General features: G+C 66.7%; 52 protein-coding genes and 1 other RNA gene (1 of these 53 running past the window's edge). 17 read left to right on the top strand and 36 right to left on the bottom strand.

The window, feature by feature from the left end; translation table 11 throughout:
- The 4 genes from yddG to D6850_RS06955 form a co-directional block, all read right to left on the bottom strand.
- Positions 1 to 457: the 5' portion of an aromatic amino acid exporter YddG gene (gene yddG / locus D6850_RS06970; RefSeq protein WP_121165272.1), read on the bottom strand. The gene continues 410 nt to the left of window position 1, outside the view; 457 of the gene's 867 nt are visible here — the first part of the coding sequence; its start codon is at positions 455 to 457; the stop codon falls past the left edge of the window.
- Positions 458 to 532: 75 nt separating this feature from the next.
- A complete protein-coding gene (phbB, locus tag D6850_RS06965; protein ID WP_121165270.1) occupies positions 533 to 1,255 on the bottom strand; it encodes an acetoacetyl-CoA reductase in 723 nt (240 codons plus the stop codon).
- 153 nt (positions 1,256 to 1,408) lie between these two features.
- Entirely contained in the window at positions 1,409 to 2,581 is a 1,173-nt protein-coding gene (locus tag D6850_RS06960) for an acetyl-CoA C-acetyltransferase (RefSeq protein WP_121165268.1), read from the bottom strand.
- A gap of 151 nt (positions 2,582 to 2,732) precedes the next feature.
- The gene (locus D6850_RS06955; RefSeq protein ID WP_121165266.1) at positions 2,733 to 3,575 is read right to left on the bottom strand and encodes an EAL domain-containing protein; all 843 of its coding nucleotides are present in this window, start codon (positions 3,573 to 3,575) and stop codon (positions 2,733 to 2,735) included.
- 337 nt (positions 3,576 to 3,912) lie between these two features.
- Here D6850_RS06955 and D6850_RS06950 point away from each other — a divergent pair, with 337 nt between their 5' ends.
- Positions 3,913 to 5,379 carry a D-alanyl-D-alanine carboxypeptidase family protein gene (locus D6850_RS06950; protein ID WP_121165263.1) on the top strand — a complete coding sequence of 489 codons (1,467 nt, stop codon included), beginning with the start codon at positions 3,913 to 3,915 and terminating at the stop codon, positions 5,377 to 5,379.
- 23 nt (positions 5,380 to 5,402) lie between these two features.
- On the opposite strand, the gene ccoS is transcribed toward D6850_RS06950, so the two are convergent.
- The 5 genes from ccoS to D6850_RS06925 all read right to left on the bottom strand — a co-directional run bounded on the left by ccoS (position 5,403) and on the right by D6850_RS06925 (position 10,772).
- Entirely contained in the window at positions 5,403 to 5,561 is a 159-nt protein-coding gene (gene ccoS, locus D6850_RS06945) for a cbb3-type cytochrome oxidase assembly protein CcoS (protein WP_121165261.1), read from the bottom strand.
- Positions 5,558 to 7,756, bottom strand: a complete 2,199-nt coding sequence (locus D6850_RS06940) for a heavy metal translocating P-type ATPase (protein ID WP_121165259.1) — start codon at positions 7,754 to 7,756, stop codon at positions 5,558 to 5,560. Before D6850_RS06940 ends, ccoS begins: the two co-directional genes overlap by 4 nt.
- Complete coding sequence (locus D6850_RS06935) at positions 7,753 to 8,208, bottom strand: FixH family protein (RefSeq protein WP_206019228.1); 456 nt, start codon at positions 8,206 to 8,208, stop codon at positions 7,753 to 7,755. Before D6850_RS06935 ends, D6850_RS06940 begins: the two co-directional genes overlap by 4 nt.
- Positions 8,208 to 9,761: a cytochrome c oxidase accessory protein CcoG gene (gene ccoG / locus D6850_RS06930; protein ID WP_121165255.1), complete on the bottom strand. Its 1,554-nt coding sequence runs from the start codon at positions 9,759 to 9,761 to the stop codon at positions 8,208 to 8,210. The genes D6850_RS06935 and ccoG overlap by 1 nt, the downstream gene beginning before the upstream one ends.
- 129 nt (positions 9,762 to 9,890) lie before the next feature.
- The gene (locus D6850_RS06925) at positions 9,891 to 10,772 is read right to left on the bottom strand and encodes a LysR family transcriptional regulator (protein WP_245964124.1); all 882 of its coding nucleotides are present in this window, start codon (positions 10,770 to 10,772) and stop codon (positions 9,891 to 9,893) included.
- 98 nt (positions 10,773 to 10,870) lie between these two features.
- Here D6850_RS06925 and D6850_RS19425 point away from each other — a divergent pair, with 98 nt between their 5' ends.
- On the top strand, positions 10,871 to 11,017 hold the full coding sequence (locus D6850_RS19425) for a hypothetical protein (RefSeq protein ID WP_166434016.1): 147 nt from the start codon (positions 10,871 to 10,873) through the stop codon (positions 11,015 to 11,017).
- Between the two features lie 596 nt (positions 11,018 to 11,613).
- Here D6850_RS19425 and ccoP read toward each other — a convergent pair.
- From ccoP to ccoN, 4 genes are read right to left on the bottom strand one after another with little or no spacing between them, the layout of a single operon-like run.
- Positions 11,614 to 12,477: a cytochrome-c oxidase, cbb3-type subunit III gene (ccoP, locus tag D6850_RS06920; RefSeq protein WP_121165253.1), complete on the bottom strand. Its 864-nt coding sequence runs from the start codon at positions 12,475 to 12,477 to the stop codon at positions 11,614 to 11,616.
- 5 nt (positions 12,478 to 12,482) lie between these two features.
- Positions 12,483 to 12,698 carry a cbb3-type cytochrome c oxidase subunit 3 gene (locus D6850_RS06915; RefSeq protein WP_121166812.1) on the bottom strand — a complete coding sequence of 72 codons (216 nt, stop codon included), beginning with the start codon at positions 12,696 to 12,698 and terminating at the stop codon, positions 12,483 to 12,485.
- 14 nt (positions 12,699 to 12,712) lie between these two features.
- Positions 12,713 to 13,438, bottom strand: a complete 726-nt coding sequence (ccoO, locus tag D6850_RS06910) for a cytochrome-c oxidase, cbb3-type subunit II (RefSeq protein WP_121165251.1) — start codon at positions 13,436 to 13,438, stop codon at positions 12,713 to 12,715.
- A gap of 16 nt (positions 13,439 to 13,454) precedes the next feature.
- A complete protein-coding gene (ccoN, locus tag D6850_RS06905) occupies positions 13,455 to 15,059 on the bottom strand; it encodes a cytochrome-c oxidase, cbb3-type subunit I (protein ID WP_121165249.1) in 1,605 nt (534 codons plus the stop codon).
- Positions 15,060 to 15,291: 232 nt separating this feature from the next.
- Here ccoN and D6850_RS06900 point away from each other — a divergent pair, with 232 nt between their 5' ends.
- Entirely contained in the window at positions 15,292 to 16,131 is an 840-nt protein-coding gene (locus D6850_RS06900; protein WP_121166810.1) for a universal stress protein, read from the top strand.
- Positions 16,132 to 16,150: 19 nt separating this feature from the next.
- On the opposite strand, the gene fnrL is transcribed toward D6850_RS06900, so the two are convergent.
- Positions 16,151 to 16,897: a transcriptional regulator FnrL gene (fnrL, locus tag D6850_RS06895; protein WP_121165247.1), complete on the bottom strand. Its 747-nt coding sequence runs from the start codon at positions 16,895 to 16,897 to the stop codon at positions 16,151 to 16,153.
- A gap of 68 nt (positions 16,898 to 16,965) precedes the next feature.
- Here fnrL and hemN point away from each other — a divergent pair, with 68 nt between their 5' ends.
- On the top strand, positions 16,966 to 18,321 hold the full coding sequence (gene hemN, locus D6850_RS06890) for an oxygen-independent coproporphyrinogen III oxidase (RefSeq protein ID WP_121165245.1): 1,356 nt from the start codon (positions 16,966 to 16,968) through the stop codon (positions 18,319 to 18,321).
- A 179-nt stretch (positions 18,322 to 18,500) separates the two neighbouring features.
- On the opposite strand, the gene D6850_RS06885 is transcribed toward hemN, so the two are convergent.
- From D6850_RS06885 to D6850_RS06865, 5 genes are all read right to left on the bottom strand, one after another.
- Complete coding sequence (locus D6850_RS06885; protein WP_121165243.1) at positions 18,501 to 20,372, bottom strand: ABC transporter ATP-binding protein; 1,872 nt, start codon at positions 20,370 to 20,372, stop codon at positions 18,501 to 18,503.
- The gene (locus D6850_RS06880; protein ID WP_121165241.1) at positions 20,369 to 21,475 is read right to left on the bottom strand and encodes an ABC transporter permease; all 1,107 of its coding nucleotides are present in this window, start codon (positions 21,473 to 21,475) and stop codon (positions 20,369 to 20,371) included. Before D6850_RS06880 ends, D6850_RS06885 begins: the two co-directional genes overlap by 4 nt.
- 97 nt (positions 21,476 to 21,572) lie before the next feature.
- Positions 21,573 to 22,664, bottom strand: a complete 1,092-nt coding sequence (locus D6850_RS06875) for a microcin C ABC transporter permease YejB (protein WP_121165239.1) — start codon at positions 22,662 to 22,664, stop codon at positions 21,573 to 21,575.
- A gap of 42 nt (positions 22,665 to 22,706) precedes the next feature.
- Positions 22,707 to 24,650, bottom strand: a complete 1,944-nt coding sequence (locus D6850_RS06870) for an extracellular solute-binding protein (RefSeq protein WP_121166808.1) — start codon at positions 24,648 to 24,650, stop codon at positions 22,707 to 22,709.
- 214 nt (positions 24,651 to 24,864) lie between these two features.
- Positions 24,865 to 25,380 (bottom strand): c-type cytochrome, encoded by a 516-nt coding sequence (locus tag D6850_RS06865; protein ID WP_121165237.1) that lies wholly within the window; start codon positions 25,378 to 25,380, stop codon positions 24,865 to 24,867.
- Positions 25,381 to 25,506: 126 nt separating this feature from the next.
- Here D6850_RS06865 and D6850_RS06860 point away from each other — a divergent pair, with 126 nt between their 5' ends.
- Complete coding sequence (locus D6850_RS06860) at positions 25,507 to 26,340, top strand: prephenate dehydratase (RefSeq protein WP_121165235.1); 834 nt, start codon at positions 25,507 to 25,509, stop codon at positions 26,338 to 26,340.
- Positions 26,341 to 26,348: 8 nt separating this feature from the next.
- Here D6850_RS06860 and D6850_RS06855 read toward each other — a convergent pair whose 3' ends face one another.
- Both D6850_RS06855 and nudC read right to left on the bottom strand, forming a co-directional pair.
- Entirely contained in the window at positions 26,349 to 26,816 is a 468-nt protein-coding gene (locus tag D6850_RS06855; protein ID WP_121165233.1) for an SRPBCC family protein, read from the bottom strand.
- 39 nt (positions 26,817 to 26,855) lie between these two features.
- Complete coding sequence (gene nudC, locus D6850_RS06850; RefSeq protein WP_121165231.1) at positions 26,856 to 27,830, bottom strand: NAD(+) diphosphatase; 975 nt, start codon at positions 27,828 to 27,830, stop codon at positions 26,856 to 26,858.
- 195 nt (positions 27,831 to 28,025) lie between these two features.
- Between nudC and D6850_RS06845 the strand changes: the two genes are divergently transcribed.
- The 3 genes from D6850_RS06845 to D6850_RS06835 all read left to right on the top strand — a co-directional run bounded on the left by D6850_RS06845 (position 28,026) and on the right by D6850_RS06835 (position 32,149).
- Positions 28,026 to 29,888 carry a bifunctional 2',3'-cyclic-nucleotide 2'-phosphodiesterase/3'-nucleotidase gene (locus D6850_RS06845; protein ID WP_121165229.1) on the top strand — a complete coding sequence of 621 codons (1,863 nt, stop codon included), beginning with the start codon at positions 28,026 to 28,028 and terminating at the stop codon, positions 29,886 to 29,888.
- A gap of 45 nt (positions 29,889 to 29,933) precedes the next feature.
- An RNA gene (gene ffs, locus D6850_RS06840) (signal recognition particle sRNA small type) lies at positions 29,934 to 30,032 on the top strand.
- 593 nt (positions 30,033 to 30,625) lie between these two features.
- A complete protein-coding gene (locus tag D6850_RS06835; protein ID WP_206019227.1) occupies positions 30,626 to 32,149 on the top strand; it encodes a serine hydrolase in 1,524 nt (507 codons plus the stop codon).
- Between the two features lie 65 nt (positions 32,150 to 32,214).
- Here D6850_RS06835 and yczE read toward each other — a convergent pair whose 3' ends face one another.
- The 10 genes from yczE to D6850_RS06785 form a co-directional block, all read right to left on the bottom strand.
- Positions 32,215 to 32,835 (bottom strand): membrane protein YczE, encoded by a 621-nt coding sequence (yczE, locus tag D6850_RS06830; RefSeq protein ID WP_245964123.1) that lies wholly within the window; start codon positions 32,833 to 32,835, stop codon positions 32,215 to 32,217.
- 277 nt (positions 32,836 to 33,112) lie between these two features.
- On the bottom strand, positions 33,113 to 33,781 hold the full coding sequence (locus D6850_RS06825) for a c-type cytochrome (protein WP_206019226.1): 669 nt from the start codon (positions 33,779 to 33,781) through the stop codon (positions 33,113 to 33,115).
- Positions 33,768 to 35,144, bottom strand: coding sequence for a sulfite dehydrogenase (soxC, locus tag D6850_RS06820; protein WP_245964122.1), 1,377 nt, complete (start codon positions 35,142 to 35,144; stop codon positions 33,768 to 33,770). The genes D6850_RS06825 and soxC overlap by 14 nt, the downstream gene beginning before the upstream one ends.
- Positions 35,145 to 35,481: 337 nt before the next feature.
- Positions 35,482 to 35,841 (bottom strand): hypothetical protein, encoded by a 360-nt coding sequence (locus D6850_RS06815; RefSeq protein ID WP_121165224.1) that lies wholly within the window; start codon positions 35,839 to 35,841, stop codon positions 35,482 to 35,484.
- Positions 35,842 to 35,862: 21 nt separating this feature from the next.
- Positions 35,863 to 37,887 (bottom strand): TonB-dependent receptor, encoded by a 2,025-nt coding sequence (locus D6850_RS06810; RefSeq protein ID WP_121165222.1) that lies wholly within the window; start codon positions 37,885 to 37,887, stop codon positions 35,863 to 35,865.
- Between the two features lie 205 nt (positions 37,888 to 38,092).
- Positions 38,093 to 38,875 carry a heme ABC transporter ATP-binding protein gene (locus tag D6850_RS06805; protein WP_121165220.1) on the bottom strand — a complete coding sequence of 261 codons (783 nt, stop codon included), beginning with the start codon at positions 38,873 to 38,875 and terminating at the stop codon, positions 38,093 to 38,095.
- Positions 38,872 to 39,948 (bottom strand): FecCD family ABC transporter permease, encoded by a 1,077-nt coding sequence (locus tag D6850_RS06800; RefSeq protein WP_121165218.1) that lies wholly within the window; start codon positions 39,946 to 39,948, stop codon positions 38,872 to 38,874. The genes D6850_RS06805 and D6850_RS06800 overlap by 4 nt, the downstream gene beginning before the upstream one ends.
- Complete coding sequence (locus tag D6850_RS06795) at positions 39,929 to 40,795, bottom strand: heme/hemin ABC transporter substrate-binding protein (protein WP_121165216.1); 867 nt, start codon at positions 40,793 to 40,795, stop codon at positions 39,929 to 39,931. The genes D6850_RS06800 and D6850_RS06795 overlap by 20 nt, the downstream gene beginning before the upstream one ends.
- Complete coding sequence (locus D6850_RS06790) at positions 40,795 to 41,856, bottom strand: hemin-degrading factor (RefSeq protein ID WP_121165214.1); 1,062 nt, start codon at positions 41,854 to 41,856, stop codon at positions 40,795 to 40,797. Before D6850_RS06790 ends, D6850_RS06795 begins: the two co-directional genes overlap by 1 nt.
- 219 nt (positions 41,857 to 42,075) lie before the next feature.
- On the bottom strand, positions 42,076 to 42,504 hold the full coding sequence (locus D6850_RS06785; protein ID WP_121165212.1) for a MerR family transcriptional regulator: 429 nt from the start codon (positions 42,502 to 42,504) through the stop codon (positions 42,076 to 42,078).
- 135 nt (positions 42,505 to 42,639) lie between these two features.
- Here D6850_RS06785 and D6850_RS06780 point away from each other — a divergent pair, with 135 nt between their 5' ends.
- Positions 42,640 to 44,919: a heavy metal translocating P-type ATPase gene (locus tag D6850_RS06780; protein WP_245964121.1), complete on the top strand. Its 2,280-nt coding sequence runs from the start codon at positions 42,640 to 42,642 to the stop codon at positions 44,917 to 44,919.
- Between the two features lie 12 nt (positions 44,920 to 44,931).
- Positions 44,932 to 45,399, top strand: a complete 468-nt coding sequence (locus D6850_RS06775) for a DUF411 domain-containing protein (RefSeq protein WP_206019225.1) — start codon at positions 44,932 to 44,934, stop codon at positions 45,397 to 45,399.
- 69 nt (positions 45,400 to 45,468) lie between these two features.
- On the opposite strand, the gene D6850_RS06770 is transcribed toward D6850_RS06775, so the two are convergent.
- Positions 45,469 to 46,908 carry a UdgX family uracil-DNA binding protein gene (locus tag D6850_RS06770; RefSeq protein ID WP_121165210.1) on the bottom strand — a complete coding sequence of 480 codons (1,440 nt, stop codon included), beginning with the start codon at positions 46,906 to 46,908 and terminating at the stop codon, positions 45,469 to 45,471.
- On the bottom strand, positions 46,908 to 48,143 hold the full coding sequence (locus D6850_RS06765; protein WP_121165208.1) for a putative DNA modification/repair radical SAM protein: 1,236 nt from the start codon (positions 48,141 to 48,143) through the stop codon (positions 46,908 to 46,910). Before D6850_RS06765 ends, D6850_RS06770 begins: the two co-directional genes overlap by 1 nt.
- 224 nt (positions 48,144 to 48,367) lie before the next feature.
- On the opposite strand from D6850_RS06765, the gene D6850_RS06760 reads away from it, so the two are divergent.
- On the top strand, positions 48,368 to 49,765 hold the full coding sequence (locus D6850_RS06760; RefSeq protein ID WP_121165206.1) for a PAS domain S-box protein: 1,398 nt from the start codon (positions 48,368 to 48,370) through the stop codon (positions 49,763 to 49,765).
- A 219-nt stretch (positions 49,766 to 49,984) separates the two neighbouring features.
- Here D6850_RS06760 and D6850_RS06755 read toward each other — a convergent pair whose 3' ends face one another.
- Positions 49,985 to 50,284, bottom strand: coding sequence for an ArsR/SmtB family transcription factor (locus tag D6850_RS06755; RefSeq protein WP_121165204.1), 300 nt, complete (start codon positions 50,282 to 50,284; stop codon positions 49,985 to 49,987).
- 54 nt (positions 50,285 to 50,338) lie between these two features.
- On the opposite strand from D6850_RS06755, the gene D6850_RS06750 reads away from it, so the two are divergent.
- The 5 genes from D6850_RS06750 to D6850_RS06730 all read left to right on the top strand — a co-directional run bounded on the left by D6850_RS06750 (position 50,339) and on the right by D6850_RS06730 (position 54,659).
- A complete protein-coding gene (locus D6850_RS06750; RefSeq protein ID WP_342769537.1) occupies positions 50,339 to 50,809 on the top strand; it encodes a YeeE/YedE family protein in 471 nt (156 codons plus the stop codon).
- A 10-nt stretch (positions 50,810 to 50,819) separates the two neighbouring features.
- Positions 50,820 to 51,260 (top strand): YeeE/YedE family protein, encoded by a 441-nt coding sequence (locus tag D6850_RS06745; protein ID WP_121165200.1) that lies wholly within the window; start codon positions 50,820 to 50,822, stop codon positions 51,258 to 51,260.
- A complete protein-coding gene (locus D6850_RS06740) occupies positions 51,257 to 52,174 on the top strand; it encodes an MBL fold metallo-hydrolase (RefSeq protein WP_121165198.1) in 918 nt (305 codons plus the stop codon). The genes D6850_RS06745 and D6850_RS06740 overlap by 4 nt, the downstream gene beginning before the upstream one ends.
- Before the next feature lie 58 nt (positions 52,175 to 52,232).
- Entirely contained in the window at positions 52,233 to 53,966 is a 1,734-nt protein-coding gene (locus D6850_RS06735) for a SulP family inorganic anion transporter (RefSeq protein ID WP_121165196.1), read from the top strand.
- Between the two features lie 234 nt (positions 53,967 to 54,200).
- Positions 54,201 to 54,659, top strand: coding sequence for a protein tyrosine phosphatase family protein (locus D6850_RS06730; protein ID WP_121165194.1), 459 nt, complete (start codon positions 54,201 to 54,203; stop codon positions 54,657 to 54,659).
- An 87-nt stretch (positions 54,660 to 54,746) separates the two neighbouring features.
- On the opposite strand, the gene D6850_RS06725 is transcribed toward D6850_RS06730, so the two are convergent.
- On the bottom strand, positions 54,747 to 55,241 hold the full coding sequence (locus tag D6850_RS06725; RefSeq protein WP_121165192.1) for a DUF421 domain-containing protein: 495 nt from the start codon (positions 55,239 to 55,241) through the stop codon (positions 54,747 to 54,749).
- Between the two features lie 81 nt (positions 55,242 to 55,322).
- Here D6850_RS06725 and D6850_RS19650 point away from each other — a divergent pair, with 81 nt between their 5' ends.
- Positions 55,323 to 55,457, top strand: coding sequence for a transposase (locus D6850_RS19650; RefSeq protein WP_217510717.1), 135 nt, complete (start codon positions 55,323 to 55,325; stop codon positions 55,455 to 55,457).
- A 48-nt stretch (positions 55,458 to 55,505) separates the two neighbouring features.
- Here the strand turns inward: D6850_RS19650 and D6850_RS06720 are convergent.
- The coding region (locus D6850_RS06720) for an ATP-binding protein (protein ID WP_166434015.1) at positions 55,506 to 55,745 on the bottom strand (240 nt) is incomplete at its 5' end.

The raw sequence follows: 55,745 nt of genomic DNA, 5'->3' as shown, positions 1-55,745 counted from the left end.
CGACGTAGCCGGGGAGCGCCTCGGCCTCGAAGCTCGCCCCGCCGCGCCCGATGATGAGCGCCGCGCCCGCGAAACCCGCCAGCGCGCCCACGAGGTGGCCGGGCCACAGCCGCTCTCCCGGCAGCAACCCCGAGAAGAGCACGATCAGCAGCGGCCAGAGATAGGCGATCAGCCCCGCCTCCGCCGGAGGCGCGAGCCGCAGCGCGGTGAAATAGAACAGGTGGTATCCAAAAAGCCCTGCGATTCCAAAGATGTAAACCGGCCACCGCACCGCGCGCAGCTCCGCCATGCCGCCGCTTCGCGCGACCCACGCCACGCCGATCAGCGTCGCGATCCCAAAGCACATCGCGTTGAGCTGCAATGGCGGCGTCGGCGCCGTGCCCACGGTAAAGAGCGCAAGCAGCGACCACAACAGCACCGCCGCGAACCCGATCGCCGTCGCCCTGCCCTGCGTCATCCCCTGTCCCCCGAACGAAAAACGGCTGCCCCGCCGGGGGCAGCCGCCGCACGCTATGGCGCGTTGCGGTTTACGTCAAACGAAGAACTGCCCGCCATTGGCGGAAATCGTCGAACCGTTGATGAAACCCGCGTCGTCGGAGGCGAGGAAGGCCACGCAGCGCGCGATTTCCTCGGGTTCGCCCAGCCGGCCGGCGGGGATCTGGGCAATGATGCTTTCGCGCACCTTTTCCGGCACCGCCATGACCATCTCGGTCGCGATATAGCCCGGACAGACCGCGTTCGCCGTGATCCCCGCGCGCGCGCCTTCCTGCGCCAGCGACTTGACGATGCCGAGATCGCCCGCCTTGGTCGCGGCGTAATTGACCTGCGCGAACTGGCCCTTCTGCCCGTTGATCGAACTGATGACGATCACGCGGCCGAACTTGCGCTCGCGCATGCCGGGCCAGACCGGGTGCACGGTGTTGAAGACGCCAGTGAGGTTGGTGTCGATGACCTCGCGCCATTGCTCGGGCGTCATCCGGTGAAAGGGCGCGTCGCGGGTGATGCCGGCATTGGCCACGACCACGTCGATCGGGCCGATCTCGTCCTCGACCTTGGCGATGCCGGCCTTGGATTCGTCGTAATCGGCGGCGTTCCACTTGTAAGTCTTGATGCCGGTTTCCTCGCCGAAGGCGGCAGCGGCCTCATCGTTGCCAGCATAGGTTGCGGCGACGTTGTACCCCTCCGCCTTCAGCTTCTTGGAAATGGCCGCGCCGATTCCGCGTGATCCGCCGGTGACAAGTGCTGTTCGTGCCATGATGTTTTTCTCCCTCTGATCCCGTCTGGACTATGCATATCGGTAACTTTGTTACCGCGTCATCCGGGCGCGTGCAATATTATTGCGCACGCATTACGGGCGTCCGCGCTTGGGCGCATGTCGGGGGCGCCTGGCGCCCCCGCCGACCCACGCTCAGCGCTCGACGCAGAGGGCGACGCCCATGCCGCCGCCGATGCACAGCGTGGCGATTCCCTTCTTGGCGTCGCGGCGCTTCATCTCGAACAAAAGGGTATTGAGCACGCGGCAACCCGACGCGCCGATCGGGTGACCGATGGCGATGGCGCCCCCGTTCACGTTCACGATGTCGGGGTCCCAGCCCATCTCCTTGTTCACCGCGCAGGCCTGCGCCGCGAAGGCCTCGTTCGCCTCCACGAGATCAAGATCGCTGACCGACCAGCCCGCCTTGTCCAGCGCCTTGCGGCTGGCGTGGATCGGGCCGACGCCCATGATCGACGGATCGAGCCCCGCGGTCGCGTAGCTGGCGATCCGCGCGAGCGGTTCGATCCCGCGCTTCTCCGCCTCTTCCGCGCTCATCAACAGGGTGGCGGCGGCGCCGTCATTGATGCCGCTGGCGTTGGCGGCGGTGACGGTGCCGTCCTTGGTGAAGGCGGGGCGCATCCGCTGCATCGCCTCGAGATTGGCGCCGTGGCGGATGTATTCATCCTTGTCGACGACGGTGTCGCCCTTGCGGCCCTTGATGGTGAATGGGACCACCTCCTCGTCGAACTTGCCGGCGTTCTGCGCCGCCTCCGCCTTATTCTGGCTCTTGACCGCGAATTCGTCCTGCGCGTCGCGGCTGATCTGCCACTTCTCGGCGACGTTCTCGGCGGTCTGGCCCATGTGGTAGCCGTTGAACGCGTCCCAGAGCCCGTCGCGGATCATCGTGTCGACGTATTTCATGTCGCCCATCTTCTGGCCCATGCGCAGGCTCGCGGCGTGGGGGCTCATGGTCATATTCTCCTGCCCGCCTGCGCAGACGATGGCCGCGTCGCCCAGCTGGATGTGCTGCGCGCCGAGCGCGACGGCCCGCAGGCCCGAACCGCAGACCTGGTTGATCCCCCAGGCCGCGCTTTCCTGCGGAAGACCGGCGTTGATATGCGCCTGGCGCGCCGGGTTCTGCCCCTGCGCGGCGGTCAGCACCTGGCCGAGGATCGTCTCGGAGACTTCGGACTTGTCGACGCCGGCGCGGGCGACGACGGCCTCGAGCACGGCGGCGCCCAGGTCATGCGCGGGGGTGTGCGAAAACGCCCCCATGAACGAGCCGACAGCCGTGCGGGCTGCGGATGCGATTACGACGTTTGTCATGTGTATGTCTCTCCACCAGAATTCTCGGCCCCGGCGATGAAACGACATCGGCAGCGCGGCTGCCGCCCGTCCGGGATCGCCGTTTCCGCCAGTTCCGAAAATTATATCGCAACCGCGGGGGGGCCACAACTGGCCCCGCCCTGCTCCGCGCTCAGGCGGAACTGCGTTCCTCGGCGGTTTGCAGCCAGATCGGCCTGACCGTGGGCGCGCCGTAATAATAGCCCTGAAGGCAATCGATGCCGATGGCGCTCAGATAGGCGGAATCCTCCGCGCGCTCCACGCTTTCGGCGACGGTGACCATGTCGAACTGCCGCCCGATGGTGGCCAGCGCGCCGGTCAGGACTTGGTTGTCCGCGTCCCGCGCGATCCCGCGGATGAACTGGCCGTCGATCTTGAGGATGTCGAAATAGAAGTCCTTGAGATACCGGAACGAGGTGAACCCAGCCCCGAAATCGTCGAGGGCGAAGCTGATTCCCCGCTTTTGCAGATCGTGCATGAAGCTGACCACCAGTTCGGGCACGACCATCGCCGAGCTTTCGGTGATCTCCAGGATCAGGCGTTCGGCGACGGTGGGATGCGCGTCGATCCCGCGCTTCAGGATCCGCATCCAGCGGCCATACCCGATCGAACGCGCCGACATGTTGATCGCCAGCCGCAGATCGGCATGTCGCGCTAGCGTGCGCAGCCCCTTTTCCAGCGCGAGGCAATCGATCACGCGCCCGGTCTCCGTCGCCTCGATCGGGTCAATGAATTCCTTGGCGGGAATGATTCGCCCGGTTTCGTCCAGCACCCGCACCAGTCCTTCATAGAACGCGATGCGATTGGCCTGCCCGGTGGTCACCACCGGCTGAAAGGCCAGCAGCACCTGGTTGTGCCGCACCGCCTGCTCCACCATCGCGATGACCGACCGATCCCGCAGGGAAACGGCGTAGGACAGCGGATCCTCTTGATCGGCCGGAATATCCGCCAACAACCTCTTGTCACTTGCGCGCATCGCAACCTCCGCCTTTGGTCGGGCACAGATTTGCGTCATCGCGCTAAGGAACCCTTAAAGCGAAAATTGAGCGCATCACCCAGCGCCCTCGCCCGCCCGCACGAGCGGCCGGCGCGAGCGCCCCCGTCGCCGCGCGGTTTCGCCCCATTCGCGCCACATTGGCCGGTCTAGTGCCGCCGCGCCGCCGCGCCTCTACATCTAGGGAAATTTACCGCGAAATTTCGTGGAATATTCATTGAATTGAAACCTTTATTCGCTCTCCTTCATGTGCTAACGTGATCGTCATAAAATGAGCCAGCCGAAAAATCGGCGGCCTGAGGCAGAAAAGAGTGGTTCCATGAAGGCTCGGGACAGGCAGCCGACCCGCTGGGGTCTGTTGACGATCAGCGTTATCTGGATTTGCGTATTTGCTCCGCTTGGGGCGCTCGCCGCGCCTTACGCGGCGTTCGTCGTCGACGCGCGATCCGGCAAGGTGCTGCACTCCGAGAACGCCGACACGCGCCTGCACCCGGCGTCGCTGACCAAGATGATGACGCTCTACATCGCCTTCGAGGCGATCGAGAACGGCGAGATCAGCCTTGACGACAAGGTTCTCATCTCGGCCCACGCGGCAAGCGAACCGCCCTCCAAACTCGGGCTGAAGGCGGGCCAGAGGATCAAGCTGCGCTACCTCATCCGCGCCGCGGCGGTGAAATCCGCGAACGACGCCGCCACCGCCATCGGCGAGGCGATCGAGGGCTCCGAGGCCAGGTTCGCGCGGCGCATGAACCGCACCGCCAAGGCCATGGGCATGACCCGCACCACGTTCAAGAACGCGCACGGGCTGACCGAACAGGGACACCTTTCGACCGCGCGCGACATGACCAATCTGGGGCGGCACATGTTCTATGACTACCCGGCCTATTACAACCTGTTCTCCCGGCGCGAGGCTTATGCCGGCGTGCGCACCGTCCATCATACCAACCGCCGGCTGCTCAACAGCTATCGCGGCGCCGACGGGATCAAGACCGGCTATACCCGCGCCGCCGGCTTCAACCTTGTCGCCAGCGCCGAACGCGGCGGCGAGCGGGTGATCGCGACGGTCTTCGGCGGTCGCTCCACCCGGACCCGCAACGCGCGCGTGGCCGAACTGCTCGACCTCGGGTTCCGCAAGGCGCCGACCCGCGTGGCGGTGCACAAGCCGGCCAAGCCACCCTACATGGGCAAGGCCGGAACCGGCACGCCCGGCGGCGTCGGCAAGACCGTGCGCCTGGCCTCCGCCGCCGCCGTGAAGAAAAGCCTGCGGCCCCTCGCCCGCCCGGTTTCCGAAGCGCCCGCGCCCGCCGTCGTCGTCGCCGCGGCCGATATCGAGGCGGCCGTTCTCGCGGCGCAGCAGGCCGCCAAGCTCCCGGCCACGCCCAAGCCGAAAGTGAAACCCGCCGCCGCCAGTACCCCCGAAGCGAAGCCGCGCGAAATCCGTGTCGCCGCGGTGACGACCGCCACGATCAAGCCGCTGCTGCGGCCCGCCGACCTCGCCTCCGAACCGGACCCCGTGCAAGAGGTGGTGACCCGCGTCTCGACCTCGGGCGGGCGCAACTGGGGCGTCAATGTCGGCCGCTACCCGAGCCAGTACAAGGCGCGCAAAGTCCTTCTCAAGACCGCGCTGAGCGAGATCGGCACGCTTGACGGCTCCCTTCGCAAGGTGGTCCGCCGCTCCAACGGGTTCGACGCCAATTTCATGGGGATGACCCGTGAAACCGCGGACCTCGCGTGCCGGCGCCTCCAGGCCAAGCAGTTCACCTGCTTCATGATCGAACCCGGCTGAACGCCCCCGGCCCGGCGAACCGCTCACGGCTTGGGATTGTCGTCCCATTCATCCGACAGGATGCGCCGGCTGTCGCCCTCGGGGTCGTCATACTGGTTGCTGCGCACCGTGTAGATGAACCCGACAAGGCCGATCCCCCCGAGAAACAGGGAAACGGGAATGAGATAGGTAAGGATGTTCATGCCTGCCCTCCCCTGAGCCGCAACGCGTTGAGCGAGACGATGATCGAACTCGTGGACATCGCCAGCGCCGCGATCAGCGGCGTGGCGAACCCCGCGACCGCCAGCGGCACCGCGAGGACGTTGTAGAGCGTGGCGATGCGGAAGTTTTCCGCGATCCGCCGCCGGGCCGATTGCGCGATCGTCGTCGCCTCGGCCAGCACGCGCAGATCGCTCCCCAGCAGCACCATGTCCGACGCCACCCGCGCCGCGTCCAGCGCGCTCGCCGGGGAGATCGAGACATGCGCCGCCGCCAGCGCCGCCGTGTCGTTGAGCCCGTCGCCCACCATCAGCACGCGCCGCCCCTCGTCGCGCAGCGCCGCGATGCGGGACGCCTTGTCCTCTGGCAGCGCCTCGGCCATCCAGCGCGCGATGCCGAGCCTTGCGGCCATCGCCTCGACCGCAGGCGCGCCGTCGCCCGAAAGCAGATAGACCTCGCGCCCGGACGCGATGAGCGCGCCGACTGCCTCCTCGGCCCCTTCGCGCAGCGCGTCGGCAAAGCGCAGCGCCCGCGTATCGCCCTCGCCCAGCTTCAGGTAGGTGGCGGTCTGCGCCAGCGGCTCCGCCCCGGTCCAGGACGCGCGGCCAAGGCGCACCTCCCGCCCGTTCCAGCGACCGCGCGCCCCGTAGCCCGGCGCCTCCTCGATGTCGCTCACCCGCGCCGGACGGACGCCGGCGGCCTGCGCCGCCTGCACCAGCGCGCGCGACAACGGGTGCGACGATCCCATCGCCAGCGCCAGCGCAACAGCCGCCGCCTCGTCGTCCAGATCATGCAGGTTCTCAAGCACCGGCGCCCCCGTGGTCAGGGTCCCGGTCTTGTCGAAGACCACCGTGTCGACCTCGGCCAGCCGTTCGAGCGCGGTCGCGCTCTTGATCAGCATCCCGCGCCGGAAGAGCCGCCCGCTCGCCGCCGTGGTCACCGCCGGCACCGCAAGGCCAAGCGCGCAGGGACAGGTGATGATCAGAACCGCCGCCGCGATGTTGAGCGCGGTGCGAATGTCAAAGGTATAAAGGTACCACCCGACAAAGGCCAGCGCGGAGAGGATATGCACCCCCGGCGCATAGAGCTTGGCCGCGCGATCCGCGAGCGAGGTGTAGTTGCCGCGCCCCGCCTCGGCCACCGCGACGAGATCGGCCATGCGGTGCAGCGAACTGTCCCGCCCCACCGCCGTCGCGCGCACGGTGAGCGGGCCGGTCAGGTTCATCTCGCCCGCCGACACCGCCTGCCCCGGCCCGGCGAAGACCGGCAGCGTCTCACCGGTGAGAAGCGAGCGGTCGAGCTCGGAAACGCCCTCGGCGATTTCGCCGTCCACCGGCATCCGCCCGCCGGGGCGCACGCGGATCAAGTCGCCGGGGCGCAGTTCAGCCACCGCCACCTGACGTTCGCCGTCGCGCTCGATGCGCCAGGCGCGCGGCGTCTCGAGCGCGGTCAACTCCTCTGCGGCCGAGCGCGCGATGCTGCGCGTGCGATGATCAAGGTAGCGCCCCGCCAGCAGGAAGAACACCAGCGTCAGCGCCGCATCGAAATAGGCGTGATGGCCGCTGAGCGCGGTTTCCCATAGGGATGTCACCAGCGCCAGCAGGATCGCCAGCGTGATCGGCACATCCATGTTGAGCCGCCCGGCGCGCAGCGCGCCCCAGGCGTTGCGAAAGAACGGCTGCCCGGAAAACGCGATCGCCGGCAGCGCGATGGCGGCGCTGATCCAGTGGAACAAATCGCGCGTCGCGTCCGCCGCCCCGGACCAGACGGCGACCGACAGCAGCATCACGTTCATGCTCGCGAACCCCGCCACGGCGAGGCGCATCAGCAGGTCGCGCCCGGCCCGGTCGGTCGCCGTCGCGACGAGCGCGGCGGCGTCGAGTTCGTGCGCCTCAAAGCCCAGCGCCTCCACGGCGGCGATCATGTCCTCGGCGCTCACCTCCGGGTCGGCGTCGATCGTCGCGCGCTTGAGCGTGAGGTTGACCCGCGCGGCGCGCACGTCCGAACGCGCGCCCAGGCCCCGCTCGATCTTGGCGATGCAGGCCGCGCAGTGGATCGTCGGCAGCGACAGCAGGATTTCGCCCGGCGAGGGCCGTCCGGCCTCGGCCGCCGCCAGCGCCGCCGGGGCGGCGTCACAGGCCGGACAGGCCGAGGCGGGAGGATGCAGCGCGGCGGTCATCGCTTGATGAGCACGACCCGCTGACGAAATTCGGTTCCGTCCAGCGCCGTGGCCTGCATGCGGATGTTCCAGTTGCCCGCGCCAAGGTCGAGCGGCGCGGTGTAGGCCGCGCCGTCAAAGCTGAAATCCGGCGTCACGTCGTCGCGCACGGACGTGGCGCGCCCCAGCACTGCGTCAAGCGACGCCACCCGCACCGGTGCGCCATCCGCGCCGGTGATCGCCAGCGTCAGCACGCCCGCGTGATGGGTCGCCTCCACGCTCCAGCCCAGCGCCTCCTGCGCGGCGCGGCGATCGTCGAATTCCTGGCTCGCGACATAGGAGTTGGCCACCTCGAGCCCCGGAAACGTCTTCACCGCGCTATAGGCCAGCGCCAGGTTGACCGCGATGATGACCCCGAAGGCGGCGCAAAAGCCGATCAGAACATGGCGCCCCGTGATCCGCCGCTCAGCCATCAGTCGCCCCTTCCGTTAAAGATCGTGTCCTTGGACGCACGTTCGCCGGTGGACATATCCTCGACCCAGATGCGCACATCGCTGCGCGCGCTTTCTGCCGGGTCCGACCCGGCGGGCGCCTGCAAGTAGACCCGCTGGTTGAGCGTACTGTCCGCCGGCGCCGTGATGCTACCATAGGGCGTCCCCTCGATCGACAGGCGAATGCTCGGGTCGCCCTTGACCGTCAGGCGGAACGGGCGGTCCTCGCCATGCTTGTTGAGAAGGCGCACCTCGTAGGTGTTGCGCACCGCGCCGTCGGCCATGGTCACGAAGGTCGGGTTGCGCACCGGCGCGACCGACATCTCGATATCGGGGCGGATGAACAGCGCCACGATCAGCCCGATCCCCACCAAGGCCCAGAGCGCCGTGTAGAGAACCGTTCGGGGTCGCAGGATGTGCCTGATGATCGGGCGCGCCTGCTGGCCGGCCCTCTCGTTCACCTCGTCGGTCAGCGCCATGTAGTCGATCAGCCCGCGCGGCTTGCCGATCTTGGCCATGATGTCGTCGCAGGCGTCGATGCAGAGCGCGCAGGTGATGCACTCCATCTGCTGTCCGTCGCGGATGTCGATGCCCATCGGGCAGACGTTGACGCAGGCCATGCAGTCGATGCAGTCGCCGGGGCCGTCCTTGGCCGCCGCGTCGATGTCGCTCAGCGGCACGCCGGGATAGGGCGTCGGGCCGTAGGTCGCCTTGCCCGGGCCGGCGGCGCGCGATTCCGCCTCGGCGGCCCTGGCCGTCTCGGCGTCGCGGCGGCGCACGTTGCTCTTGCCGCGCGGCTCTCCGCGCCATTCGCGGTAACCGACGACCAGCGTGTCCTCGTCCATCATCGCCGCCTGGATCCGCGGCCAGGGGCAGGCGTAGATGCAGATCTGCTCGCGCGCGAAGCCGCCGAAGAAGAACGTCGTCGCGGTCAGGATCGCCACGGTGGTATAGGCCACCGGGTGCGCGGCGCCGGTCAGCAGGTTGCCCAGCAACGTCGGCGCGTCGGCAAAGTAGAACACCCACGCGCCCCCGGTCGCCACCGCGATCAGAAGCCAGGTGATCCACTTGGTGATGCGCAGCCGCGCCTTGCGGATGTCCCATTTCTTCTGCCGGTGCAGGCGCAGCCGCGCGTTGCGGTCGCCCTCGATCCAGCGCTCAACGAGGATGAAGAGATCCGTCCACACCGTCTGCGGACAGGCGTAGCCGCACCAGACCCGGCCCAGCGCCGAGGTGAACAGGAACAGCCCCAGTCCCGCCATCACCAGAAGGCCGGCGACGAAGTAGAATTCGTGTGGCCAGATCTCGATCCAGAAGAAATAGAACCGCCGGTTCGCGAGATCCACCAGCACCGCCTGGTCGGGGAGGTTCGGACCGCGGTCCCAGCGGATCCAGGGCGTGACGTAGTAGATCCCGAGGGTGATCGCCATGATCACCCATTTGAGGTTGCGGAACGCGCCCTTCACCTTCTTGGGAAATACAGGTTCGCGCGCGGCGAAAAGCTCGGGGGGCGTGTCGGCGGGACTGTCGGCCACGGCAAATGTCTCCGGTCTTGCGGACGTGTCGTGCAACCTTGTCGCAGCGGCCTTCCCCGGCAGCCTTGACCTGCATCAAATTTCGAGTCCGTACCTGATCTTTCGCGGCGCCGGAAGCAAGGCCCCGCTTCAGTCTGTCGCATCCCTGTGACGACGCAGCCAGCGCAGGAACGTGCGCGCGGGCGGGCGCAGCACGCCGGGGCGGGTGACGATGAAATACCCGGTCGCGCCCTCGTCGCGAAAGAGGATGCGCAGATTGCCTGTCGCCACGTCCTTTTCGACCCATTTCTGCGTCAGCACCGCGATGCCCTGCCCGCTGCGCGCCCCCTCGAGCAGAAGGTTGCCGGGCAGCATCGTGACCGAGCGCGCCCGCCCCTGCGTCACGCCGGCCCGCGTCAGCCAGTCCTGCGCCTGGAGCGCGTCAAGCTCGTCCAGCCAGGGATAGTCCAGCAACTCGCGCGCATCGGCGAAGACGCGGTCACCCACCAGCGACGGCGCGGCGACGACCACGACATCGGTCGGCACCAGCAACTCCGCGTCGAGCCCCGGCCATTGCCCCGCCCCGAAACGCACGGCCAGGTCGATCCCGCCCGCGCTCGGGTCCGCAAGCGTAGGCGACGGATTCACCATCAGATCGATCCCCGGATGACGCTCCTGGAAATCGCGCAGCCGCGGCATCAGCCAGTTGGCCGCGAACTGCGGCGTGGTCGTGACCTGCAGGGGGCGGTCCGCATCCGCGCCGGTCAGCTGCGCCGCCGTCTGCGCGATGGCGCCGAACCCTTCGGCCAGCGCGGCGGCCAGCGCTTCGCCCTCGGTGGTGAGAGTCAGACCGCGCCCGCTGCGATCCACCAGCGGCAGGCCCATATGCGCCTCGAGCGCCTTGACCTGCTGGCTGATCGCCGCATGGCTCACGTTGAGCAGCCTGCCCGCCCCGCCCGCGCTCCCGGCCTGCGCCAGCGCGACAAAGGCGCGCAGCGCCGTGAGGGGTGGCAGGGCGCGCCAGTCAATCATGTTAGAATTCCTTACAGGCATGTAAACTTTCTGAATCGTATTAAGGCAAGGTACCGCCTAAATTTAAGTCACGCAACGCCATCGCGAAAGGAAACGCCATGCTGGCCATATTCGCCAAATCTTTCATGACCGCCGCCCGCGCCGAGGAACGCGACTCGACGAACCACTGGGGTGAGAAGCAGCGCTTCGACCGTCGCCGCGAGGCCGAGATCGAGGCGCACACCACCGCGCGGCGCCGCGACTGAGCCGCACCGTCCCGCCCCGGTCGGCCTCTCCCGCCGCTGGCCGTGGCGCGGCCGCCGATGGGCCGCGCCCGAACCGGGTGCGGCCCGGCTGTGACGGGATGGGGCGTTTGAGGGGAGGCCAGTTTCGTAGAAAAAATGGACGATACGCCAGATATGCGGGCCGGCGGTTTAGCGGGACAAAGCGGTCGTTAGCGAAAGACGTGCATCGGCGGGCCGCGGTGCGGCGATCCAACGATAATTAGGCAGCGCTTTATGCCTGCCAAATCCGAAAAAATCAGATCACTGCGCTGGTGGCAGCCCAATCGCCGTGCCGGGGGGCGGCCCGGCGATGCGCGGCGGCCTGCGGCCTTGATTCCGCGCCGCGATAATTCAACATGGCCTCTTCGCGGCCATTAACCGCACGTCACAAGAATATCCGCCTGCCTCCGAACACTGGCAACCCGCCCCACCGTCCCAAACGCGAAAAGCGCCCGCAAGGGGGCGCTGAGCAGCGTTGAATCGGCGCCGGCCCTGCGGAAACGCGTGAACGGATCAGGGGCCGGCGCCTTCCCGCAGGCAGGAACTACCTGCGGGCCACTCTTCCCGCGCGGCGGGGGTTACTCCCCCCCGCCAAGCTGGTGCACGTAGGCCGCGACCGCGCGTATCTGCGCATCGCTCAGCCGCGACGACCACGCCGGCATGACGCCGAACCGGCTATAGGTGACCGTCGTCTTGAGCGTGTCGTAATCCCCGCCATAGAGCCAGATCGCGTCCCGCAGGTTGGGCGCGCCCATGCTGCGGTCGCCCGTGGCGTCGTCGCCGTGACAAGTGGCGCAGTTGTCCATGAAGACCGTCTCCCCCGCCGCGACCATCGACGCGTCTCGTGGCGTCTTGGACAGCGACATGACGTAGTTCACGACCTGGTCGATCTCCTCCTTGCTCAGGATGTCGCCGAAGGCGGGCATCTCGGAATAGCGCGCGTCGGGGTCTTCCTCGTTGCGGATGCCGTGCGCGACGGTGGCGTGAATATCCTCGATCCGGCCGCCCCAGAGCCAGTCGTTGTCCAGCAGGTTGGGATAGCCCTTGGCCCCCGCCGCGCCCGATCCGTGACACTGCGCGCAGAAGGTCATGAAGACCGACGCGCCCGCCTTGCTGGCGTAGGCGTTGAGTTCGGGGTTCTTCTCGATCTCGGCCAGATCGACAGAGGCGAGCTGGTCCCAGTTCTCCTTGTTGGCGTCTTCGGCGCGCTGGATGTCGGCGGCGACGTTGGCGCGTGTTGACCAGCCCAGAAGGCCGCTCGTCGCGCCGCTGATCATCGGCCAGGCGGGATAGGCGATGGTATAGCCGACGCCCCAGATGATCGTGGCGTAAAATGTCCAGAGCCACCAGCGCGGCATCGGGTTGTCGAACTCCTCGATCCCGTCCCAGCTATGGCCGGTAGTCTTCGGGTCTTCTGCGATCTTCTTCGATTTCTTGGCCATTCTTGTCACTTCTCCTTGGCGTCGTCGCCGTCGTCGTCATCGCCGCCGGCGTCGTCCGGCGCGGGCTTGTCCTCGTGCCGGAAGGGAATGTTGCGCTGGTTCTCGTAGCGTTTGGAGCCGCCGGGCCGGAACACCCAGACGACCATGCCGACGAAGAACACGAACAATGCGAGAAGCATCCAGCTGTCCGCGAATTGCCGCAGGAACGAGTAGGTTTCCATGTCGCTCTCCATCCCTACCGGCTCTCCACCGGGGTGAAGGTCGAGAAATCGACCAGCGTTCCGAGCATCTGCAGGTAGGCGATCAGCGCATCCATCTCCGAGATGCCCGGCTGCCCGTCGAAATTGCGCACCTGCGCGCCCGGGTAGCGTTCGAGCATGGCGTCGTAATCGCCGAACGGATCAACCTGCACCTTGAAGTCGGCGGCGGCGTTCTCGATCATCTCGTCGGTATAGGGCACCCCGACCATGCGATGTGTGCGCAGCAGGTCCTCGATGTAATCGGGCGAGATCAGCCGATCCTCGAGATAGCCGTATTTCGGCATCACGGATTCCGGCACCACCGACTGCGGGTCGCGCATGTGATCAAGGTGCCATTCGTCCGAATACCGCCCGCCGACCCGCGCGAGGTCCGGCCCCGTGCGCTTGGAGCCCCATTGGAACGGGTGATCGTACTTGCTCTCCGCCGCGAGGGAGTAGTGCCCGTAGCGTTCGACCTCGTCGCGCATGGGGCGGATCATCTGGCTGTGGCAGACGTAGCAGCCCTCGCGCACATAGATGTCGCGCCCGGTCAGCTCCAGCGGCGAATAGGGTCGCATGCCCTCCACGTCCTCGATGGTGTTCTCGAGCCAGAACAGCGGGGCGATCTGGACGATCCCCCCGATCGAGACCACCAGAAAGGCGAAGATCGCCAGCAGGGTCACGTTTCTCTCAAGGATCTGGTGTTTTTGCAGAATCGCCATTGGTGTCGACCCCCGTCTATTCCGCCGGCACGGCGGAGTTGCCCGCCGCAACGGCAGGGCTCCGACGCACGGTCATGTAAAGGTTGTAGCACATGATCAGCGCGCCGCTCAGGAACAGCACCCCGCCAAGGCCGCGCACGACATACATCGGGAACTTGGCCGCCACGGTGTCGGCGAAACTGTTCACGAGGAAGCCGTTGGCGTCCACCTCGCGCCACATCAGGCCCTCCATGATCCCCGTGACCCACATCGAGGCCGCGTAGAGGATGATCCCGATCGTGGCGAGCCAGAAATGCCAGGACACCAGGCTCAGACTATAGAGCCGCTCGCGGTTCCAGAGGCGCGGCACCAGGAAATAGAGCGCGCCGAAGGTGATCATCCCGTTCCAGCCCAGCGCGCCGGAATGCACATGTCCGATCGTCCAGTCGGTATAGTGCGACAGCGAGTTGACGGCCCGGATCGACATCATCGGCCCCTCGAAGGTGGACATGCCGTAGAACCCGATGGAGATCACCATCATGCGGATCACCGGATCGGTGCGCAGCTTGTCCCAGGCGCCCGACAGCGTCATCAGCCCGTTGATCATCCCGCCCCAGGAGGGCATCCACAGGATGATCGAGAACACCATGCCCAGCGTCGAAGCCCAGTCGGGCAGCGCCGTGTAGTGCAGATGGTGCGGACCCGCCCAGATGTAGAGAAAGATCAGCGCCCAGAAGTGGATGATGCTGAGCTTGTAGGAATAGACCGGACGCTCCGCCTGTTTCGGGACAAAGTAGTACATCATCCCGAGGAACCCGGCCGTAAGGAAGAAGCCCACCGCGTTGTGCCCGTACCACCACTGCACCATCGCGTCCTGCACGCCCGAAAAGACCTGCACGGATTTCGATCCGAAGATGCTGACCGGGATGGAGAGGTTGTTGACCACGTGCAGCATCGCCACGGTGATGATGAAGCCGAGGTAGAACCAGTTGGCCACGTAGATATGCGGCTCGCGCCGCTTGACCAGCGTGCCGACGAACACCGCGAGATAGGAAAGCCAAACGACGGTGAGCCACCAGTCGGCGTACCATTCCGGCTCGGCGTATTCCTTGGACTGCGTCGCGCCCAACAGGTAACCCGTCGCCGCCAGCACGATGAAGAGCTGATACCCCCAGAACACGAACCACGCGAGGTTCCCGCCCCAGAGCCGCGCCGCGGCGGTGCGCTGCACAACATAGAGCGACGTCGCGATCAGCGCGTTGCCGCCAAAGGCGAAGATCACCGCCGAGGTATGAAGCTGTCGCAGCCGGCCGAAATTGGCGTAACCCTCGGCCCATTCGAAGTTGAGCTCGGGAAAGGCCAGCTGGAAGGCGATGAACGTGCCCACGAGGAAGCCGACGACACCCCAGAGCGCGGTCGCCACCACCCCGGCGCGCACCACGCCGTCGAGGTATTCACCCGACAGATCGACCCGCGCCACGGGTTCGTCGGTGTTGCGCAGCACCCAGAGGAAAACGGCCGCGGCCGCCAGCGCCACGGTCAGCGCGTTTGCCAAATAGGCCGCGTCGCGCGCATTGTTGGCCGCTATCAGCGCCAGCAGCGTGATCACGCCAAGCACGATCAGCTTGAAATAGTTCGACATCTTTCGTCCCTTCGTCCCATTCCTCTCCTTCCGCGCGAACCATCAGGTCCGCGCGGGCGCGTTCAGTCGCGGCGTATATGCGGGCTTCCGCACGGCTATTCCTTGATCTGCATCAATAACAGACCGGTCTTTCTTTGACATGTCGCAAAGTGGAAATCCGCCTCCCGGGCCATACCTGTCCACACGGGCGATATGCAAGCCCGCGCGTCACATGCATGAAGAGGAGACCCGCATGACCTACAGGACCGTTGCGACCGTTCTCACCCATACCGACCTGGTCGCGCCGGTGCTCGACAGCGCCGAAACCTTCGCCCGCGCCAACGACGCGCATCTCGAGGTGCTCGCCATGGGCGTGGACCCGTCCTCGGCCGGGTTCTACTACGCCGGCGCCTCGGCGATGGTGGTGGAGCAGTCGATCGTGCGCGCGCAGGAAACCGCCGCCGCCGTGGCCGCCGAGGTGCGCAAACGTCTTGAGCAGAGCGAACTGCGCTGGAGCTGCGACGAAGAGATGGCGCAGCTCTCGGACCTGCCCCGCCGCGTCGCCGACCGGATCCGCTTCAGCGATCTCGCGATCCTGCCCAAGCCCTATGGCGAAGGCCGCGGCGCCGAGCTTGAGGCGGTGGTCGAAACCTGTCTCTTCGAGGGCAGCGTGCCGGCGCTGATCCTGCCCGAGGACGCCGCCTATGAAGACGCGCCCAAACGCGTCGTGGTCGCCTGGAACGAGGCGACCGAGGCGCTCAACGCGGTGCGCGCGGCGCTGCCGCTGCTGCGCGGCGCGGACAAGGTGCATGTCGTCGTCATCGACCCGCCCAGCCACGGGCCCAACCGCTCGGACCCCGGGGGGATGCTGTCGCAGTTCCTCGCGCGTCACGATGTCTATGTCGAGATCGACGTGCTCTCCAAGACGCTGCCGCGGGTGGCCGACGTGCTTATCCGTCACGCCACCGACATGGACGCCGAGATGATCGTGATGGGCGCCTATGGCCGCTCGCGCTTCCGCGAGGCGGTGTTCGGCGGCACCACGCGCAACATGCTGGAAAACGCGGTGCTGCCGGTGCTGATGGCGCACTGAAGCGCGCCGGCCTGCCGGGTCAGACCGGCAGGCCGCCGTCCGAATCGTCGCCCGCCTCGTCCAGAAGGCGGTCGAAATCCGGCACCGTCACGCGCCGCTTGCCTTCGAGCACGATAACCCCGTCACGCCGGAGGGCGGAGATCTGGCGGCTCACGGTCTCGAGCGTCAGCCCGAGGTAGTCGGCCATCGCCTCGCGCGTGAGCGGCAGGTCGAACACCATCTTCCCCGCCGGCGCGCCAAGGTTGAGCGTCGCGTTGCGCCGCCCGATGATCGACAACAGCGACGCGATCTTCTCGCGCGCCGTCTTGCGCCCCAGCACCAGCATCCATTCGCGCGCGGCGTCGAGCTCGTCCAGCGTCATCTGAAGCAACCGCTGCGCCACGGCGGGCGTCACGCTCAGCAATTGCTCAAAGGGTTTCTTGCGGAAACAGCACATCACCATGTCGCTGGTCGCCACCACGTCATAGGCCGCGACACTGCGTCCGGGGCGGCCGACGAAATCGCTTGGCAGCAGCAGGCCGACCATCTGCGTGCGCCCGTCCTCCATCGTCTGGGTGAGCGTGGCGATCCCCGTGACGACCGAGCCGACGAAATCCATCTGATCGCCGGACCACACGATCGTCTGGCCGGCCTCGAAGTTTCGGTAATACTTGATCCGGTCAAGCTGCTCGAGCTCTTCGGCCTCGCATTGCGCGCAGACGGCGCGATGCCGGATCGGGCAGGCGCCGCAATCGCGCGGGAGCGTCGGGGTCTGCTGGTTCAACATATGGCGCAACTGTCCGGAAGTTTGATCTGCGTCAAGGATGGGCGCGTGTTTCGGCCTAAGGTATTTGCATGGATACCAAAGCACAACTCGGCAGGCTCGGCCTGTTTGACGCGCGCGTGCCGCGCTACACCAGCTACCCGACCGCCCCGCATTTCGGAAAATCCGTCGGGGCAGGCACTTTCGCCGGCTGGATCGGCGCGATTCCCGAAGGGGCGCGCATTTCGCTCTACGTGCATGTGCCGTTTTGCCGCAGGCTCTGCTGGTTCTGCGCCTGCCGCACCCAGGGCACCCAGAGTGACGCGCCGGTGATCGCCTATCTCGAGACGCTGAAGGCCGAACTCGCGCTGCTCGGCAAGCATCTGCCCAAGGGCGTGACGCTGTCGCGCCTGCACTGGGGCGGGGGGACGCCGACGCTCCTCAAGCCGTCGATGATGACCGATCTGGCCGGCGCCATTCGCGAGGTGGCCCCGTTTGCCCCCGAGACCGAATTCTCGGTCGAGATCGACCCGAACGAGATCGACGGCGCGCGCCTCGACGCGCTGGCGGCGGCGGGCATGACCCGCGCCTCGATCGGAGTGCAGGATTTCGACCCGAGGATACAGGAAAGCATCGGGCGGCGCCAAAGCTTCGAGATCACCCGCGACGCCGCGCTGGAAATCCGCGCCCGCGGCATCACCAGCCTCAACGCCGACATCCTCTTCGGCCTGCCCCACCAGACCGGCGGGCGGATCACCATGAGCGTGCAGAAACTCCTGTCGCTCAACCCCGATCGCGTCGCGCTTTACGGTTACGCGCACGTGCCGTGGATGGCCAAGCGCCAGCAGCTCATCCCGTCCGAGGCGCTGCCCTCTCCGCAGCAGCGGCTCGACCTGTTCGAGACCGCGCGGCGTCTGTTTGTCTGGGACGGCTACGATGAAATCGGCATCGATCACTTCGCGGCGCCCTCCGACAACCTCGCTCGCGTGCAGCGGCAGGGCCGGCTGCGGCGCAACTTCCAGGGCTACACGGACGATCCCGCCGACGTTCTGATCGGCGTCGGCGCCTCCTCCATCTCGCGGTTTCCGCAGGGCTACGCGCAGAACACCTCTGCAACCGGGCTGCATACCGGCGCGATCCGCGCCGGGCGCTTCTCGACGGTGCGCGGCCATGCCTTCTCGGGCGAGGACCTGATGCGCGGGCGCATCATCGAGGCGTTGATGTGCGATTTCAACGTGCGCAGCGCCGAGATTTGCGAGGATCACGAGATTTCCCCCGCCCGCCTGCGCGCGCTGTTCGAGGACGTCGCCGCGTGCTTCGACGGCCTCTTGCAGGTCAGCGACAAGGGCCTCGCCATCCCGCCCGAGGCGCGCCCCCTCACCCGGATGGTCGCACGCGCCTTCGACACCTACGCGATGGACACCGCCGGCCACAGCTCCGCGATCTGAACGCCGCTCACCCGTCTGCGGGCAGGGCCGCTTAATGGGCCTCGACCGGCCCGTCCGCGCCGTTGCGGCGCCTCCGCGTTCGGCGGGAATGGCGGGCTGGGCGAAGTGGCGCGCATGACGTGCGGCTTTCAACGGGTTACGCCATCACGCTGGGCCGCACCCGCCCGATTGTGAAGCATTCACGCAGGCCCGGCCTTCAGATCGAGCGCCGCCGCCAGCAGCGTCTGCGCGTATTCCGTCTGCGGCGACTCGAAGATCGCCGCCGCGTCGCCGCTTTCGATGATGTCGCCCTGGCGCATCACCATGACCCGGTGGCTCATGGCGCGCACCACGCTCAGGTCATGGCTTATGAAGAGATAGGCCAGCCCGTATTTCTCCTGCAAGCGGCGCAAGAGGTCCACGATCTGCACCTGCACCGTCATGTCGAGCGCGCTGGTCGGCTCGTCCAGCACCAGCAGCCGGGGCCGCAGGATCATCGCGCGCGCGATGGCGATCCGCTGGCGCTGCCCGCCCGAGAATTCGTGCGGATAGCGGTGCATCGCCTCGACCGGCAGCTCGACCTCGCGCAGCACCTCCTCGACCAGTTCGCGCACGGGCCGCCCGTCGGGATTGCCATGCACGCCCAGCCCCTCGGCGATGATCTGCTCGCAGGTCATGCGCGGGCTGAGGCTGCCGTAAGGGTCCTGGAACACGATCTGCATGTCCGCCCGGTGGCGGCGCAGCTCGCGCGTGGACCACTTGCGCACGTCCTCGCCCATGAAGGTGATCTTCCCTTCGGACGAGATCAGCCGCATCACCGCGAGCGCCAGCGTCGTCTTGCCCGACCCGCTCTCGCCGACGATGCCGAGCGTCTCGCCGGCGCGAACCTCGATGCTCGCGTCGTTCACCGCCTTCACGTGGCCCACGGTGCGTTTCAGGAACCCGCGGGTGATCGGGAACCAGACGCGCAAATTCTCGGTGCTGGCGACGACCGGCGCGTCCCGCTCCACGGGCCGCGGCGCGCCCACCGCCTGCGCGGCCAGCAGCTTGCGTGTATAGGCGTGTTGCGGGTTGGCGAAGATCTGCGCCGTCGGCCCCGCCTCGACGATGCGCCCGTCCTTCATCACGCAAACCTTGTCGGCGATGCGCTGCACCACGCCAAGGTCATGGGTGATGAACAGCAGCCCCATGTTCTCGCGGTCCTTCAACTCGGCCAGCAGTTCGAGGATCTGCGCCTGGATCGTGACGTCGAGCGCGGTGGTGGGCTCGTCCGCGATCAGGATGTCGGGCCGGTTGGCCAGCGCCATCGCGATCATCACCCGCTGCCGCTGCCCGCCGGACAATTCGTGCGGATAGGCTGAAAGGCGCGTCTCGGCGTCGCGGATGCCCACCCGGTCCAGCAGGTCGATCACCGGCCCGCGCGCAGGCGCCGACATGATCCAGTCGCGCGCCGCGGCCCCCAGCGCCAGCTTGCCCAGCCAGAGCGCCCCCGTCACTCCCACCGCCCAGAGCGCGGCCCTCATGGCCCGCGGTCCGAGGTCGGACAGGAACGCGTGCAGGAAATCCACGCCCGGATCGTCCGGCGCGGTCATCACGAAGGACACGTAGGCGGCGATCGCGACAAAGGCGACCGCCAGCCAGAGCAGCCATTTCGCCGGATTGAGGTTCAGCCAGCTTTCCAGCAGCCGCTTGAACCCGCTGCGCCCCTCCAGCCCCTGGTGCAGCGCGAGCGATTCCGAAATCTGCTTCTCGATCGTGTGAAGCGGGTTGAGGCTGGTCATCGGCTCCTGGAAGATGAAGCTGATGTCGTTGCCGCGCACGTCGCGCAGGCGCTTCTCGTCCGCGCCGATCATCTCCTGCCCGTCATAGGTGACGCTGCCGCTGACCTCGGCGGAAGAGCCGAGAAGCGACACGGTGCTCAGCGCGGTGACCGACTTGCCCGACCCGCTCTCGCCCACCAGGGCGACGGTTTCGCCCCGGTCAACGGTGAAACTGACGCCATGCACCGCCGGCACGACCTCTCCGTCCTGGCGAAATGCGACCGCCAGATCCCTGACCTCGAGAAGGCTCATTCAAACGTCTTTCTGGGATCGAAGGCGTCGCGCACACCCTCGAAGATGAACACCAGCAGCGACAGCATGATCGCAAAGGCGAAGAACGCGGTAAAGGCAAGCCACGGCGCCTGAAGGTTCTGTTTCGCCTGCAACGTCAACTCGCCAAGGCTGGGCGCCGAAGACGGCAGGCCGAATCCGAGGAAATCCAGCCCCGCCAGCAGGCTGATCGTGCCGGTGATGACAAAGGGCAGCATGGTGACCGTGGCCACCATCGCGTTGGGCAGCATGTGGCGGAACATGATTGTCAGGTTGCTCACCCCGAGCGCCTTGGCCGCGCGCACGTATTCAAGGTTGCGCGCGCGCAGGAACTCGGCCCGCACGACGCCCACGAGCGCCATCCACCCGAACAGCACCGTGATTCCCACCAATAGCCAGAAACTGCGCGTGAGCACGGAGAACAGGATGATGATGACGTAGATCTGGGGCGTCGCGGCCCAGATTTCGATGATCCGCTGGAAGATGAGGTCGGTCAGCCCGCCGAAGAACCCCTGCACCGCGCCCGCGAAGATGCCGATGGCGCTCGCCAGCGCGGTGACGATCAGCGTGAACAGCACCGACAGGCGGAACCCGTAGATCACCCGCGCCATCACGTCGCGCTTGGTGTCGTCGGTTCCCAGCCAGTTCTGCGCGTTGGGCGGCAGCGGCGCCGCGCCGGGGCGGTCCACCGGCGTGTCATAGCTGTAGGGGATGATCGGCCAGATCATCCAGCCCTTCTCGATCGCCTCGCCCTCGACCTCGCCGTCGGCGGCGTCCGCCATGACTCCCTCGGGATCGTCGAAACAGATGTCGAGCCCGCCGGATTCGATCAGGCACTGCACCTCCGGGTCGCGATAGACCGCCTCGGTCTGGAAATCGCCTCCGAACGCGGTCTCGGGGTAGAAGGCGAAGATCGGCGCGTAATAGCCGCCGCGATACTGGATCAGGATCGGCTTGTCGTTGGCCACGAACTCCGCGAAGAGCGTGATCGTGAAGATCACCGAAAAGATCAGCAGCGACCAGAAGGCGCGCCGGTTGCGCCTGAAATTGCGCCAACGCCTCTGGTTGAGCGGGGACAGCGCCATCAGAAACGCCCCCCAGCCATTTGTTCTTGCCCCAAATATCCCGGGGTCCGGGGCAGAGCCCCGGTCCGGACATCACCATCCAGACCGATCCCCACGCTCACCCCTCCCGCTTCTCGAAATCGATGCGCGGATCGACCAGCACGTACATCAGATCCGAGATGATCCCGACCACCAGCCCGATCAGCCCGAACAGGAACAGCGTGCCGAACATCACCGGGTAGTCGCGCCCCACCGCCGCCTCGAACCCGAGCCGCCCGAGGCCGTCGAGCGAGAAGATCGTCTCGATCAGGACCGAGCCGCCGAAGAACACGCCGATGAACACCGCCGGGAACCCCGCGATCACGATCAGCATCGCGTTGCGGAAGACATGGCCATAGAGCACGCCGCGTTCGCCCAGCCCCTTGGCGCGGGCGGTCATCACGTAGTGTTTCTTGATCTCGTCAAGAAAGCTGTTCTTGGTCAAGAGCGTCAGCGTCGCGAAGGCCGAGATCGTCGAGGCCGCGACCGGCAGCGTGATGTGCCAGAAGTAATCCAGCACCTTGCCCATCGCGCTCAACTGCTGCCAATTGTCCGAGGTCAGCCCGCGCAACGGAAAGATCTTCCAGTAGGATCCGCCGGCGAACAGCACCAGCAGCATGATCGCGAACAGGAACGCCGGGATCGCGTAGGCGACGATGATCGCTCCGCTGGTCCATGTATCGAAGGGGCTGCCGTCCTTCACCGCCTTGCGGATTCCCAGCGGGATCGACACGAGATAGGCGATGAGCGTGGACCAAAGGCCAAGGCTGATCGACACCGGCATCTTTTCCAGCACGAGGTCGAGCACGTCGATCTTGCGGAAATAACTCTCGCCGAAGTCGAAGCGCATGTAGTCCCACATCATGCCGAGGAACCGCTCGAGCGGCGGCTTGTCGAGGCCGAACTGCGCCTCGAGCTCGGCGATCAGTTCAGGCGGCAGGCCGCGCGCGCCGACGTATTTCTCACCCCCGCCCTGTTCGCCCATGCCCGCGCCCGCGTCCGCGCCGCTGCCCGAGAAGCCCTCGAACACGTCGCCCTTGCCTTGCATCTGCGCGATCATCTGCTCGACCGGGCCGCCGGGGACGAACTGAACCAGCACGAAGTTGATGATCATGATCCCCAGGAGCGTGGGCACGATCAGCAGCAGCCGGCGGAGAATATAGGCGCCCATCAGATCACCTCGGGGCCGGAATATGTCTAGACATATTCACCCCTAGCGCAGCGCGCCCGACGCCTTGAGCGCCGCCGCCTTTTCGGCGTCGACCCACCAGAAGTCGAGCACCCCCAGCGAATAGGGCGGGATCGTTTCGGGGTGTTCGAACATGTTCCAGTAGGCGACCCAGTGACTGTCGTTGTACCAGACCGGAATCATGAACCGTTCATACCGCAGCACCCGGTCGAGCGCCTTCAGCGCGGCGATCTCGTCCTCGCGGTTCTCGGTCTCGAGGCTGAGGTCGATGATCGCGTCGACCAGCGGACTGGCGAGGCCGGCGGGATTGAACAGGCTGAAGGCCGCGTCCTCGGAGCCGAACCGCTGGTGCAGCCCGGTGCCGGAGCCGAGGAACGAGGGATAGTTGTCGAACGCGAGGTCGTAATCCCGGTCGCGGTTGCGCAGCGTGTATTGCGAGGGGTCGATCTTCTCGAATTTGACGTCGATGCCCAGCGCTTCGAGGTTGTTCACGAAATTCTCGATCACGGCGCCCAGCGTCGCGGAGCCAGACGACGGGATCGGAAAATCGAGCGTCAGCACGTCGCCCTCGGCGTTGCGCCGCTTGCCGTGATCGCCCACGGTCCAGCCCGCCTCTTCCAGCAGCTTGGAGGCGCGGCGCAGGTTGCGCCGGTCGCGCAGCCGCTTGGGATCGGAGGTATGCGCCGTCACCGCCGGTTCGGTGAAGATCTCGGGCGGGACGAGGTCGCCGAGGGATTCGAGCATCTCGCGCTCGCGTCCCTCGGGCGTGCCGGTAGCCATGACCGGCGTGCCTTCGCTGAAGGAATTGCGCTGCTTGAAGAGGCCGTATTGCAGCGATTCGTTGGTCCATTCGAAATTGTAGGCCAGCGCGATCGCCTCGCGCACGCGCTTGTCCTGAAGCACCTCGCGCCCGAGGTTGAAGACGATGCCGCTGGCGGTGGGCGGCGTGCCGTCGGGCAGTTCCTCGAGCACGACATCGCCGCGCCGCACGGCTGGAAAATCATAGCCGGTGGCCCACTGCTTGGAATTGGTCTCGATGCGGAAGGTGTATTCGCCGGCCTTGAACGCCTCGAACGCGGCGGAATCGTCGGCGAAATACTCGACCCGGATGGTGTCGAAATTATGCCGCCCCACGTTGATCGGCAGGTCGCGGCCCCAGTAATCGGGGTTGCGCTTGTAGATGATGCGCCGGTTCACCTCGTAGCTGTCGAGCTGGTAGGGTCCGGATCCGGGGCCGGCGTCGAGCCGGGGTTCGTCCAGCCGCGCGCCGGTCTTTTCGTACCACGCCTTCGAGAACACCGGCACCGCGCCCACCTGGTCGATGAGCGAGCGGCGAGAGATGCCGGTCGCGAAGGTGAACTTCACCGTGTGATCGTCGAGCGCCTCGGCGCTCAGCACGCGCTTCTTCACCGCCTCGGCGTAGGATTGCAGCCCCTGTTCGAGAAAGAGGTTGTGCGAGAACACCACGTCATGCGCGGTGACCGGCGTGCCGTCGGCAAACCGGGCCTCGGGGCGCATGTGGAAGATCACCCAGGTCTTGCCCTCGTCGTATTCGAGGCTCTCGGCCAGCAGGCCGTAGGATTCGCCGTAGACGTCCGCGGGCGCGCCGCCGCCGGTCGAGGGTTCCTCGCCCAGCAGGCTTTCATAGACCATCCACGCGAAACGCCCGCTGCGGCCCTTGCGGCTGTAGGGGTTCATCGAATCGAAGGTGCCCGGCGCGTGCAGCGCGATCTCTCCGCCCTTGGGCGCGTCGGGGTTGACGTAGGCGAAATGTTCGTAATCAGCCGGGTAGGTGAGTTCGCCGAAATAGGAATAGCCGTGGGATTTGATGATCTTGCCCTCGGCCAGCGCGGCCTGCGCCATCAGCGCGGCGATGCAGAGCGCGGCGAGCGCGGCCCAGCAATGGCGCAGGTCCAGCCTTCGCGCGCCGGTCCTTGTCCGCGGTTGGCGGTCGTGTGCTGCGTTCATGCTCATCCTCCTTGCCGCGCGGCGCCGGATCGAACCGGCGCGGCTGCGTTCCGGCGCACGCTAGAACATGTCGCGCCGAATCTGAATGCCCGATTTTCGCCCCCGCTTCACAGCTTTGGCCCTGCGCGATCACATCGCCGCGAGGGGCGCGGCATGACAAGGCCGCCGGCCCGGGCGGGGCGGCGGCCCTTCTGGTCGTCGCGCGGTGGCCGGATCAGCTGCCGAGACTGTCGAGATAGGCGATCACGTTCGCGCGGTCCTCGATCTTGGACAGACCGGCAAAACCCATCTTCGTGCCGGGCGCAAAGCCGGCGGGGTTCTCGAGAAAGCCGCTCAGATTTTCGGGCGTCCAGACGTCGGCGACCTTTTCGAGCGCGCCGGAATAGGCATACCCCTCGACGCTGTCGACCGGGCGTCCGACGACGCCGTCGAGATGCGGGCCGGTCGTGTCGGTGCCGTCGACGTTGTGGCAGGCCTTGCACTTGTTGAACACGCGCTCGCCCTTGCCGGCGTCCGCGGAGGCGTAGACCTCCTCGAACGAGGGGCCCGACTCTTCCTGGGCGCCGCCGTCGTCGCCGGAATCGGTCGCGATCATATAGCCCTGCGCGGCCTCTTCCCCGTGGCCGCCGCCGTAATAGATCATGTCCGCCGCGAATTTACCAAGAAGGAACACGAGGAGAGCCCCGCACAGGCCGCCGAAAATCTTGGTTACAGTCATCGTGTCGAACATGGGCCCGCTTCCATCTGAATTTGCAGTCTCTCGAAGGCGTATCTATCCGCTTCCCCTGCCCGTGCGCAAGGTATAGTTTCCGCGACAAAGCGCCCGGGTGGCGGGCGCGCAGGGACGCGTGACTCAATGACCAGACTTATCGCCTTTCAGGGAGAACCGGGCGCCTATTCGCACCAGGCCTGCGCGCAGACCTATCCGGACATGGACGCCCTGCCCTGCCGCACCTTCGAGGACGCGATGGAGGCGGTTCGCTCGGGCGAGGCGGCGCTGGCGATGCTGCCGATCGAGAACTCGACCTTCGGGCGGGTGGCCGATATCCACCACCTGATGCCGCAAAGCGGGCTGCACATCGTGGGCGAGGCCTTTGTGCGGGTGCATATCAACCTGCTGGGCCTGCGCGGCACGCGGCTGGAGGATATCGGCCAGGCGATGAGCCACACCATGCTGCTGGGCCAGTGCCGCGCGTTCCTGGAACGCCACGGCATCGCGCGCGTGACCGGCGCGGACACCGCCGGATCGGCCCGGCAGGTGGCCCAGGACGGCGATCCGGCGACCGCCGCGCTCGCCAGCGAGTTGGCGGGCGAGATCTACGGTCTGGACGTGCTGGCGCGCCATATCGAGGACGAGGGCGACAACACCACGCGGTTCCTCGTCATGGCGCCCGAGCCGGACCATTCGCGGCGCGGCGACGACGGCATGCTGACCACCTTCGTCTTTACCGTGCGCAACATCCCGGCCGCGCTCTACAAGGCGATGGGCGGGTTCGCGACCAACGGCGTCAACATGACCAAGCTGGAGTCGTACATGGTCGGCGGATCGTTCTCGGCGACGCAGTTCTACGCGGACATCGAAGGCCACCCCGACGACGCCAACGTCGCCCGCGCGCTGGAGGAGTTGCGCTATTTCACCTCGCAGCTCGATATCCTCGGGGTCTATCCGCGCGACCCGGCACGGGAATAGGACGTCGCTCAGCCGCGGCGCCTGTACTTGTCCTCGAGGTCGCGCGCGTAGGTCGCGATGCGCTGCTCATAGCGCCTCATGATGTTGCCGCGGGCGAGCTTCAGAGATTGCAGCAAGAGCCGCGCCGACAGGTTCTGCGGGCGGAGCTCCATCTCCATCGACAGGCGCGTGCGCCCGCGCGAGAGCGCCACGAGGTCGAGCCACAGATCGCCGTTCATCGACTCGGACGCGGACGCGAAGCGCATGGCGTTGGGGGGCTCGTAGCCGACAAGTTCGAGCTCCGTCCGGCGCTGCTTGCCGCGCCACTCGAACGCGGCGTCCCAGCACATGCCGACCCCGTTCGCGCCAAGATCGTCGGTGCGCTGCACCTCGGCGCCGCGGCGTAGCGCGGAGCGTTCGAGCGCGGCGAAATCCGACACCTCGCCAAAGACGAAGCCGATCGGGGCCTCGATATCCTCTATCGTCGCAAACTTCATCCGCCCGGCCTCTTGCGTGCGCTTCGCGGTATTCTTGCCTCAATCCATCGTATCCGCAAGCCAGTTGCGCAACAGGAAATGCGCGATCGCCCCCGGTCGGGCCGGTGCAAGCGTCGGATGCTGGCCGGCGAAGGCGGCGGCGATCTCCTCGCGCGGGACCCACATGGCGTGCTCGATCTCGAGCGGATCGATGGTGATCGCGTCGCTCAGCGCCTCGCCGATACACCCCAGCATCAGGGACGCGGGAAAGACCCACGGCTGGCTGGCGAGGTACTGCACGTCGCCCACGCGGATGCCGGATTCCTCGAACACCTCGCGGCGCACGGCGGCCTCGATCGTCTCGCCCGGCTCGATGAAGCCGGCGAGCAGCGAATACATGCCCTCGGGCCAGCCCGGAGAGCGGCCCATGAGAACCGAATTGCCGTGCAGGATCAGCATGATGACCACCGGGTCGGTGCGCGGGAAATGCTGGCCGCCGCAGGCGTCGCAATGACGCTGCCACCCGGCCTGAACGATCCGGCTGGGCGCGCCGCAGCGCGCGCAGAAACCGTGGATCGCGTGCCAGCCGGTCAGCCCCTTGGCGATGGCGGCGAGTTCGGCGTCGCGCGGGCTGAGCCGGGTCATGATCCGGCGCAGTTCCGCGAACACCAGGGTCTGCGGCAGGTCCGGGTGGCGCTGTTCCGTGGCGTCGCGAAACTGGTTCAGCTCGGCCTCGATCACATCCGGCGGGTTCCACCAGCCCGAAAGATCGTGGACGAAAACGAGCGAGCCGTCATCCTCGCGTCCCAGCAGCAATCCCTTGATCCCCGAGTCCGCAAGCACCGGGTGATCGAGCGGCAGGCGCGCCAGGCGGCCGAGCGTCCCGGCCCTGACCAGCGGCTTGCCGCGCCACAAGAGCACGCTCTGCCCCGCGCCGTCGCGGCGGGCCCGTTCGAGCAGGTCCGGCTCTCCGCGCAGTTCCGCCGCGCGGTCGAGCGCCGAGCCGCCGAATGTCACCGTTTCCGCGTCGCGCATGCGCCCCTCCGCCAACTGTGGCTTGGGTGCCACGTTCGCGGGCGGAGGGCAAGACGGGCGCGAGCGGCGGCTTTGCATAATCTTCGACACGCCCTAGAAACAACCCATGATTGTTTCATCAGTCTCGCAAACACCCTTAGGCACGGCGAACGATCCGTTCCCGGCAGGGCGCAAGGGGGACAGTCGCCCTTGGTCATGAGCTCTCACGACCCGTCATTCGACACCGCTCAGGCGGCTGATACGGACTCCGGCGCGGCCATCCATCTACGCCTGCTTTCGACGACCGATCTTCACGGCAACCTGCTGCCCTTCGACTATTTCACCGACCGCGGCGATCAGCCCTACGGCCTGGCGCGCACCGCGACGCTGATCCGCGCCGCGAGGGACGAGGCGGCCAACGTGATGCTGTTCGACAACGGCGACGCGCTACAGGGCACGCCGCTGGCGGATATCACCGCGCAGCCCGGCAGCGGCTGGACCGGCGCGCACCCCGTGATCGCCGCGATGAACCACCTGGAATACGACGCCGCCTGCGTTGGAAACCACGAGTTCAACTTCGGGCTGGACTGGCTTCTGCGGACGCTCCGGGCGGCGCGACACCCGGTCACCTGCGGCAACATCCGCGACGCCGACGGCGGCGCGCCCCTGCCGCCCTACCTGCTGCTGAAGCGCGAGATGAGCGATAGCGACGGGCGGCGTCACACGCTGACGATCGGCGTTCTCGGACTGGTGCCGCCGCAGATCGCGGTCTGGGACGCGCCGCACCTCATGGGACGCCTCGGCGTCGAGGACATGGTCGCCGCCGCCCGCCGCCTGATCCCGCAGATGCGCGCCGAGGGGGCCGATATCGTGGTCGTGCTGGGCCATACCGGCATCGACGCCGCCGCCCCGCGTCCGGGCATGGAGAACGCGGCGCTCGCGCTGGCGGCGCTGCCCGGCGTCGACGCGCTCATTTGCGGGCACAGCCACGAGGTTTTCCCCGATGGCGGCGGCGGCGCGCTCGTCGGGACGCCGACGGTGATGGCGGGGTTTCGCGGCTCGCATCTTGGCGTGCTCGACCTGACGCTGGGACGCGGACCCGGGGGCTGGCGCGTCACCGCGCATGCCAGCGAAACCCGCGCGGTCGCCGCCCCCGCGCCTGTTCCCGCCGATCCGGCGCTCAGCGCCACGCTGGCCAGGGCGCACGCCGCCACGCGCGCGATCACTGCGCGGCCCATCGGGCGCAGCGCCCATCCGCTGCACAGCTACCTGGCGATGGCGCGAAGCTGCCAGGCGGTCCGGCTTGTCGCCCGCGCACAGCGCGCGGCTCTTGCCCGCGCCGTCGCCGGAACGCAATGGGAGGGCGTGCCGATCCTCTCCGCGTCCCCCCCGTTCAAGACCGGCGGGCGGGGCGGGCCAACGCATTTCACCGACATCCCGCCCGGATCGCTCAGCCTGCGCAACGCGGCCGACCTGACCGGGGGGTTTCCCAACACGCTCTGGGGGTTGCGCGTGAGCGGCGCAGAACTGCGCGACTGGCTCGAGCGGGCGGCGACCTGCTTTGCCACGCTGACGCCGGGTGTGCGGGACCAGCCGCTTTGCGACCCCGCCACGCCGGGCCATATGTTCGACCTCATCGAGGGGTTGCGCTACCGGATCGACCTGAGCGCGCCGCCGCGCTTCACCCCATCGGGAGAGCTGATTGATCCAAAGGCGCGCCGCATCCGCGACCTCACATTCGGCGGCGAACCGCTGCATGACGACGCGGTGTTCCTGCTGGCGACCACCAATTACCGCGCCTCGGGCGCCGGCCCCTACATCCCGCCCGCGCCGGAAAACGTCATTCATCGCGGCGATGCGGTCATGCGCGATCTGCTGACGGATTACCTGGGCGACGCGGGTGCGGCGGCGGCGCCCGACCCCGAGCCGGTCTGGCGCTTCGCCCCCCTGCCCGGCGCCACGGCCGTGCTGGAGACCGGGCCGGACATCGTTCGCATCCCCGGCGCGCTCGAAGAAGCGGGGCTGACGCCGCTCGGGCTGACCGATGCGGGCTTTCTTCGGTTACGCGTGCCGTTCTGATCCGCGCGCCTTGCGAATCCCCGCGGGCCCGCCTATATCGGGCGTCGAGAGGTTGGCGCGGGCAGGCGCCTCGCCAACCCGGTCAGGTCCGGAAGGAAGCAGCCGTAACGAGCCACGCTTGGGTCGTTGTCCAACCTCTCACCTTTTCCCTACCTATGCCGTTGGAACGAATTAAAGCCCCTGCAAACAAGGTGCTATGCCCGCTCCAAGGCAACAAACCATGTTGCAAACGGGGATCGGCAGGGCTGGCAAGGGTAAGGCAGTCGATCAATCGCAGCGGGCCGCTATCATGCGCGCCCGTCCTCGCCACTCGGCGCGGTCGGGGCCGTGGCGGCGCGCGCCATACTGGCGTCGATGCACGTCGATCAGACTATTTCCACCGAGCGATCGGGGGTCTAGCAGGAATGGCGCCTATCGCCTGCACTCTGCTTTACGTCACCATGAACCTATCTCATTATTGATTCAGCAACTTGTTGGCGCTTATCGAGGAACGGACCACGAGACTCTTCTCGACCACCTTTTGCGGAAGAGCGCCGATATTGAATGTGACTGGCCTGCCGCCATGGCCGTTGTTTGAAGAAGGAAAGTGCAGCATGAGTATACGTTCCGGGTCACCCAAAACCAAACCACGGCGACGGAGAGGACGCGGACATGCTTGTCGTCAGCCGCTCGGCTTCAACCTTCTTTTAGCCGCTCTGCTGTCCCTGGCGTCGCCCGGCGCGGCAGGCGCGGACAACATGCCGCCCGCGTTCGCCATGCCCGATCCGGCGACCGCGCCGCCAATGGCTGTGCTGTTGCCGGCGCCGGAGGAACGGATCGCGGCGGCGATCGCGTCGCTGGATGAGCTTGGCCGCGATATGCAGGAGAGGACCGGCATCCCGGGACTCGCCATCGCCGTGGTCCACAAGGGGCAAACCGTCTATGCCCGGGGCTTTGGCGCCCGTGCGGTGGGGCGCATGGCGCGCGTTGACGCCGATACGGTCTTCTTGCTGGCGTCGCTGTCAAAACCGGTCGGCGCCACCGTGGTCGCGACGCAGGTGGATGCGGGCCGCGTGGCGTGGGACAGCCCGGTCCGCGAATTCCTGCCCTGGTTCGACATGGGCGATCCCTGGATTGATGAGCATGTCACCATCGGGGATCTCTACGCGCATCGCTCGGGCCTGCCCGATCACGCCGGTGACGATCTGGAGGATATCGGGTTCGGCCGCCGCGCGGTGCTGGAGCGGCTTTCCCTGCTGCCGAAGGGTGATTTCCGCGTCGACTACGCCTATACCAATTTCGGCCTCACCGCCGCCGCCGAGGCCGTCGCGACGGCGGCAGGCGCGGATTGGGCCGACCTGTCGGAAGCGGTCCTCTACGGACCGCTCGGCATGACGTCGACCAGTTCGCGCCACGCCGATTACATGGCGCGGGAAAACCGCGCGGCGAGCCATGTCATCGTGGAAGGCGAGTATCGGGTCGCCGATCGTCGCCAGCCGGACGCCCAAAGCCCGGCGGGCGGGGTCAGCTCCAGCGCCAATGACATGGCGCGCTGGATGACGATGGTGCTGGGCCGCGGCACGGCGCAGAGCGGGCCGTTGATTTCCGAGGAAGCACTGGCTCCGGCGCTCTCGGCGCAGGTGATCCGCGGGGCGCCGATGGATATTTCGGCGCGTCCCGGCGGCTATGGCTTCGGCTTCAATGTGGACACACGGCTGACCGGGCGCGTGCGGCTGAGCCACTCGGGCGCCTTCGCGCTCGGGGCGTCGACCAGCCTGGCGATGGCGCCCGACCTCGACCTCGGGATCGTCGTGCTGACCAATGCGCCCCCGACCGGCGCCGCCGAGGCGATTACCGCAAGCTTTCTCGACCGGGCGGAAATCGGAGCCGACAGCCGGGACTGGCTGGCGGCCTATGCCCCGATCATGGCGTCGCTGATCGCCCCCGTGGGACGTCTTGTTGGCGTTGCGCCGCCCGCTGACGCTGCCCCGGCAGGACCGGCGGCAACCTATGTCGGCGCCTATGACAACGCCTATTTCGGCCCTGCTTCGGTGACGGAGACGACCGGAAGCCTCGTGCTGCGATTGGGGCCAGAGGGCCGCGAGTTGCCCATGCGGCATTGGGATGGCGACAGTTTCGTGGTGTATCCCGTCACCGAGAACCAGCCAGCGGGATCGGTCTCACTGGTCGAATTCATCGCCACGCCTGGCGAACCCGGAATGACGCTGCGGGTCGAGCATCTGAACGGTGAGGGGTTGGGCGTCTTTCGACGTCGCGAATGAGCGGGCGGATGCCTCGGGCACCGATATCCTGAACGGGCCGCGCCCCCGCCTGCCGGCCGCGCCAGTCAAGCGTCACGGCGGCCCGTCTGTTGTTGCCGCGCGACGCTGCGAGATTGCAGGATTTGCATCCCCATCGCCATCGCCGGCCCGATGCCCAGCGCAAAGAAGACGGTGCCGAGGCCGAGCGTGCCGCCCAGCGCCCAACCGATCGCGACGACCGTCAACTCGAGGAACGTGCGCACGCGCGCGATCGGCTGTCCGGTGACGCGCTGAAGCCCTGTCATGAGGCCGTCCCTCGGGCCCGGACCCAGGTTCGCGATCAGGTAGATCGCCCCGCCGAATCCGGTCACGAACACACCGGTCAGCGCCAGCGCGGCATTCGCGAGATAGCTTTGAAAGCCGGGCAGATAGGGCAGCGCAAATTCCAGCACCAGCGCGACGATGATCGCGTTGAGGATCGTTCCCATGCCCGGCGCCTGCCTGAGCGGAATCCAGAGGCCCAGGACCGATACGCTGATGACGAAGGTGGCGAATCCCAGGCTCCAGCCCGTGACATTGGTCACGCCTTGGGCGAACACGGTCCAGGGGCTCACGCCGACGCCTGCGGCGACCAGGAGCGCCTCGCCGAGGCCGAAGACGACCAGGCCAATGACGAGAAACGCGACCGACGCCAGCGGCGGTCTCATGGTGAACGCCTTTGGCGAACTCCATCGCAGTCTCGGGACAGACGTGACCGAACGAAAAGCCAAGGCGACATCCATGTGGAAATGACACGTGACCCGAGCTTGTGCCAGCTTGCCGAGAATACGGCAAGCTTGACAATCGCGGGACGCGCGAACCGGAATTTGGCGCAGGTTGGCGTCAGGCCCCCGCGACCGTCCTTATTGTAGCGTTGCGGCCCTTTTCAACGACCAGCGGTGCAGGTTTGGGCGCTTTCAGGGCCGCATTTGAACTCTTTGGCGGCTATTCTTCCCCCACATCGGGGCGCGGGTCGGACACGAAGCCATCCGCATTGGGCATCTCCACTTCGGCCATCGCGGCGGCGTCCATAACGCTGTCCGGTTCGGTGCTGGTGATACCGGCCTTGCCCAGCACATAGGCGCTGATTGCATAGACCTCATCCGCGCTGAGCGATCCGGGTTCGGTCATGGGCATGGCGCGGTGCGTATAGTCGAAGAAAGTGCTGGCGTAGGGCCAGTAGCTCTCGACCGTCTTGACCGGCGCGTCACTGGCCAGCGTGCCGCGGCCGCCGATGAGCCGGGGCGCACCCAGCTCCGCAACGCCCATCATGTCCGAGCCGTGGCAGGCGGCGCAGATCGTCTCGTAGAGTTCCTCGCCCTCCGCATAGGTGCCGCTGCCCTCGGGCAGGCCGCGCCCGTCCGGCATCACGTCGATGTCGATCGCTGCAATCTGCTCTTCGGTGGCGGGCTGGCCGACGCCAAAGACGTTCTTGGCGGGCGCGATATCAGGGATCTCCGCCGCGCTGGATTTCGGCACTTCCATCGGAGCGCGCTCGCCCGTGTCCTCCAGCGTTTCGGGCAGCGCGGCCGAGGTGCGGGAAGCATCCTGCGCCCACCCCGGCAGGGCCAGCGCCGAGATGGCGCAGATGAGTGTCAGATTACGCGTGAACATTGGTCACCTCCCCGTCCGGCGCGACATGCCAGCTCTGGATCGCGTTCAGATGATAGACCGATTTCAGACCGCGCACGGCGACCAGCTGTTCCATCGTCGGCTGCACATATCCCGTCTCGTCGATTGCGCGGCTTTGCAGCACGGCCTCCTCTCCGGCCCATGTCCAGGGCAGGCGAAACCGTGTGTGGCATATTGACAGGACCGGCCCGTCGAGCGCGGCCTCCCGCCATGTCGCTCCGCCGTCGGTGGAGACTTCGACCTTGGTGATCTTTCCGCGTCCCGACCATGCGATGCCTGTCACCTCGTAAAACCCGGGCCGGGGCAGTTTCATGGCGCCCGACGGGAAGGTGATGACCGATTTCGCCTCCATTTCCAGCGAGAACTGGCGCGCTGTCCCGTCCGGCATGAGATCGGTGTATTTCGACGTTTCCTCACGCGTCATGAACGGCTTGTCGCTCACTTCGAGCCGGCGCAGCCACTTGATATGCGTGTTGCCCTCGTAGCCGGGCAATAGCAGGCGCAGGGGGTAGCCCTGCTCTGGGCGCAACGCCTCGCCGTTCTGGGCATAGGCGAGGATGGCGTCGTCCATCGCCTTGTCGATCGGCACGGAGCGAGTCATCACGGCAGCGTCGGAGCCTTCGGCCAGGATCCATGCCGCCTTGTCCTGCACGCCGGCCATTTCCAGCACGGTGGACAGGCGCACGCCGGTCCATTCGGAGGTCGAGGTCAGACCGTGCGTGCCCTGCACCGTCTTGAGCGTCGGCTTGGCCCATTCGGTCAGTCCGTTCCCGGAACATTCGATGAAATGGATCTTGCTGACCGAGGGCAATCGCTTCAGATCGTCCATGGTGAAGCGCAGCGGCTGGTCGACCATCCCGTGCAGGATCAACTCATGCGTTTGCGGATCGATCGTGGGAATTCCCGCGTGATGCCTTTCGAAATGCAGGCCGGAAGGGGTGATCATCCCGCGACCCGAAGCCAGCGGCGTCATCGACCAGCTAGAATCGAGGCTGGCCGTCGGATAGCGCCAGCGCACCTCGTTCTCGAATTGCGAACGCGAGCCATAGCCGCCGTCATCGAGGATGAGCCGCCCCTGCTCCTTGGTCGGGTCGGGCTGCACGTCATACTCGATCGCGCCCGGAGGCGCCTCGGCACGGGCGCGGCCGCCGGCCAAGGCGCTGCCGCCGATAGCGACGCCGCCCATCAAGAGGCCGCGCCGCGTGAGACCGTTGAACATGCCTTCCTTGCAGTCACATTCTTCAGCCTCCGCAAGAGCCTGGCGCTCGATCTCGACAAGGGCCTCGGCCATCCGCCTCTCGGCGGGGCCATACATGGACGCGGGAAATCGTTCGGTTTCGGACATTGCAGCCTCCCTCGGGGTTTCACAACGTCAAGATTCTGCGCGCCGAAGAGAGCCCGGATCATCTGAAATCGTCATCGGCGCACGGCTGACGTCTTTTCCTGTCCACCCACTGATCACTGAGTCGACACCCCTAGGGTATCACAGAATGCGCGCCATTTCTTCTTGCGAACTTCGAGTCCTGGTTCGGCGTTCTCCCCACGCCGCCAACTGACGGTTCGCTCAATGCCTTGGCATGATGCGTCCGCTGACGCCGGTTTCGCGCACCTTCAAGCCGCGATTCGCGCGCCTCGATCCCGGCATCGGCCGCGTCGAGGCGCTGTTCGATCCTGTCGTCGGGTCAGTCCGTCGCCGGCCCCTGCGCGGAGACGGCGCAGAAGACGTTTTCGTCACCGTTTGCCCGACAGACGCCCGGCGCCACAGGCCGGGCGGTGAACCCGTCCTCGAGCGATGCGCCCTTCACAACCACGCGGTAGCGCCATTGCATGTCGTCCGCGTCGCGCCCGTGCTGGTAGGGCGTCAGGGCGAGATCGGTCTGCCCACAGCGCATCGCCTGGATGTCATAGCCCGCGCCGGTCAGGATCGCCCCGACCGATTCGGCCTTGGCGACGCAGTCGGCGAGGCTGTCGGCCTCGCTCAGCGCCATGTGGGTCGCGCCGTCCGGGCCTAGCGTCAGGATGAGAAGGGCGGTCTTCAGCATCGGATTTCTCCCTTGAGATGATCAGAACCGGGACGACAGAACGACATCGACGCTGCGCTCGCCGCCCGCGATCTGGCCGAAGGGCTCGTAGCTCTTGTCGAGGATGTTGTTGAACTGCACCGTCAGCGAGGCGTTCTCGGTCAGATCCAGCGAGCCGCGCAGGTTGACCGTGGTCCAGCCGCCCGCGCGATTGGTCACGAGCCCCGCGTCATCGCGTAGTTTCGCGCTGCTTTCGCCCGTCGCGAAGACGTCGAACGAAGCGGGCATGCCGCGGAAATCGAAATCCTTGCGCAGCCCGATCGTGCCCGAGAGGCCCGGCGTGCCGCTGTCGGAGGTCGAGAACCCGTTGCCGTAGTCCAGTTCGCGATTGATGATCGCCCCCGAAGCGTAGGGCGTCAGGCCGTTGCCGAGGTCGTGTTCGGCGTAGATCTCGAACCCCACCGTTTCGGCGCCCTCGACGTTGCGATATTGCGCGCGGGGCGGTCCGCCGGCGGGGGGAAGGGCCTGGCGGATGATGTAGTCCTTGGCGTCGGTGTAGAACAGCGTCGCGTCGACAATGGTCGCGCCGTTGTCGAACCGCGCGCCGAGTTCGAAATTATCCGCCGTCTCGGGCTTCAGGTCCGGATTGGGCAGGGTCAGCTGCCCGCCCGCCGTGGTCTGGGTGAAGAGCTGGTTCAGCGTCGGGTAGTTGTAGCCCTGCGAGAACAGGCCGCGCAGCGCCCATGTGTCGTTCGGGGTCCAGACCACGCCCGCGCTGGCGAGGAACCGGTCATCCGTGTTCTTCGACAGCGGCGCGGTGTTGCTTTGCTCGAGCTCGGCCTCGACATTGTAGTAGCGCCCGCCGAAATGCAGCGCCCATTGCGGCGACAGCGTGATTTCGTTCTGCGCGTAGATCGAGGTTGTCTTGATGCGCGCCTCGTCCCGGCGCAGCGTCGGCGGCGGCGGGAAGGGAGCGCCGGGCGGGGTGATCCGGCTGCTCGCGTCCACGTCGAGAAAGTCGTTCTCGTATTGCGCCCCGACGATGGTGCGGATGTTGTCGGCAAAGCGCAGTTCGGCCGAAACGTTGACGCCGTAGGTTTCCTGCTTGTCGCTGTTGAGCGTCTCGATCACCGGCGCGAACGGCGACGGCGCGATGCGGTTGCGGAACTCGCGGTCGATGGTCTGACCGAAGGCGTCTATCTTCAGCGAGGTCATCCACGGCGTCAGGTTCGTGCCCTCGTAGAAGACGCCGATCTTGCGCAGGTCGCGTTTGGGCAGGTCGATCGAGAAATTCGGATCGCCCGTGTAGACATCCGACGACAGGTCGAAGGCCTGCGCCTCGACCCCGAAGGAGTGGTTGCCGGTCTCGTAGCCCATGTAGCCGGACCAGTTCTGATCCTCCACGCCCGAGGGCACGAGTTCGCCCACCCCGGCGGCGTGGCGGTTGCCGAGGTCGGATTTGCCCTGGCTCAGCCGCCAGGTGAACCCGCCCTGCCGCCCGGCGATCGAGTTGGAGACCCGCCAGCCCTCGGTCGCGCCGAAATAGCTGAGCGTGGTGGACGCCTCGAACGGCTTGTCCGTCCCGCGCTTGGTGATGATGTTGATCGTGCCGCCGATGGCGCGCTGGCCGCTGATCACCGAGGACGCGCCGCGCACCACCTCGATCCGTTCGACCGTGGCCGGGTCCACCACCACTGGCGGGCCGTAGGTGGTGTGATCGGTGATCGCCTGCCCGTTGACGAGGATGCGCACGCGCCGCGCCTCTTCGCCGCGGATGCGGATGCGGGTGATGCCCTGTTCCTCGACCCGCACGCCGGGGATGTCCTTGAGGTAATCGGCCACGCGCGCCGGGGGGATGCGCGAGATTTCCTCTTCGTCCACGACCGATACGGCCGAGGGGTTCTCGAACACCGTGGTTTCGAGCCCCGTGCCCAGGAGGGTGATGGTGCCGAGGTCGGTCGCCTTGGCGGCGCCCTCCTGCGCGTGCGCGCCTTGCGCGGCGAGCGTCGCCGCGGCCCCGCTCAGCAGAAGTGTTCTCAGTTTGCGAGTGCCCAAAAATACCGTCATTGCCGTCCTCGTGTTCCGTCCGCGCCTGGCGCGGGATCATGTTCGCAGGTGTTGAGGCTGGCGGAGGCTGGCATTAACCTAGTATTTCACTAAGGTTTGGGTGGTCCTTGCCGTCGCCGTGCGGGGATGTCAAGCCGAACAGCAGGAAATACAGGCTTTTTCGCATGTTTCATGGCGGGTCGCCCCTGCTGTCGGCCCGATGTCTTCACAGTGTCGCCGCATGCGGCAGCAGCCAGGTGCCCCCCTGCTGCGGCGCGCAATTGACGCGCAGCGTGCAGCCATAGGCGCGCGAAAGCGTGGCGTCGGTCAGCACCTCGGCGGGGGCGCCGGTGGCGGCGATGCGCCCCCGGTGCACCATGGTCACGGCATCGGCGTACATCGCCGTCAGGTTCAGGTCATGCATCACCGCGATCACCCCGCCGCCGCGCGCCGCATAGGCGCGCAAGAGCTGCATCACCATCAACTGGTGGCCGATGTCGAGGCTCGAAACCGGCTCGTCCAGCAGCAGCCAGCGCGGGGCGCCATGCGCCACGGGCTCCCACACCTGGGTCAGCACGCGGGCCAGTTGCACGCGCTGCTGCTCTCCGCCCGACAGCTCCTGGTAGAACCGCCCGCCATAGCCGGCCAGCCCCACCGCGTCGAGCGCGCGCAACGGCAGCCGGTCGCGCCCCGCCGAGGCGCCCGCCGTCAGGCCAAGGCGGATCACCTCGATCACGGTGAAGGGGAAGGCCAGCGTCGCCGCCTGCGGCAGCACCGCGCGCATCCCCGCCAGTTCCCAGCCCTTGAGGTGATCCACATCGCGTCTGTTGATCGCGACCCGGCCCGAGCGCGCCACCTCTCCGCAGAGCGCGCGCAGCAACGTGCTCTTGCCCGACCCGTTGGGGCCGACGATGGCCGTCAGTTGCCCGGCCTGCGCGCTGAAATCGACGCCGTGCAGGATCGTGCTGCGGCCGAGCTTCACGCCTATGTCGCGGCCGGTGAAGGTCACAGGTCCACCACCATGCGGCGGCGCAGCAGGATCCACAGGAAAACCGGCGCGCCGAGGATCGCGGTGACGATGCCGATGGGCAGCTCGGCCGGCGCGATGATGGTGCGGCTGATCATGTCCGCCCCGAGCAGCAGGCTCGCCCCCAGCAGCGCCGCGTTGGGCAACAGCATCCGGTGATCCGGCCCCGAGGCCAGCCGCAGCAGGTGCGGCACGACGATGCCGACGAAACCGATCCCGCCGGACACCGCCACGGCGGCGCCGGTGGCGGCGGCGACGCTGAGCACCGCGAGGTTCTTGACCCGCTGCACCGGGACGCCCAGATGCCCCGCCGCCGCCTCGCCGAGCGCCAGCGCGTTGAGTCCCCGCGCGAGGAACGGCGCGCCCATGAGCGCCAGCAGGATGATCGGCGCGCTGGCCAGCAGCTTGCCCCAGGTCGCCCCGGCGAGCGAGCCGAGCTGCCAGAACGTGAGGTCGCGCAATTGCTGATCGTCCGCGGCGTGGATCATCAGCCCCGACAGCGCCATGGCGAGCGCGGCCAGCGCGATCCCGGCCAGCAGCATGGTCGCAACGGATGTGCGTCCGCCGCGCGTCGAAACGCGGTAGAGCAGCAAGGTCGTCGCCCAGCTTCCCGCGAAGGCGGCGAGCGGCACGAGATGCGCGCCCGCCAGCGCCATCGCGCCCGCCGGCAGCGCCCCGCCCAGCACGATGGCGGAAATCGCGCCCAGCCCTGCCCCGGCGCTGACGCCCACCAGCCCCGGATCGGCCAGCGGGTTGCGGAACAGCCCCTGCATCACCGCGCCGGAGGTCGCCAGCGCCGCGCCCACGAGCGCGCCCATCAGGGTGCGCGGCAGGCGGATGCTCCAGAGGATGGTTTCATCCATGCGGGAAAGCGGCCTTCCCTGCGCCAGATCGCCCAGGGCCGCCCAGAGCGACGCGCCCGCCGCCCCCGTGGCCAGGCTGGCGGTCATGGTCGCGAGCAGCGCCAGCCCGAGCCAGAGGCTCAGTCGCCGCGCCGCCGCGGCGCGGTCAGGCGGGTCGGCCGTGGCGATGTCGTCACAGCGCGCCAGTGTCATCGGCCTCTTTCCCGTAGAGCGCGTCCGCGAGATCCTGCACCGCCTGCGCCGTGCGCGGGCCAAAGCCCAGCAGGTATTGCCCGCCCATTCGGATCACCGCGCGGTTTTCGCCTGCCGGGGTTGCGGCGATGGCGGGCAGGGCGAACAGCGTGGCGTCGTCGATCATCGCCTCGCCTCCGCGCGTCATCATCAGGATCGCGTCGGGCGCGGCCTGCACGATGGCTTCGTCGCTGACGGGCTTGTAGCCCTCGAACCCGTCAAGCGCGTTGATCGCTCCGGCCATTTCGATCACGGTGGCCGCCTCGTTGTTGCGCCCGGCGGCCAGTATCCGCCCGCCCTGCCCGCTCAGCACGAACAGCACGCGCTTGCGCCCGGCTTCAGGGACGGCCCCGGCGCGGGCGGCGGCGCGCGCGAGCTGCGCGGCGACGCTGGCGGCCAGCGCGTCGGCCTCGGCCTCGGCGCCCAGCGCGGCGCCGACGGCGTCTATCTTCTCGACGATGCCGGCGGCGGTCGGCGAGTCGGGGATCAGCGCCAGCGGCGTCCGGGCCTCGCGCAGGACGTCGAGCGTCGCGGGCGGGCCGGCATCGGCCTCGGCCAGCACGAGGTCGGGGGCCATCGAGAGGACCCCCTCGGGCGAGAGCGCGCGCACATAGCCAACGTCGGGCAGCTCGAGCGCCGCTTCGGGGTAGATCGACGTGGTGTCGCGCGCGACAAGGCGATCCTGCTGGCCGAGTTGATAGACGATCTCGGTGATCGCGCCGCCGATGGAGACGATGCGCTGCGCGGGCTCGGCAGCGGCGGACGCCGCCAGCACCAGCGCGCCCAGCGTCACGAGGATGCGGCGCATCACGCCGCCCCCTGGGCCGCGAGGCCGGGCAGCGCTTCGACGATCTTCTGCCACGGGGCGCGGCTGTCGGGCAATTCGCGCCCGGCGGGCACCGGGAAGATCTGGAAGATCAGCCCGCCCTCGGAATCGAACGCCTCGACCGAGAGCGCCGCGCCGCGTTTGGTCGGCTTTTCGACCGCCCAGACCTCGGCCACGCGGTCAAGCCGCAGGTGCAGGTTGAAACCGGGATCGAGCACGTTCAGCCACGGCCCCATCGGCTTCAGCGTCTTCAGGTCGCCCGAACGGATCTGGATGCAGCCGTGACTGCCGACGAAGATCATGATCGGAATCCCCGCGTCGCGGACCGCGTGGAACATGGAATCGACGCTGCCCGTCGCCAGCGCGCGGGTGAACGGCGCGCCGACGATGCGGTAGGCGCCAAGGCGGTTCATCTTCAGCTTGCCGGCCATCGAATAGAACTGGTGCGTGTCGGTCATCGCGGCCCAGCCCTTGCGCAGCGCCTCGACCTTGTCGGGGTTGGCGCGGGGCGGCTCGGTCGTATCGCGCGGCTTGACAGCGAGGTCCGGCGCCTCATCGTCATGGCGCAACTCGGCGACGGCGCGCTCGAACGCGGGCAGGGCCGACTCTTCGCGCAGGAATATCTTGTGCGCCGCGTCGCCGGCGCGGTCGAACGCCTGCAGACTGCGGCGGACGCCGTTCTCGGTCTCCTTCTCGACCGCGAAGGCGCTGGCCCAGCGATTCGGGAAGATCCGCAGATCCATCGGCTCGTTCAGCACCATCGCCGCGTGCTTGCCGGGCTGGTAATTGTCGTAATGTCCGACGACCTCGCTCACGCAGGATTCGTTGCGGGTGAGCGCCATGACCTCGCCAAGGGTGCAGGCGGCGCCGATGATCCCATCGGGATGGGCGTTGAGCCGGGTGACGCCGTGGCCGACATGGGCGGCGAGCAGCTGCGCCTCGGAGATGCCCAGCTTATCGGCGAGATCGCGCTCGCGCTGCTTGGGGTTTCGAGCTCTCGCCTCGCGTATTTCGACAGGAGTGGGAAGAGTGTCCAGCGCCATGGAAGCCACCTTTGTTCGTTCGTTTCGAAAGGAGTTTTCTGGCTGGGACGGAACGCCGCCCTTGGCTGGATGGGCCATGCCGGGGCATGGCCGTCAGTTCTTGACGCTTTTAGTCGGATTACGCGTTTGCCGCAAGCGGGAAACTGCGCCAGGTCCGATCCGGCAATCGGACCTGAAACGGAACCTGCTGCGCGCGTTCGTAATCGCGCGACAGCGGGATCAGGCGTCAGGCGGAGCGTGGTCGGTGAGGCATTCCTCGTGGTCGCGCAGCACCTCGAGGATGCGGCAGTCGGCGACACGGTCGGCGGTGCACTCGCCGATCATCCTTCGCAACTCGATCCGGAGCGCCTCGAGCCGTGCGATCCGGGCCTCGACCTCCTTCAGCTGTCTCTGCGCCACCGCGTCAATCCGCGCGCAGGAGCGCTCGGGGCTGTCCGAGAGGTCCAGCAGCTCGCGGATGGCCTCGAGCGAGAAGCCAAGTTCGCGGGAATGGCGGATGAATGCGAGTCGATCAAGCTCCGTGTCCCGGTAGCGGCGCTGCCCGCCCTCGGTCCGGTCGGGCTCGGGCATCAGGCCGATCTCTTCATAGTAGCGGATGGTCTGCACCTTGGCGCCTGTCCGCTTGGCGAGAGCGCCGATGGATAGCATGTGTCATCTCCTTCGTTGGGCGGGATCGCCCGCTTCCCATCCGGTGATGCGGAAATCTTCTCGATGGGGCTTGAACCTACAGTGGCTGTAGATCGTATATCGAAATCCGACGGCGAATCACAATGGAGAAACATCATGGCGGATGGCGGCGCCGGACAGCGCGAGTGGCGCGTGACGGGTATGGATTGCGGCGCCTGCGCCGCGAAGGTGCGCGGCGCGGTGGAGCGTCTGCCCGGCGTCGAGGATGTCGACGTTGCGCTGATGGCCGAGCGGTTGCGTCTGACGCTCAACGAGAGCCAGACATCGCCCGAGCGCATCGAGAAGGCAGTGCGAGGAGTCGGTTTCGGCATCGCGCCGAAAGGCGCGAAGCCGGAGAAGCCCAAGGGTGGCTTCGTCTTGCCGGACGGCGCGTTCCCCGGCGCCGAGGACACACCGGAGCCGGAAGAGGAAGGCCCGGCGCAGCCCGAGGAAGCGGCGGCCCCGTCATGGCACCGGACATCCAAGGGGCGCCTGGTGATCGGCACCGGCGTATTGCTTGCGACGGCGTGGACTTCGCGGCTGCTGTTTCCGGCCGAGTTCGCGCATTGGGCCTTCGTTCTCGCCACGCTGATCGGGCTCGTCCCCGTGGCGCGGCGCGCCTTCGCCATGACGCGGGCGGGCATGCCCTTCACCATCGAGATGCTGATGACGATCGCCGCGGGCGGCGCGCTGGTGATCGGCGAGCCGGAAGAGGCCGCGCTCGTCGTCTTTCTTTTCGCCGTGGGCGAGCTCCTGGAGGGCGTCTCGGCCGGCAAGGCGCGCGACAGCATCCGCGCGCTTTCGAAGCTCGTGCCAAAGACGGCGCGGCTCGAGGTCGGCGGCAAAACCCTCGAGGTCCCGGCCGAAAAGCTCCGGGTCGGCCAGGTCGTGCAGGTCCGTCCCGGCGACCGTGTCCCCTGCGACGGCGAGGTGATCGAGGGCACGTCAGGCGTTGATGAGAGCCCGGTGACTGGCGAGAGCGTCCCGAGCCTGAAGGAGCCGGGCGCGGAGGTCTTCGCCGGGTCGATCAACGCCGAGGCCCTGCTGCGCGTGCGGGTCACAAAGGCGGCCGAGGACAACACCATCGCCCGCATCGTGCGCCTCGTGGCGGAAGCTGAAAGCGCCCGCGCGCCGACCGAACGTTTCATCGACCGGTTCAGCCGGGTCTACATGCCCGCCGTCGTCGGCGCCGCGCTGCTGGTGGCGGTCGCGCCGCCGCTGGCCTTCGGGCTCGAGTGGGGGGAATGGATCTATCGCGCGCTGGCGCTGCTGCTGATCGGTTGCCCCTGCGCGCTGGTCATCTCCGTGCCCGCCTCGATCACCTCGGCGCTTTCCACCGGGGCCCGGAACGGACTGCTGATGAAGGGCGGCGCGGTGATCGAGGCGGCGGCCCGCACCACTCATGTCGCCTTTGACAAGACCGGCACGCTCACGCATGGGAAGCCCCGGGTGACGGACGTCGCGGCGCTGACCGGGGACGCGGATGACATGCTGTCGCTCGCGGCCGGGGTCGAGAGCGGCGCGAGTCACCCGCTCGGACAGGCGATCTGCGCCGAGGCGGACCGGCGGGGCGTGCACGCGGCGGCGACCGGCGGCCGCGCGCTGCCCGGCAAGGGTGCGGAGGCGTCGATCGACGGCGCTACCGTGTGCGTGGGCTCCCCGCGGCTGGCAGCCGAGCGGGGCGCGCTCACCGACGGCCTGCGCAGCCGCGTCGCGGCGCTGGAAGCCGAGGGCAAGACGGTGGTCATCGTGTTGCGCGATGACGTGCCGCAGGGCCTTGTCGCGCTCAGGGACGAACCGCGCGCCGATGCGGCGGACGCCGTCGCGCAGCTACGCGGCCTCGGCATCTCCTCGGTCATGCTGACGGGGGACAATGCGCGGACGGCGCAGGCCATCGCCGACGGGCTCGGGATCGAACACCGGGCCGAACTGATGCCGGAAGACAAGGTGACGGCGATCCGGGACCTGACGACGGACGCGCGCGTGATGATGATCGGCGACGGCATCAACGACGCGCCCGCGCTGGCCGCCGCGCATGTCGGCGTCGCCATGGGCTCGGGCACCGATGTGGCGCTGGAGACCGCCGACGCGGCCATCCTGCGCAACCGCGTCACGGACGCTGCGGGGCAGATCCGTCTCGCCCGCGCCGCGATGGCCAACATCCGCCAGAACATCGCCATCGCGCTGGGGCTGAAGGCGGTTTTCCTCGTGACCACCGTGCTGGGGATCACCGGCCTCTGGATCGCGATCCTCGCGGACACCGGCGCCACCGTTCTGGTCACGATGAACGCCCTGCGGCTGCTTTTCTTCCGGCCCGCGGGTCCGGCCGAGGTGACAGCGCCGTTCACAGATCCTACATCGGACGCAACCCGCGACAGCGCATCCGCGCCCACCTGAAAGGAGACACCGATGATCCTCACCCGCCGCGCCATGATGGCCGCCACCGCGAGCTTTGCCGCATCCGTTCCGCTCGCGGCAGCCGCCCAGGGCGGTCCCGCGATCCACGTCCTCAAGGACCCCAATTGCGGATGCTGCACCGCATGGATCGAGATCTTGCGCAAGGAAGGCTTCAACGTGACCACCGAGCGCAGCTTCGGCACCCTTCTGATGCGCCACAAGCTCGACAACGGCATCCCCCAGAACATGACCTCCTGTCATACCGGCGAGATCGAGGGCTACATGATCGAAGGGCATGTGCCGGTGGCCGACATCCGCAAGCTTCTGTCCGAGCGCCCCGATGCCGTGGGTCTTGCCGTGCCCGGCATGCCCTATGGTTCACCCGGCATGGGACCAGAGGACGGACACGAGGCATACGACGTGTTCCTGATCCGCAAAGACGGCGGCACGGAGGTATTCACGCGCTACGAGGCGGCGTGAGCGAAGCGCGGCAATTTGCGTCGATCGGACCCGAATTCTGGTTCCTCCTCACCATCGGGCAAGAGATCCTCATGACTGGGTTGCATCTTCGGCGATGAGTTCGGCGGCCATGACCAGGTCCTGCCTGAACTGCGCCTTTGCTCTCTCCCGCCTGGCCTGGTCCGGGGCGCGCAACAGATAGGACGGATGCAGGGTGATCAGCACGGGCCGTCCCTCGGGTCCGGTCTCGATCGAGCCGCGCCGGGAGAGCAGGCGCGCGCCATTGCCGGTCAGGCTCTGCGCGGCCGTGGCGCCCATGGCGAGGATCAGGCTGGGCCGCACCTTTGCGATCTCCGCGTGAAGCCACCAGCGGCAATGCTCGATCTCGGACGTTTCGGGGCGCTGGTGGATGCGCCGCTTGCCTCGGGGCTTGAACTTGAAGTGTTTTACCGCATTGGTGACATAGGCCGCCTCGCGGTTCAGGCCGGCCGTTGCGGCGATCCCGTCGAACATCTGGCCGGCGGGGCCGACGAAGGGTCGCCCGCTCAGGTCTTCCATGTCTCCGGGTTGTTCGCCGACCACCATCAGAGCGGCGTCGGTCGGTCCATCGCCCGGAACCGCCTGCGTCGCGTGGCAATGCAGCGGGCAGCGCGTACAGGCGCGGATCGCTTTCGGCAGGTCTTCTGCCGGACCGTCCCAGGCGGATGCGTGAGACGCCAGTTGCGCCTGAACCTGCGCCATTCGGGCGGGGGGCAAGGTTGGGGCGGCTTCGGCCATGGCGCGGGCGCGGGCCGGCGCTTCGGTGATCATCTGGGGGATGAAGGCGGCCTCCGGCATGTTCTTCCAGTATTTCTTGGGCATCTCCGATTGCATCGCCCTTACCATCAGCCGCGCGGGATTGAAGATGTTCTGAAAATAGGTGATCCACAGCGCCTCGCCTGCGTCCTCGGGCAGGTCGGGCTTGGCGTGGCCCTCGTGGAAGGACAGCTTGCCCTGCTCGAAGATGGCCGACACATCGGGGGTGAGAATGCGCCAATCCATGTCGGCAAAGCGGCGCACGAAGAAATCCGCCGTCGGCTCTACCGTGTGATGGCTGGGCTCGAACCATGCGGCGAAGCTGCGCCGGGGAGCGTCGGGCGCGCCGATTTCGCGAAAGCGCACAAAGGCCTTCATCTTGTGCTGGCAGCGGCGCACGTTCTTTTCCATCTGGCGCAGCCGCGCGAGATCGCGGTCGCCCCGGTCGGTCATCAGGTGCGGCGCGTCCTTCAAGCGCCACAGGAAAGCGTAGAGCCGGGCGAAACGTTCCGGATCGCTGTGCCAGACAGCGGTCTCGGCCATTGCGATAAAGCTGCGCGGCACCGAAACCGGCCCGCCCGAAGGTGGCGGGCTGGCGTCGCCGAAAAGGTCGGGCGCGGCGGCATGATCGCCCCAGATGATTTGCTCCGGCGGCACGCGCGCCGCCAGAAACCCGCGCGCCGCGTCGCGCCAGGCCTTGGCGGCGCCGATACGCGGCAAGCTGACCCTGTGCATCAGAACAGCGTCAATTGTTCGGGCGGTGGCGCAAAGCGCGCGCGCAGATCGGCGCTGTCGGTCAAACCGCCCGGCGTCCACCCCCCGGCGGTGACAAAGGCCCGCGCCTTCTTCATCGACGCGCCCATGCGCAACAGATCCTCGTAGCGCAGCATACGGTGGCGGCGCGTGGTCAGAATGCGGTTCACCGTCTTGACCCCGAACCCAGGCACCCGCAGCAGCATCTCGCGGCTGGCGCGGTTCACGTCCAGCGGAAACACCTCGCGATGCGCCAGCGCCCAGGCCAGCTTGGGGTCGATTTCCAGATCAAGGTTGCCGTCGCGGGTGGCCGAGGTGATCTCGTCCAGTTGGAAGTCATAGAACCGAAGCAGCCAATCCGCCTGATAGAGCCGGTGTTCACGCTGCAAGGGCGGACGGATCAGCGGCAGCTTCGCGGAACTGTCGGGGATGGGCGAGAAGGCGGAGTAGTAGACCCGTTTGAGCTTGTAGCTGGAGTAAAGCCGCGTCGACTGGCCCAGAACCGTGGCGTCGTTCGACCCATCCGCGCCGATGATTATCTGCGTGGACTGTCCCGCCGGGGCGAACCGGGGCGGGCGTTTGCCGGTGAACGACTTGTCCTTGCGCGCGTCCTTGACCATGCGGACACTGGCCATCGCGCGGCGGATCTGCTCGGGCTTCTTCTCGGGCGCGTATTGCTTCACCGCCGCGTCCGTCGGCAGTTCGACATTGATCGAAAGACGATCGGCCAGCAGGCCCGCCTCTTCGATCAGTTCGGGCGCCGCATCGGGGATCGTCTTGAGGTGGATATAGCCGCGAAAGTTCTCCTCGTGGCGCAGTTTGCGCGCGATCCGCACCATGTCCGACATGGTCGCATCGGGCGAACGGATCACGCCCGAGGACAAGAACAAACCTTCGATGTAATTGCGCCGGTAGAATTCGATGGTCAGGCGCACCACCTCGTCAACGCTGAACCGCGCGCGCGGTACGTTGGACGAGACGCGGTTGATGCAATAGCTGCAATCGTAGATGCAGAAATTGGTCATCAGGATCTTCAGCAAGCTGATGCAGCGCCCGTCAGGGGCATATGCGTGACAGATGCCGCTGCCCTCGTTCGAGCCCAGCCCCTTACCGTCGCGGGAATCGCGTCTGGTTGATCCCGAAGACGCGCAGGAGGCGTCATATTTCGCCGCGTCGCTGAGGATTGCGAGTTTCTGATCGAGGCTCTGCTTGGTCATCTGTTCTTTATATGTTCTCAAGCCGAGAATGTCACCTGCTTAGGGTCGCGCCGCGGTCACATGCGCGTGTTTTCGCCCCTGCGTATGGCGGCGTCGCTGCTCCGGGGCGGCTCAATCCTTTGAATGGTAAAAAATTGCATCTTATCCCATTATGCAATAATGGCGACGGCACTTGAAACCGCTCCGACCATCCGAGATTGGGTCGCAGCCCGGGGAATCGCGAAATGCGGCGGACGATCGAACAAGATAGCGCGCTCGCCGACTTTCCCGGCGTGCTGAACGCGTTGGACGACGAAGTCGCCGTGCTGGACGCGTCCGGCTACATCATTGCCGCGAATGGTGCATGGGAGCGGTTCCGCGTGGAAAACGGCGGAGACCCCGACGCCTGCTCGATCGGCAGCAACTACCTGGCGGTGTGCGCAAGCGCTGACGGCCCGTCCAGCGCGGCGGCGCAGATCCTCCCGGATGCCCTGGCCGGCACATTGCAGACCGGCAACACCTTCCGCTGCGAATATCCCTGTGACAGCCCGACCGAAAAACGCTGGTTCGAACTGACCGCGAACCGCTACCAGCAAGACGGCAAGGCATATCTGATCGTTCAGCATCGCAACATCACCAAGCGTCATGTCGAACGCGAAGAGATCGAACAGGCCTATATCAATTCCAATGCCATGGCCGCGCTGATCGCCACGACCAGCGACGCGGTCATAAGCTATGACCTGGACGGCAATATCATCACCTGGAATCCGGCCGCGGCGCGGCTCTATGGGTATGGAGCGGAAGAAATTCTCGGGCGATCCCTCGAAACGCTCTACCCTGAGGGATGGCCCAAACGCGTCACCTACTACCGTGATGAAATCATCGCAGGCCGACTGCAGGATTTCGAGGCGACGCGCATCGCCAAGGATGGAACGGAGCGCGACGTGTGGATCAGTTGCGCGCCGATCCGGAACTCCGACGGAGAGGTCATCGCGATCTCCAACATCCATCGGGACGTTACCGATGTGCGCAAGGCGGAGCGCGCCCGTGACCTCATCGCGCACGAGGTGATCCATCGCGCCAAGAACATGTTGAGCGTCGTATCGGCCATCCAGCGCCAGACAGCGCGCGCGGCGGAAACGCTGGAGGATTTCAACCAAGCCTTCGGATCGCGTCTGGCGTCACTCTCGAAATCGACCGATCTGCTGGTTCACAACGCATGGACAAGCGTTTCGCTCTGCGACGTGGTGACGGGGCATCTCGAGCCGTTCACGTCGGTAGAAAACGACCGGCGCGTGACGATCGCGGGGCCGCATATCGACCTTCAGCCCGAGTCTGTTCAAACCATCGGAATGGCCATCCACGAACTGGCGACCAATTCCGCCAAGTACGGCGTGTTGAAGCAGCGTCGAGGGCAGGTTGCGATTTCCTGGGAAGTCGAGGAAGGATCCGGGCTGTTGCAATTCAGATGGCTGGAGAGCGGGAGTGTCTCGGAGTCCACGCTCTCGAGGAAAGGCTTCGGTCATACGGTGCTTACGTCCCACGCAGCGACGATGCTGGATACGAACGCATCCTACGAGATGAATTCCGATGGCGTTTCCTGGGAGATCAAATTGCCGCCTGCGCATTTCAAGGCTCGCTGACGCGCGCGCGAAGGCGGGAGATCTGTCCCGAGGTTGACGCAATGCGGGCTAGCCATCATCGACGATTGCGTTTGGGGCCGTAGCGATGCCGCGCCTCGAAACAGGGCTCCGAATGACGGGCCGCATCGCAGGATAGAAAACCCCTAGCGACCGGAGCCGTCCCACCGGCAAACACCGCCCGGCAATGGCATTCCTCGGCTTGGCGAGCGACACGACGCTCTAACGCGCGCAATACAACCTGTGCAGGGTTTCCAGCACCGCCGCGGCCTCGGTTCCCGACAGGCGATAATAGATCGTCTGACCGTCCCGCCGGCGCTCGATCAGGCCGGCGTCCTTCAGCCGCTTGAGTTGCTGGGACATGGTGGGCTGCGCGACGCCGCACGCCTGCGCGAGCTCCCCGACAGAGCGCTCGCCCTCCACCAGACGGCACAGGATCCGCAAGCGGCCTTCGGAGGCCAGCATCTTCATCAGCTCCGAGGCTCTCTTGATGTCGCCCTCGAGCAAGTCGTCACCGGCCATTACATTCACCACCTTGAATATTCCTATTGCGATATATATTCGACGATAAACGACATCAAGCGCGCCCGTTCCCGCGCGCCATCACGGAGCCGACAGATGGAAACCACTTTCACCCCCTGGCTGTCGCTTGGCGGCGGCATGATGATCGGCGCATCGGCGGTGCTGCTGATGGCCACCAACGGCCGGATCGCCGGGATCAGCGGTCTCACCTCGCGCATCTTCGCACGCAACAGCGATGGCGACGCGCGGGGCGTTTCGGCCCTGTTCGTCCTGGGCCTGCTTCTGGCGGCGCCGCTGTGGCTGCTGATCGCGGGCGACTGGCCGCAGCAATGGGTGCCTTCGAACCCCGTGCTGATGGCGGTCGCCGGCCTTCTCGTGGGCTTCGGCGCGGTGTTCGGAAGCGGCTGCACCTCGGGCCACGGGGTCTGCGGCATCTCCCGCGGCTCGGCCCGCTCCATCGTGGCGACGCTCGTGTTCATGGCCGCGGCCTTGGCGACCGTCCTCGTCACCCGTCACCTGATCTGAGGCTTGCGCCATGAAACAGCTTTTCGCCCTCGTCTCCGGCCTGATCTTCGGCCTCGGCCTGATCGTCTCCGGCATGGCCAACCCGGCCAAGGTGCTGAACTTCCTCGACCTCTTCGGCAGTTGGGACCCGAGCCTCGCCTTCGTCATGGGAGGCGCGATCCTGGTGACGGCGCCCGGTTTCGCATGGCTCACCCGGATGCGCGACCGGCCGTTTTTCGACAGCGAGTTCCGCATCCCCAAGAAGAGCGACCTTGAGCCCAAGCTCATCGCCGGGGCCACGATCTTCGGAATCGGCTGGGGCTTGGGCGGCTTCTGCCCGGGCCCGGCGCTGACCGCGCTGCCGATCGCCGCGACCGGCGTCCTTGTCTTCGTGCCCTTCATGCTGATCGGCATGTGGGCCGCCCGCCGCGTCCCCGCCAACCCCTTTGCGCCGAAAGGAGCCACACAATGAGCGATCCGTTAAAGTCCCGCGTCGTCCGCCATTCGCCCGCGACCGGGACCGGCAGCCCCGACGTCTGGGGCATCTACGAGCCCGACACCGGCTCTATCCAATATATCTGCGCGGACCCGGCGACGAAGAAGGCGGCGCTGATCGACGTGGTCTGGAACTTCGACCACCGGAACTACCGCTTCTCGACCGAGAGCATGGACCAGGTGTTGGATCTCGTGCGCGAGAACGGGCTGGAGGTGGTCTGGGTTCTCGACACCCATCCGCATGCGGACCATGTGATGGCTTCGGCGCAGCTCAAGGAGCGCATAGGCGCGCCCAACGCCATCGGCGCGCTGGTCCCGGAGATCGCCGGGATCTGGGCCGACCTTTACAACCTGCCGGACGCCTTCGACCCCGATCGTGATTTTGACCGGCTGTTCGCGGAAGGCGAGACCTTCAAGTTCGGCGAGCTGGATATGAAGATCATGCTCTCGCCGGGCCACACGCTTGGCTCGATCACCTATCTGTGCGGCGACGCGGCCTTCGTGCATGACACGCTGATGCAGCCCGATGTCGGCACCTCGCGGTCCGACTTTCCCGGCGGCAAGACGTCCGAATTGTGGGACTCGATCCAGGACATCCTGGCCTTGCCGGGCGACACTCGGCTCTTTGTCGGCCACGACTATGGCGGGCCCGACCGGGACGAGCCGATGTGGGAGGCGACGGTGGCCGAGCACAAGGCGCACAACAAGCACGTCAAGGACGGCACGGACCGCGACGAATATATCAAGCTGCGCCAGGAGCGCGACGCAACGCTGCCGCTGCCCAACCGCATCCTCGCCGCGCTACAGGTGAACCTGCGGGGCGGGCGGCTGCCGCAGGCGGAGGATGACGGGCATCGCTACCTGAAGCTGCCGGTGAACCGCTTCGACTGAGCCACCATGCGGTCGCAGGACCGCCGGCCGCTTCACACACGATTTCGGACCTGATGCCATGTCACTGTCGCGCTATTTCCCGATCCTTGACTGGGGGCGCCACTATGACCGGACCGCATTCACGGGCGACGCGGTGGCGGCGGTGATCGTGACGATCATGCTGATTCCGCAGTCGCTCGCCTACGCGCTGCTGGCCGGCATGCCGCCCGAGGCGGGCATCTACGCCTCCATCGCGCCGATCCTGCTTTATGCGATCTTCGGCACCTCGCGGACGCTGGCGGTGGGACCGGTGGCCGTGGTCTCGCTGATGACGGCGGCGGCGGTTGGCAACGTCGCCGAGAGCGGCGCCGCGGGATACGCCGCCGCCGCCCTTACGCTGGCGGCGCTCTCCGGTGCGATGCTCCTCGCGCTGGGGTTTCTGCGGCTGGGCTTCCTCGCGAATTTCCTGTCGCACCCCGTCATCGCCGGCTTCATCACCGCCAGCGGCATCCTGATCGCCGCCAGCCAGTTGCGCCACATCCTCGGGGTCGAGGCCGAGGGCCACACGCTGATCGAGATCGCGCGCAGCCTCTGGGCGCATCTGGGCGAGGTTAATCTCATCACCCTCGCGCTCGGCGGCTTGGCCACCGCGTTCCTCTATTGGGTTCGCGGCGGGCTGAAGCCGCTCCTTCGCCGGGCCGGTCTCGGCCCGCGGGCGGCCGGTATCGGCGCCAAGACCGGCCCGGTTCTGGCCATCGTGGCGACGACCCTTGCGGTCTGGGCCTTCGATCTTGCGGCGCGGGGCGTGGCCATCGTCGGCGAGGTGCCGCAAAGCCTGCCGCCGCTCACCATGCCATCCGTTTCGCCGGAACTGATCCGGCAGCTTGCGGCGCCCGCGCTGCTGATCTCGATCATCGGCTTCGTGGAGTCCATTTCCGTCGCCCAGACCCTGGCCGCGAAGAAGCGCCAGCGCATCGATCCCGACCAGGAACTGATCGGCCTCGGCGCCGCAAACATGGGCGCGGCCTTTACCGGCGGCTTCCCGGTGACAGGTGGCTTCTCGCGATCGGTGGTCAACTTTGACGCCGGCGCCGAAACCCCCGCCGCCGGCGCCTTCACGGCGCTCGGCCTTGCGCTGGCGGCGCTGTTCCTGACGCCGCTGATCCATTACCTGCCCAAGGCGACGCTCGCCGCGACGATCATCGTCGCGGTGCTCAGCCTGGTCGATCTGTCGATCCTTAAGCGCGCATGGACCTTCAGCCGCGCCGATTTCGCCGCCGTCTTGGCGACCATCCTGCTGACGCTGTTTGCCGGGGTCGAGTTGGGGGTCATGGCGGGGGTGGTCACTTCGATCCTTGTGCACCTCTACAAGACCTCGCGCCCGCACATGGCCGTGGTCGGCCGGGTGCCCGGCACCGAACACTTCCGCAACGTGCTGCGGCACGAGGTGGAGACGCAACCGCACATCCTGTCGCTGCGCGTGGATGAAAGCCTCTACTTTCCCAATGCGCGCTATCTTGAGGACCAGTTGGCCGCCTTCGCCGCCGACAAGCCGGAGCTGACCGACGTGGTCCTGATGTTCCCCGCGGTCAACGAGGTGGACTTGTCGGCGCTGGAGTCGCTCGAGGCGATCAACGCGCGCCTCCGCGACGCCGGCATTCGGCTCCATCTGAGCGAAGTGAAGGGGCCGGTCATGGACCGCCTTAAGCGGAGCCATTTCCTGGACGAGCTGACGGGCGAGATCTTCCTGAGCCAGCATGAGGCCGAGCTTCGTCTGAGGGACCGGGAAGCCGCGCGAACCCCTGCGAGCTGACACCTGTCTATTTGTGCTGACCCGGCTGCAAAAGGCGCAGCGCGATCGGCGGAATCGCGCCGTCCTGCGGAAACAATCCGGAACGGACTGCGAAACACACAAGTTGCTTCACAAGGAGGAACCGTCATGCCATCGCGCTTCGCTCATCCGTGAAGGTGCGCGACCTGTCGGGTAGCTGGAACGCCGGGAGCGCCGCCGGTTACGAGCTCGAAAATCCGAAACCAGGAGGACGCCATGCAAGATACAGTTCAGATCAACGATCGCTTCACGATCGCCAAGTTCGCGCCCGAGACCGATCAGATCCGGCAGGCCGCGCAGGAGGGGTTTCAATCGCTCATCAACATGCAGACCGATGACGAGGGCGAGAAGCTGAAGATGCAGCCGCAGGAGGAAGGAGAAACGGCAAGGGAGGCCGGCCTGACCTTCCTGCATCACCCGGTCGACGGCGAGAAACTCTCCGAAGACCTTGTCGATGATTTCCGCCGAAAGGCCACCGACCTGCCGGCCCCGGTGCTGGTGCATTGCGCCTCGGGCAAGCGCTCGGGCGCCTTCGTGATGATGCATATCGGCTGCGAACAGGGCATGACTGGCGACGAGGTCGTCAATAAAGCCGAAGAGATGGGATTTGAGTGCGACACGAAGGAGCTCGAGGACTTCGTGAAGAACTACGTGAACAGCCAAAACGGCAAATAATTCGACTGGGCCGGGGATGACTACGCTTCGCCATCGGCGCTACCCGGTCGTTTCCCGAGGCCGGTCCCTGCAAAAATGGGTGGCGTGTCAGCCGCTGTTCTTCGGTATCACGCTGACCTTTCCGTTTCGTTCAAGATGCGCCTCTTCGACCTCCGAGAGATCCTGCAAGCCGTGCAGGCGCAGCAACTCCGTGATATCGTTTTCGCCGAAATGAGCCCTCCGGAGGGCCTGCCGGTCCACCACTCCTTTGGAAACAAGGGTTATGGGCCGGCCTTTGACGAGGTAGGAGACCACCTTGGATTGCGGCGCCAAGGCAGTCACCGCAACATAGAGGACAACCAGCAAGCCGGTTGCGGCGAGGGTGGGTAGCAATGGGGCATTGCCGGTGAGCGAGCGGCTCAGGCTCGATCCCAGGATGACGGTAAGGACAATGTCCTGGGCGGAAAGGTTCGAAAATGACCGTCGCGGCGCAATCCGGTAAAGCAGGATCGCGTAAAGAAAGATGACCACGGCACGGAGGCTCATCTGCCACCAGGCAATATGTGGCGTATCCTGCCCAATCAGGTAATGGAATGTCTCCATGCTCGCGGCTCCCCTTGATTACGCGCGCAGATTGCCACGGACCCCGCGTTGGCGGAACCGGGAGAATGGACCGCTCGGGTCATGCTCGACGCCATCACGAACCCGCTTGAACGTCTCAACAAGGAGATCGAGCGCTGTCAATCGGCATTGAAGTTTGACCCCCTATCGGCGTCCAATATTGACCCCCTTGTGCTGAGCAGGCTCGGCGCTGCGTAGCCCTCACATAGCGCAGCGGCGGCGGGCCTGCGGTGTTTTGGGTTGGCGCTATGCGCGGTTCTTGAAGCGCCAGCTTTCGTTTCCGGTTTCGACGATCTCGCAGTGGTGCGTAAGCCGGTCGAGCAACGCGGTTGTCATTTTGGCATCGCCGAAGACGCTGGGCCATTCGCCGAAGGCCAGGTTGGTTGTGACGATGATGGATGTGCGTTCGTAGAGTTTGCTGATCAGGTGGAACAGGAGCTGTCCGCCGGTCTGGGCGAAGGGCAGATAACCCAGTTCATCGAGGAT

Source organism: Roseovarius spongiae (assembly GCF_003651245.1).
Classification (GTDB): domain Bacteria; phylum Pseudomonadota; class Alphaproteobacteria; order Rhodobacterales; family Rhodobacteraceae; genus Roseovarius; species Roseovarius spongiae.
This window is presented reverse-complemented; position numbering and strand designations above follow the sequence as displayed.

Bases quoted from the DNA above. Each gene is read 5' to 3' on its own strand.
- phbB (WP_121165270.1), bottom strand. From the start codon at position 1,255: ATGGCACGAACAGCACTTGTCACCGGCGGATCACGCGGAATCGGCGCG.
- D6850_RS06960 (WP_121165268.1), bottom strand. From the start codon at position 2,581: ATGACAAACGTCGTAATCGCATCCGCAGCCCGCACGGCTGTCGGCTCG.
- D6850_RS06955 (WP_121165266.1), bottom strand. From the start codon at position 3,575: ATGCGCGCAAGTGACAAGAGGTTGTTGGCGGATATTCCGGCCGATCAA.
- D6850_RS06950 (WP_121165263.1), top strand. From the start codon at position 3,913: ATGAAGGCTCGGGACAGGCAGCCGACCCGCTGGGGTCTGTTGACGATC.
- ccoS (WP_121165261.1), bottom strand. From the start codon at position 5,561: ATGAACATCCTTACCTATCTCATTCCCGTTTCCCTGTTTCTCGGGGGG.
- D6850_RS06940 (WP_121165259.1), bottom strand. From the start codon at position 7,756: ATGACCGCCGCGCTGCATCCTCCCGCCTCGGCCTGTCCGGCCTGTGAC.
- D6850_RS06935 (WP_206019228.1), bottom strand. From the start codon at position 8,208: ATGGCTGAGCGGCGGATCACGGGGCGCCATGTTCTGATCGGCTTTTGC.
- D6850_RS06925 (WP_245964124.1), bottom strand. From the start codon at position 10,772: ATGATTGACTGGCGCGCCCTGCCACCCCTCACGGCGCTGCGCGCCTTT.
- D6850_RS19425 (WP_166434016.1), top strand. From the start codon at position 10,871: ATGCTGGCCATATTCGCCAAATCTTTCATGACCGCCGCCCGCGCCGAG.
- ccoP (WP_121165253.1), bottom strand. From the start codon at position 12,477: ATGGCCAAGAAATCGAAGAAGATCGCAGAAGACCCGAAGACTACCGGC.
- D6850_RS06915 (WP_121166812.1), bottom strand. From the start codon at position 12,698: ATGGAAACCTACTCGTTCCTGCGGCAATTCGCGGACAGCTGGATGCTT.
- ccoO (WP_121165251.1), bottom strand. From the start codon at position 13,438: ATGGCGATTCTGCAAAAACACCAGATCCTTGAGAGAAACGTGACCCTG.
- ccoN (WP_121165249.1), bottom strand. From the start codon at position 15,059: ATGTCGAACTATTTCAAGCTGATCGTGCTTGGCGTGATCACGCTGCTG.
- D6850_RS06900 (WP_121166810.1), top strand. From the start codon at position 15,292: ATGACCTACAGGACCGTTGCGACCGTTCTCACCCATACCGACCTGGTC.
- fnrL (WP_121165247.1), bottom strand. From the start codon at position 16,897: ATGTTGAACCAGCAGACCCCGACGCTCCCGCGCGATTGCGGCGCCTGC.
- hemN (WP_121165245.1), top strand. From the start codon at position 16,966: ATGGATACCAAAGCACAACTCGGCAGGCTCGGCCTGTTTGACGCGCGC.
- D6850_RS06885 (WP_121165243.1), bottom strand. From the start codon at position 20,372: ATGAGCCTTCTCGAGGTCAGGGATCTGGCGGTCGCATTTCGCCAGGAC.
- D6850_RS06880 (WP_121165241.1), bottom strand. From the start codon at position 21,475: ATGGCGCTGTCCCCGCTCAACCAGAGGCGTTGGCGCAATTTCAGGCGC.
- D6850_RS06875 (WP_121165239.1), bottom strand. From the start codon at position 22,664: ATGGGCGCCTATATTCTCCGCCGGCTGCTGCTGATCGTGCCCACGCTC.
- D6850_RS06870 (WP_121166808.1), bottom strand. From the start codon at position 24,650: ATGAACGCAGCACACGACCGCCAACCGCGGACAAGGACCGGCGCGCGA.
- D6850_RS06865 (WP_121165237.1), bottom strand. From the start codon at position 25,380: ATGTTCGACACGATGACTGTAACCAAGATTTTCGGCGGCCTGTGCGGG.
- D6850_RS06860 (WP_121165235.1), top strand. From the start codon at position 25,507: ATGACCAGACTTATCGCCTTTCAGGGAGAACCGGGCGCCTATTCGCAC.
- D6850_RS06855 (WP_121165233.1), bottom strand. From the start codon at position 26,816: ATGAAGTTTGCGACGATAGAGGATATCGAGGCCCCGATCGGCTTCGTC.
- nudC (WP_121165231.1), bottom strand. From the start codon at position 27,830: ATGCGCGACGCGGAAACGGTGACATTCGGCGGCTCGGCGCTCGACCGC.
- D6850_RS06845 (WP_121165229.1), top strand. From the start codon at position 28,026: ATGAGCTCTCACGACCCGTCATTCGACACCGCTCAGGCGGCTGATACG.
- D6850_RS06835 (WP_206019227.1), top strand. From the start codon at position 30,626: ATGCCGCCCGCGTTCGCCATGCCCGATCCGGCGACCGCGCCGCCAATG.
- yczE (WP_245964123.1), bottom strand. From the start codon at position 32,835: ATGAGACCGCCGCTGGCGTCGGTCGCGTTTCTCGTCATTGGCCTGGTC.
- D6850_RS06825 (WP_206019226.1), bottom strand. From the start codon at position 33,781: ATGTTCACGCGTAATCTGACACTCATCTGCGCCATCTCGGCGCTGGCC.
- soxC (WP_245964122.1), bottom strand. From the start codon at position 35,144: ATGTCCGAAACCGAACGATTTCCCGCGTCCATGTATGGCCCCGCCGAG.
- D6850_RS06815 (WP_121165224.1), bottom strand. From the start codon at position 35,841: ATGCTGAAGACCGCCCTTCTCATCCTGACGCTAGGCCCGGACGGCGCG.
- D6850_RS06810 (WP_121165222.1), bottom strand. From the start codon at position 37,887: ATGACGGTATTTTTGGGCACTCGCAAACTGAGAACACTTCTGCTGAGC.
- D6850_RS06800 (WP_121165218.1), bottom strand. From the start codon at position 39,948: ATGACACTGGCGCGCTGTGACGACATCGCCACGGCCGACCCGCCTGAC.
- D6850_RS06795 (WP_121165216.1), bottom strand. From the start codon at position 40,795: ATGCGCCGCATCCTCGTGACGCTGGGCGCGCTGGTGCTGGCGGCGTCC.
- D6850_RS06790 (WP_121165214.1), bottom strand. From the start codon at position 41,856: ATGGCGCTGGACACTCTTCCCACTCCTGTCGAAATACGCGAGGCGAGA.
- D6850_RS06785 (WP_121165212.1), bottom strand. From the start codon at position 42,504: ATGCTATCCATCGGCGCTCTCGCCAAGCGGACAGGCGCCAAGGTGCAG.
- D6850_RS06780 (WP_245964121.1), top strand. From the start codon at position 42,640: ATGGCGGATGGCGGCGCCGGACAGCGCGAGTGGCGCGTGACGGGTATG.
- D6850_RS06775 (WP_206019225.1), top strand. From the start codon at position 44,932: ATGATCCTCACCCGCCGCGCCATGATGGCCGCCACCGCGAGCTTTGCC.
- D6850_RS06770 (WP_121165210.1), bottom strand. From the start codon at position 46,908: ATGCACAGGGTCAGCTTGCCGCGTATCGGCGCCGCCAAGGCCTGGCGC.
- D6850_RS06765 (WP_121165208.1), bottom strand. From the start codon at position 48,143: ATGACCAAGCAGAGCCTCGATCAGAAACTCGCAATCCTCAGCGACGCG.
- D6850_RS06760 (WP_121165206.1), top strand. From the start codon at position 48,368: ATGCGGCGGACGATCGAACAAGATAGCGCGCTCGCCGACTTTCCCGGC.
- D6850_RS06755 (WP_121165204.1), bottom strand. From the start codon at position 50,284: ATGGCCGGTGACGACTTGCTCGAGGGCGACATCAAGAGAGCCTCGGAG.
- D6850_RS06745 (WP_121165200.1), top strand. From the start codon at position 50,820: ATGAAACAGCTTTTCGCCCTCGTCTCCGGCCTGATCTTCGGCCTCGGC.
- D6850_RS06740 (WP_121165198.1), top strand. From the start codon at position 51,257: ATGAGCGATCCGTTAAAGTCCCGCGTCGTCCGCCATTCGCCCGCGACC.
- D6850_RS06735 (WP_121165196.1), top strand. From the start codon at position 52,233: ATGTCACTGTCGCGCTATTTCCCGATCCTTGACTGGGGGCGCCACTAT.
- D6850_RS06730 (WP_121165194.1), top strand. From the start codon at position 54,201: ATGCAAGATACAGTTCAGATCAACGATCGCTTCACGATCGCCAAGTTC.
- D6850_RS06725 (WP_121165192.1), bottom strand. From the start codon at position 55,241: ATGGAGACATTCCATTACCTGATTGGGCAGGATACGCCACATATTGCC.
- D6850_RS19650 (WP_217510717.1), top strand. From the start codon at position 55,323: ATGCTCGACGCCATCACGAACCCGCTTGAACGTCTCAACAAGGAGATC.